The sequence below is a fragment of the Parvimonas pharyngis genome, from assembly GCF_046569675.1.
Lineage (GTDB): Bacteria > Bacillota > Clostridia > Tissierellales > Peptoniphilaceae > Parvimonas.
The window spans coordinates 1-57,671 of record NZ_JBKICJ010000002.1 but is presented as its reverse complement, the minus strand read 5'-3'; the positions used below and the strand labels follow the sequence as shown (position 1 = coordinate 57,671).

Below are 57,671 nucleotides of genomic sequence, written 5' to 3'. Positions count from 1 at the left end.
ATCAGTAGCTTTTGCTGTTGGTTCAGAATATGTTTACGAAAAATTAACTCATAGACCAATTACTATAAATGATTTTTCTGCAGTAATTACTGGTATGCTTTTAGCATTCAACGTTCCTGCTACAATTCCTTATTGGATGATAGCACTTGGAAGTATGTTTGCTATAATCATAGTTAAACAATTATACGGTGGACTTGGAATGAACTTTATGAACCCTGCACTTGCTGCAAGAGCTGCGTTATTAGCATCATTTCCAACTGCAATGTCAAATTATGCACCACCTAACTCAGGAATTTCAAATTTAATAAATTCATCAACTTACTCTTCATTGGATGCTGCAACTTTTGCAACTCCTTTATCAAAGGGAACTCAAGTTAATTTCCTTGAAGCATTCATTGGTGTAAGAGGAGGTTGTATTGGTGAAGTTTCAACTATATGCTTATTAATTGGAGCTGCATATTTATTATACAGAGGAGTTATTCAACTTAGAATTCCACTTGTATTTATATCTACAACTGCTGTTGTATTAGCTCTAACAGGAACAGCTATAGCTGATTTACCGGTTCAAGTTTTAATGGGTGGACTTATATTAGGGGCATTCTTCATGGCTACTGATTATGTATCAGCTCCCGTTAATAGAAAAGCTCAAATATTTTTCGCTATGGGTTGTGGTATAATAACTGCACTTATTAGAAACTTTGGTAATTTACCTGAAGGTGTAAGTTATTCAATTCTATTTATGAATATATTTACTCCACTTCTAGAAAAATATTGTGTCCCTAAAGTATTTGGAGAAGGGAGAGTTAAAAAGTAATGAAAGAATCTATTAAATTAACTGTAAGATTATTTTTAATTACTGCAATTGCAGGTTTTGTTCTTGCATTTGCTAATAGTTTTACTTCTCCTGTAATTAAAGAAAGAGAAAAGACTCAATATGAGGCAGCTTTGAAAGAAGTTTTTGCCGATGCAGATAAGTTTGAAACTCTTGATGAAGCAAAACTTGAAGCAATTAAAACAAAGATAAAAAATATTGAAAAAATAGAAGTTGCGAAGAAATCAGATAAAACTGTTGGTTATGTATTTAAGACTTTAGGAAAAAATGGTTATGGTGGAGATATTTCAATGCTTATGGCTGTAAATACTGAAAATCAAACGATAGTTGGATTTAAAGTTTTAAAACATAGTGAAACACCAGGACTTGGAAGTAGAGTAACAACGGAAGAATACGCTAAAAGCGTTATTGGAAATAAAGTTACTGAACATTTAGTTAAAAATTTACATCCTGATGCAGATAATGATATTCAAGCAATAACTGGAACAACAATTAGTGTTAATGCTGTTCTAAATGGATTGAATGGCGCTATAGACGCATTACAAGAAATTGGAAAGTAGGAGGGTTAATATGAAATTAAAAAAGATTTTCTTTGATGGTATATTTGCTAATAACCCTGTACTTGTTCAACTTGTTGGTATGTGTTCTGTATTAGCCGTAACAACAAGTGTTACAAACGCAATAGGAATGGGTTCTTCAGTAATATTCGTAGTAACATGTTCAAATATTGTAATTTCAAGTTTAAGAAAGTTTATTCCAGATAAAGTAAGAATACCTGCTTATGTAGTAATTATAGCTACATTCGTAACATTAGTTCAAATGTTCTTAGCTGCGTATTTACCTGCACTTTATGATAGTTTAGGACTTTTCATACCACTTATAGTAGTAAACTGTCTAATTTTAGCAAGAGCAGAGTCTTTTGCATCAAAGAACACAGTATTCTCATCTATGATTGATGGTATAGGACAAGGCGTTGGATTTACATTTGCATTGATAGTATTATCAAGTGTTCGTGAAATTTTAGGAAATGGAACATGGCTTGGTTTTCCAATCCTTGGAAAAAATTATGTAAGTATAGGTGTTATTACACAAGCTCCAGGAGCGTTTATTATTCTTGGACTTTTAGTAGCTGGATTTAATATGTTAAGTAAAAGAGTTAGCGCTAAAAAAGAAGGAGGTAACTAATGGGTACTATATTAAAAATTTTAGTTGCATCAATTTTAGTAAATAACTATGTTTTGGGACAATTCTTAGGAATTTGTCCGTTGATTGGTGTATCAAATAAAGTAGAAACTGCTTTTGGTATGGGTATGGCGGTTACTTTCGTAATTACTATTTCAAGCGCAGTAACTTGGATGATCCAAAAGACATTATTAGATACTTTAGGACTTGAATATTTACAAACTATAGTATTTATCCTTGTAATAGCAACTTTGGTACAATTTGTTGAAATGGTTCTTAAGAAAATGAGTCCAAATCTTTATAATGCTTTGGGTGTTTTCCTACCACTTATCACAACAAACTGTGTAGTTTTAGGTGTTGCGATTACAAATATTCAAAAAGAATATAATTTGTTAGAAACAATTTTTAATGGTATGGGTGCTTCTCTTGGATTCTTATTAGCTATCGTATGCTTAGCTTCAATAAGAGAAAAATTAGAAGTTACAGAGGTTCCTAAAAATCTTGAAGGAGTTCCTCTAACATTAATTACAATTGGACTTATGTCTCTAGCATTTTATGGATTTGCTGGATTAGTATAGAGGTGAGATTATGAATGAAATAATGGTACCAGTTTTATTACTTAGTATTTTAGGTATTTTATTTGCATTAATTCTTGCATTTGCATCTAAAGTATTTTTCGTAAAAGTTGATGAAAAAGTTATACAAGTAAGAAATGAATTGCCAGGAGCAAACTGTGGGGCTTGTGGATTCCCGGGTTGTGATGGGCTTGCAAAAGCTATTGCTGAAGGTAGTGCTGGAATAAATTCTTGTCCTGTTGGTGGAGCTGACTTGGTTGGAAGACTCGCTAAACTTATGGGTACTGAAGCTGGTGAAGTTCAAAGAATGGTAGCTTGCGTAATGTGTCAAGGAGATAAAGATTTAGCAAAAGAAAAATACATATATACTGGCATTAGAGATTGTAGAGTAAACAACTCAATGCAAGGCGGAAGTAAGACTTGTGCTTATGGTTGTTTAGGCTGTGGTACTTGCCAAGATGTTTGTGCATTTGATGCAATAGAAATGATAAATGGACTTGCAGTTGTAAATAAAGAAAATTGTACTGCATGTAACAAATGTATTGAAATTTGTCCAAAGAACTTAATTGAATTAGTTCCTTATGAACAAACAGTAATGGTAAAATGTAAGAGTTTTGCAGCAGGAAATGTAGTTAAAAATGCTTGTAAAGTTGGATGTATCGGTTGTAAAATGTGTGCAAGAGTTTATCCGGAAGCATTTGTTATCGAAAATAATTTAGCAGTTCTAAATTACAAACATGGTTTAGATGAAGACTTACTTTTACAAGCTGCGGATAAATGTCCTACTAATGCAATTCATCCAGGATTAGCAAAAAAAATGGCTGAAAAAGTTAATGAAGTAGCATAAATTTATGAAGAAAAGAGCGAAGAAATTTGCTCTTTTTTATTTGAAATTTTATATTTTTCACAAAAAAACTTGACTTGAAAACATTTCCATATTATAATAACCATAAGGTATTAATTTATCTATTTTACAAATTGTAAGGGGGAATTAGATATGAAATCATATTCTACAGAAAAGATTAGAAATCTTGCGTTAGTTGGTCACAGTGCTAGTGGTAAAACTTCAGTTTGTGAGGCTTTACTTTATAAAACAGGTAACTTGAAAAGACTAGGTAAGGTTGAGGACGGAAATACCGTAACTGATTTTGATAAAGAAGAAATTTCAAGAGGAGTTTCTATTTCAACTGCTGTTGCACCAGTTGAATGGAGAGACTTTAAGATAAATTTAATTGACACTCCGGGATATTTTGATTTTAGTGGAGAAGTTTATAGTTCTCTTAGAGCATCAGAAGCAGCTCTTGTTGTTATTGATGCACAAAATGGCATTGAAGTTGGGGCTGAAAAAGTCTTAAAATATACTGAAAGTATTGAATTGCCAAGAATTATCTTTGTAAATAAAATGGATAAAGAAAATGTTAACTTCGCAAAAGTAGTTAGTGACTTGCATATTGCTTTTGGTAAAAAAGTTATTCCATTTACACTTGCACTTGGGGAAGGAGAAAATTTCAAAGGTGTTATTGACGTTTTAAATAAAAAAGCTTATGAATATGATGGATTTGAAAGAAAAGAAGTAGAAATTCCTGAAATAAGAGTTGAAGAAGTAAATCACGTTTATGATACAATTGTGGAAGTTGTTGCTGAAACGGATGATGAACTTATGGAAAAATTCTTTGATGGTGAAGAATTTAGTCATGAAGAATTTATGAAGGGTGTAACAAGCGCATTATTAAATGGTTCTGCAGTACCTCTAATTTGTGGATCAGCTACAACAGGTGCTGGAATTGATATGTTACTTGATGTTATTACTGACTATATGCCTGCTCCAAATGATGAAAGAGCAAAAAGAGGCTTTAGAAATGAAGATGAAAATGTAAGAAAGATAGATGTAAATGAACCTTTCTCAGCAGTTGTTTTTAAAACTATTGTTGACCCATTCGTTGGAAGAATTTCAATTTTTAAAGTAATGAGTGGAAAAATAACTAAAGATACAGAAATCTTTAATTCAACTAAAGATGAAGGTGATAAGGCTGCTGGACTTTTCTTCTTAAGAGGAAAAACTCAAGTAGAAACATCGGAAATAAATGCAGGGGATATTGGTGCAGTTTCAAAACTTAATATTACTGAAACAGGAGATACACTTTGTGATAAACAAAATAAAACTCTTTATAAGAAGATTAAGTATCCAAAACCAAATCTATACTTTGCTATTGAACCAAAATCTAAAAATGATGAAGATAAGATATCACAAGCTCTTCATAAATTACATGAAGAAGATCCAAGCTTTGTATCTGAAAGAAATATAGAAACTAAACAACATTTAATAGGTGGACAAGGAAATGTTCAACTTCAAATTGTTTTAGATAAACTTAAAAATGCTTATGGCGTAGAAACTAATATTATTCCTTTAAGAATTGCTTATAGAGAAACTATTAAAGGAAAATCAGATGTTCAAGGAAAACATAAAAAACAATCTGGTGGTGCAGGTCAATATGGAGATGTATTTATGAGATTTGAACCTACTACTGAAGAATTTGAATTCGCTGAAGAAGTATTTGGTGGAGCTGTTCCTAGAAACTACTTCCCAGCAGTAGAAAAAGGTATTAGAGATTGTCTTGAAAAGGGAATTTTAGCAGGATATCCTGTTGTAAATGTAAAGGCTACTCTTTATGACGGTTCATATCACCCAGTTGACTCAAATGAAATGGCATTTAAAATTGCTGCTTCATTAGCATTTAAGAAAGGTATGGAACAAGCACATTCTGTTTTACTTGAACCAATAATGAAAATTGAAGTAAGAATTCCTGAAAGCTACATGGGAGATGTAATGGGAGACTTAAATAAGAGAAGAGGAAAAGTTTTAGGTATGGAAATGCTAGAAGATGGAACTCAACTTGTTATTGGAGAAGCTCCACATTCAGAACTTTTTGAATATGCTATAGATTTAAGATCAATGACTCAAGCAAGAGGAGACTTCACTATGGAATTTGATAGATATGAAGAAGTTCCAGCAAATATAGCTGAAAAGATTATTGAAGAGTCAAAAGTAGAAAAATAGATTTTACAACACCTTGCTCATTTAGAGTAAGGTGTTTTTTTATGCATCTAAAATACTATATTACATTTTTGAAATAATAATTTTTAAAAAAATTTTTTAGTTTCATAAAATAGAAATCTATTTGTTTTATATTTAACAAAGATATTTTATAAAATTTTTTACTTAAATCAAAAGAAAAATTTTAATATATTTGTAGTTTAATATTAGTGAGTATTTATAGTAATATTACTTTATTTTTATACTTTTATAATAGTTAAAGTATTAACAATAACAAGAAATTCTTAAAAGTGATGTCATAATATGAATAATTGTAAAAAAACAACATTACACTTTTGTTAATATAAAGTGTAATGTTTTTTTAATATTTATTATATGCTAAAATAATAAAAAAAATCGAGGAGGATTTATATGAACCAAAATATTTTTAAAAAATTTCTAGTTGGTTTACTAGCATTTAATATTTTTACGACAACAGCATTTTCAGTTCAAGGAAATGAAAGTAAAATTACATATGCTCAAGAAGAACAAAATTTCACTTTTATAATTCAAGACCAAAATGGTCCAATTATGACTAAAGATTTTACATTTGAAGTTGTAAATGAAAAAGGTGAGATTAAAAAAGTACAAACAAAAATGTCAATGTTAAACCTAAACCTTTCAAATGGAAACTATACAGTTAAATTAAAAGATGATGAGTATTCTATGGAAGAAATTAGTTTTACAGTTACTGATGAAGGAATTGATAATTATGAAAGTATTATTAATTTTGTACTAAAAAAGAAAGAAAATGTTGAACCTGAAGAACCTGCATTAGAAGTTCCTGTTACTTTAATGCTTACTACTCAAAAGGAAAATCACAAAGATTTTGTATTAGGCAATTATGAATTTGAAATTTTAGACAAAGAAACAGGAAAATTAATTTCAACTGTAACTTCTGATAAATCAATGTTACAATTAAGCCTTCCTGATGGAACTTATACTGTAAAGCTTAAGGAAAATAAAGATTACACAATGAAAGATGCTAAATTAGATGTGTATGAAGACGAAAATGCGTACACAATTAATGATAAGGAATCTGTTGAATTAGATTTAGTTAAAATTGAAGCTGAACCTGAACCTGAAAATCCTGTTACTCCAGAAGAAAAAGGTTCTAATGAAGTTTTAGTTAGAGTAGTATTTGATGGTAAGCCAAAAGCTAATTTTAAAATTGCATTAATGGAATTTGATCCAATACCAAATATAATTCAACAAGCATCAACAAATGAAAATGGTGAAGTTAAATTTAGTGGATTTAAAAGTAATGTAAGATATCAATTAAGACTTAGAAGTGCTGATAAGACAATGACTTTTGAAACAGAAGTTTTTGAATTCACTACAAATGAAAAAGGTTTGATAACAAAGATTAATGATAAAGAAGTAAATAGCAAGGAAGATGCAGTTGTTGAATTTAAGGGTTCTAATAAAGATTCTAATAAATTTGAAACTTTTCCTGTAGAATTTTATGCTAAATACAAAGATGGAACTCCAGCAAAAGATGTTGAATTCTCAATCAATAGATTATCCCCAAGATTATCATCATATAAAAAAGTAAAATCTGATGAAAATGGAAAGGTTGTTTTCATGCTTGAAGGTGAAGCTCCAAAAGATGGTGCGTTTGGTAGATTGTATAATATTACAATTTCTAAAATGGAAATGTTTAAACATAGATCAGTTCCTTTTGGAATGGATTTTACTGTTGATGATAAAGGCAAAGTTACAGTTATAAGTGTTGAAAGATCAATTGATGATAAAGTAACTGATACATCAAATCCAGAAGTATTTAATATGACATTCACGCTTGAAAAAGATGATAGAACACAAATATATGATGATTTTAAAGCTATATATGAAAAAGCTGTTGATTATTTAAATAATACTAAATTTGAAGACAGTAAAGAAGCAGAAAAAGCTAAAAAAGAGCTTGAAAATGTAATTGACGCTTCAAAGCTTGAATTAGAAGATACTATTCCAGAATATGCAACTAAGAAGATTGAAGAATTGACAACTGCTATGGAAAATCTTAAAAAGTTTGAACTAAAAGATGAAGAAGTAAAAGACAGTTGGAAATTCATTAATGATAATTGGTATAGATATGATAAAGATGGAAATATGATTAAAGATAGTTGGTTTGAAGAAGATGGAAAATGGTACTATCTTGAATCAAATGGAACAATGTCAAAGAATGAATGGGTTTTAGTAAATGGAAACTGGTATTTTGCAAATTCATCAGGAAGAATTTCGCAAAATGAATGGGTTTTAGTAAATGGAAACTGGTATTTTGCAAATGTAAGTGGACGTATTGCTGCTAATGAATGGTTTATGGTAGATGGAAAATGGTATTATGCAGAAGGCGATGGACGTATTGCTCAAAGTAAAACACTTAAAATCAAAAATGTTAACTATACATTTGACTTAAACGGAGTATTAGTAAAATAATAAATATTAATTATAAGCTATTAACAAAGTGTCAATGAGAAATCATTGACACTTTTTTCGTTGACATAAAATTTTATATAGGTTATAATTTGTTTTAATTGATTTGAAATTTTAAATAAGAGAGAGAAAAAATGAGAGATATTCAAGTAAATATAAATGATTCTGGTCAAAGAATTGATAGATTTTTAAAAAAGTATTTGAATAATGCAAGTACTTCCATGATTCAAAAATTTTTAAGAACTAAAAAGATTAAAGTGAATAGAAAAAAAGTTGATTCAAGCTATATTTTAAATGAAAATGATGTGGTAAATATTTTTATTTATGAGGAAGAACTTGAAAAGCTTATTGTTTCAAAAGCTAATAAGTATTCGTATTCAAAAAAACTTGATATTGTATATGAAGATGAAAATATTATCGTTATGAATAAACCGAAAAATCTTTTATCACATGCATCTTCTAAGGAAGATTATGGAAATAATTTAGTTGATTTTATGATAGGTTACTTGCTTGAAAAGGGTGTCTATAATCCAAGGGTTGAAAAAACTTTTGTTCCTGCCATAATAAATAGATTAGATAGAAATACTTCAGGGCTTGTAATTGGTGCTAAAAATTCAAAGACTTTAAGAGAGTTAAATAGGTTAAAAGAAAGCTCTATTGAAAAGTATTATAAGACAATAGTTAGTGGGAAAGTTAAGAAAAATTTTATAATAAATGAAAAACTTGAAAAAGATGAAGAGAAAAACAAGACTACTATTTCAAAAAATGGAAAAGAGTCTATTACAGAAGTTTATGTAGAAAAAAATAATGAAGAATTTAGTCTATTAAAAATTAAGTTAATAACTGGAAGAACTCATCAAATTAGAAGTCATTTAAGTAGTAAGGGATTTTATATTATTGGAGATATTAAATATGGAGATCCTGAAATCAACAAATTTTTTAGAACTAATTTTGATTTAAAGAGTCAATTTTTACATGCAGAAACTATAATATTTAAAAATATTGATGGAGATTTAAGTTATCTTAATAACAAAGAATTTTATGCCCCTATGGATGAAAATTATAAGAAAATAATAGGGAAAATATTTTGATAAAAAGTTAGATAACTTTTGTCGTGGGTATATTCTCTATATAAGAACATTATAGGAGAATATTATGAACATTATAATTGATGAAAAAGCAAAAAAATTTTTAAACAGTAAAAACAATAATGTTATTACTGTTGATGTTAAAGGTTGTAGTTCCTGAAGTGGCGTAGTTTTAAAACCAATGGCTTCATTAGGTAGACCTTTAGATTTAGAAAAATACACATTAGAAAATGTAGATGGAATTGATGTGTATGTTATGAATGGAATGAAAGCAGTAAATGATACTGTAAATGTTTCAACTATTAGTTTTCTTTTTATGGAAAATTTAGTAGTTAATGGAATAATTGTTTAAAAGGCTGTTAGTTCAGCCTTTTTTGTTAGGAGTGATTTTTATTAAAGTTGTTATAAATGAAAAAGCAAAAAAACTTTTAAAAGAAAATCAAAGAGATATAATTGTTGAACTTAAGGGTTGGAGTAATTGAAATTGTTCAACTGAATTAAAACCGTCGGTTTCGATTGGTAAGCCAAAAAATACTAATGCTTTTGATTTTTTCGAAGTTGAAAAATATAATATTTATGTAAGCAGGATGATTTCTGAAGATGCATTTGTTGAAATATCTTCTGGAAATTTTTACGGTTTGGAATATTTAATAGCACATATTAAATAATTTAAAAATACTTATTTCGGGGTTTAAAAATATGTGTAATAAAATTAAAGAGTATTGGGAAAAATTTTGTTGTGAAAATAAAATTCCTAATGATACAAAATATGAAGCATGGAGTTTCGGAAATACTAAAGAAATGGCAGATGAATTAGCGGATTTAGTTAATAAGGGAATTAAAACTGCTACAACTGGAGCTTACGAACTATATGATGAAGATGAGGAAATTCCAAAGGTTGGAGAATACAATATTATTTTAGACGGTTCAGGAGAACCTATATGTATTACAATCACAAGAGATGTATATATTATAAATTATAATTTAATCTCATCTGATTACGCTTTTCTTGAAGGAGAGGGTGATAGAAGTTATGAGTATTGGAAAAAAGTTCACGATAAATTTTTTTCTGAAGAATATAGAAAGTCTAACAAAGAATTTAAAGAAGATGCTCCTATGGTTTGTGAATTATTTGAAAAAATTTATTAAATAAAAAATCAAAAAATATAAAGTTTTTCGTAATAAATAAATTTTTTCTGAAATATACAATTAAAATGATTTTGCCTCAATACTAAATTAATGCAATTTTAATTATATGATAAATTTTCTACTTGCAAAAAATAGCAATATGTGGTAATATAAGCATATGAGTAGCAATAGAATTATTATTAGGAGGAAATTTTATGTGTGGAATTGTTGGATATATAGGTAGTTCAAATGCTATTGATATTATTTTAAAGGGACTTGAAACTTTAGAATATAGAGGATATGATTCTTCAGGAATAGCTTTCTTAGAGAATGATAAAATTGATGTTGTAAAGACAGTTGGAAGAATTAGTAATTTAAGAGAAAAATTAGAAAATGAATATAAAAATAAAACTTCAAATATAGGTGTAGGACATACAAGATGGGCAACTCACGGAGTTCCATCTGATGAAAACTCTCATCCTCATTTGAGTATGAATTCAAAGTTTGTAGTAGTTCATAATGGAATAATAGAAAATTATTTACATTTAAAAGAAGAATTATTGAACAAGAATTTTGTATTTAAGTCTGAAACTGATACAGAAGTAATTCCACAATTATTGGAAGATTTAGATGACGGTGATTTTTTAAGTACTGTTTTTAAAATGAGAGCAAAAGTTAAAGGAAGTTATGCTTTTGGTATTTTAAGACAAGATACTAATGAACTTATTGGAACTAGAAAGGAAAGTCCATTAATTGTTGGTATTGGAAAAGATGGATTCTATATTGCTTCTGATGTAATTGCAGTTTTAGAATACACAAGAGAAGTTATTTATCTTGAAAATGGAGATTTAATTCATTTTAAAGATGGAAAATATACTATTTACGATGTAAATAACAATTTAGTAAATAGAGAAATTACACATATTGATTGGTCTGTTGAAGCAGCTACTAAAGACGGATATGATCATTTTATGTTAAAAGAAATATATGAACAACCAAAAGTTATAGAAACAACTTTCCTAAGAAGATTAAATGATAAAGATGAATTAATTTTAGATGGAATGGAAAGTTTATTAGAAGGAAATTTAAGTAAGTTTAATAAATGTTATATTGTTGCTTGTGGAACAGCTTATCATTCAGGACTTGTAAGTAAAGAAATTTTAGAAAAAGCTTTAAGATTTCCTGTAATAGTTGATGTTGCTTCTGAATTTAGATATTCAGAAAGAATGATAGATGATAAAACATTAGTTATTATCATTAGTCAATCTGGAGAAACAGCAGATACTTTAGCCGCTCTTAGAGAAGCAAAAACAAAAGGTGCAACAATTTTAAGCGTTACTAATGTTGTTGGTTCTTCAATTGCTAGAGAGTCTGATAATGTATTTTATACATGGGCAGGCCCAGAAATAGCTGTTGCAAGTACAAAGGGCTATACAACACAAGTTACAGCTCTTTATATGATTGCTTTAAAATTTGGCGAAATTTTAGGAACAATCTGTTCAGATGAAATTAAGAAGATTATAGCTGGTTTTAAAGAATTGCCAAGTAAGATAGAACTTTTATTGAAAGATACAGAAGTTTATAAGAAAATTGCGTTAGAATTAAAAGATAAGACTACTTGCTTCTATTTAGGAAGAGGTCTTGACTATTATACTGCTATGGAAAGTGCATTGAAATTAAAAGAAATTTCATATATCTATACTGAAAGCTTTGCAGCTGGAGAGTTAAAGCATGGAACAATTGCTTTAATTGAAGATGGAACACCAGTTTTTGTAATTGCTACACAAGAAAGATTATATGAAAAAATTATTTCAAATGTAAAAGAAGTTAAAGCCAGAGGAGCGAAAGTTTATGAAATAACTCAATTAGATAATAATCTTGACGTTTCTGATGAAAGAATATTAATTCCTGGTACTATAGAAATTTTAATGCCTATAATTTCGGTTGTTGCAAGTCAACTTATCGCTTATTATGCATCATTGTCAAAGGGTAATGATGTTGATAAGCCAAGAAATTTAGCAAAATCCGTTACGGTTGAATAGAATTAAAAGGGACTAGGTTAGTCCCTTTTTTAGATTATAAAGTTAGGAGAAAAATATGTATAAGTTAATAGCGCTTGATATGGATGGGACTACTTTTAACGAGGAACATGAAATATCAAACGAGGTTAAAGATAGTCTCTTTTATGCTATTAGTAAAGGTGTTAAGATAGCATTTATTTCAGGTAGAGAGGAATTTACTGTTAAGGAGATTTTAAAAAAATTAGAGCTTGATACTTATTATGGAGCGTTAAATGGAAGTCTTATATCCACAACATATAGTGAAGTTCCAAAATTTGTAAAAAGTTTAGAAAAAAAGTATATTTTTGATATTTTAGATATAGTTGAAAGTAATGGTTTTTCACCAATAGTATTTTTAGAGGATCTTATATTTACAAAAGATTCTAATGATGAATACGTTGAAATTATTTCAAAATTCATTAATCCTAAGATTCTTAGAGTGAAAGATATTAAAGAGTATATAAAAAATAATAATTTAGAAGAAAAAGTATTAAAAATTGGAATTTGTCATGAGTATGATGTGTTAAGAGGATTAGAAGAAAAATTCACTGATACAATAAAAAGTGAATATACAATTTCTTTCTCACTTCCTTTTTTTGTAGAACTAATGGCAAAAGATACTGATAAAGGTTCATGTTTAAAAGAAATTTGTAGATTAAATAATATAGATTTATCAGAAACTATCGCAATGGGTGATGGAGAGAATGATATACCAATGCTCAAAATTTGTGGTCTTTCTGTTGCGATGGGAAATGCTATGGAAAATGTTAAGAAAAATGTTGACTATATAACAGATACTAACAAAAATGATGGAGTTGCAAAGGCTATAAGAAAATTTGTTTAGAGGGAAGTTATGAAAAAGTATTATGTTGAAAAAATAGAAAATGTTGAAATTTTCGTAAATGAAGTTATATTAAATGCTGTGAGTAACAATGCTTCAGATATACATTTTGAACCGAGGGAAGACAATTTTTATATAAGATATAGAATTGATGGAGAGCTTATAGACATTTATAAGATTGAGAATACTAATGCTCCGATTATTATTTCTCGTATTAAAATTATTTCAAAAATGGATATTACAATTAAGAGAATGCCACAGGATGGGAGATTAGATTTTGATTTTAATGGAAATTTAGTGGATATTAGAGTTGCTTCGGTTCCTGTAATTTTAGGTGAAAAAATTGTAATGAGAATTTTAAATGCTGGAAATTTTAGAATAGACATTGATAATCTTGGACTTTATGAAGATGAAAGAAAATTGGTTGAAAATGTAATAAAAAGTCCTAATGGAGTATTAATTATAAGTGGACCAACAGGAAGTGGAAAATCATCTACATTATATTCATTTGTAAAAAAATTGCAAAATGAAAATATCAACATAATTACTTTAGAAGATCCTGTAGAAGTAAGAATTAGTGGTATAAATCAAATTAATATAAATTCAGCTTTGGGACTTGACTTTGCAACAGGACTTAGAGCTATGTTAAGACAAGACTTTGAAGTTGGTTTAGTTGGAGAAATGAGAGATAGAGAAACTGCAAATATTGCTTTAAGAGCGGGAATAACAGGACATCTAATCTTTACAACTTTGCATACAGCAGATACAGTTTCTGCTATTATAAGACTCTTAAATTTAGGGATAGAAAATTATGTTATTTCTTCAGGGGTAATAGCAATTTTCTCTCAAAGACTTGTTAGAAGGCTTTGTCCTAAATGTAAGATAAAAAGAGAATTAACTATTTTCGAAAAGGAAATATATAAAAAGAATAATCTTAATATACCTGAGTTTGTCTATGAAAAATGTGGTTGTGAACATTGTAACGGAGGATATATAGGTAGAACTTTAATTTTAGAAACTTTAATCTTAGATGATGAAATAAAAGAGATAATAAATGAAAATTGCAACAGTGTAAGACTTTATGAATACTTTAGAAAAAACGGGAATGAAAATTTATATAAAAATGGTCTTAGAAAAATTGCAGATGGAATAACAAGTTTTGAAGAGGTTAATAAGATTTTGTTTTCATTAGGAGAATTTGAAAATGAGCTTTAAAGAAAAGTTTTTTAATGTTTTAAATATGGAAATTGGAAATAAGCTTAATCTATTAGATCTAAGTATTTCTTTAAAAGAAGCAGGACTTTTATTAAAATCAAATATTAATACTGCAGAAACAATTAATTTACTTTCAAAAACTTCCCCAAATAAGAATTTAAAGAAGATTTTTTCTGAAGTTTATGAATTTTTGTTGCAAGGAAATGATTTATATAATTCATTTTTGAAAATTAATAAATTTGATAATTTATTTTTATCTTTAATAAAATCAGGAGAAAGTTCAGAACGACTTGCAGAAGTGTTTTTATACCTTTCATCTTATTATGAAAAAAAATATAAACTTAAACAAAAATTAATTAGCATATTAACATATCCTATTATTTTATTATCTGTTACAATTGTAGTTTTAATTTTTCTTTTAAACAATGTAATACCTGTATTTTTAGATATTTTTGAAGATAGTAATATTGAATTACCATTGATTACGAAGTGGTTGATTTCTAGTATGAATTTTATAGAAAATAATTATCTTTATGTAATCTTAGGTGTTTTAATTATATATGTTTTTTTAAAAATAATTTTTAAAAAGTATAAAGTAAGAAGATTTTATGGAAAGTTACTTTTTAAAATTCCTTATATAAAAACACATTATCAAAATTATATAACTTCTATAATTGCAAAGAATTTTACTATTTTATTAAATGGGAATATCAGTATAGTAGATAGTTTAGAGATAATAAAAAATTCTACCGGAAATGTATTTATACAAGAACATTTAGGAAATGCGATTACTGAAATAAAAGGCGGAAAATTAATTTCAAAATCTTTGGAAAATAATATTATTTTTAATTCTGCTTTTATCAATATGATTGCGATAGGTGAGAGCAGTGAAAATTTAGTTGAAATACTAGAGAGCGCAACAGAATACTATGATTCCAAGATAAATTATTCTGTGGATAAAATATTGCAGTATTTGCAACCGGTAATAATTATAATTATAGCTTCATTTGTAGCTTTTATAGTATTTGCAATAGCAATACCTATTTTTGATTTATCAAATGGAATAAGTGTAGAATAGTATATAACAAAACAAAAAGTCCGTATTTATACGGACTTCTTCTATTTTATATTTATATTCAATTCTAATCCAGGAACTGTTTTTTCTATTTCTTCAATGTAAAGGTCAGGTAATTTTAACCTAATATCTGTTAAATCTTCAATATTTGATTTTTCAACAATAAATATTAAGTCTCTTTCTACTATAGCTCCACTTAAAATTTTATAAGTATCAGTTTCATCAGAAAAATATTTGTTAGCATTTAACTGTTCTTTTGTGTTTAATAGAGCTATTGATAGTGAAGAAGCATATTCATAATCATATTTGCTTAAATTTTCTATTTCTAGTGGCAATGAAATGAAAGTATATTCTGTATTTAATTTAAGTTTGTTATCACCATTAAATTCATTAATTTCTTTAAGCGTTTGTTCATTTGTAATTTTAAATTTACCAGTAACGATTTTAAAACATCTTACAAACATATCTTCATTTTCAGACTCTATTGATATATTCTTTCTATAATCTCTTCTTATAAAAATACCTGAATCTTCGAATTCCTTAAAATCTTTATCAGGTTCTTCGCTTTCAGCATCATCTTCTTCATCTAATTCAGGTAATTCTTCTTTTTTAATTTCTTCTTGTTTGTTTGTAGTTGTTTCAGTTGTCTTTTCAGTATTAGATTTAACATCGTCTTTTTTATCTGAACAACTTACTAATAATAGACTTGCTATTAATAGTGCTAAAAATTTATTTTTCATAAAAACTCCTATATACTTAGTGTATTAAATATAATTTAAATATATTTAATATTATTATAAACTAATATATATATTTTTTTCAATAGAAGAATAAAAATAAAACATATATTTTTGTATTTTAACTCCTAACTTTAATGATAATCATTCTTTTTAATAATAAATATCGATAAGAAAAATATAATATTTTAGTTGATGCTAAATTTAATAATCTTTTTTTCTATTTAAGTGCTTTAGTTCTTCACATTTCATACAATTTATGATACAATATAATGGAGAAAGTTTTGGAGGAAATGAGTTGAGTAGAGAAAAGATATATGTAAAAAACCATTATAGATATGATGCTATTTTCATTTTTTCTATTTTGGCAATGTCTATCGGATTGCTTTTTGACAGTCCTAAAGAAATTTTTGATGGATATATTAATATTTTAACATCTCCAAGTCATTTGTTGACTGACTATATGGCAGTTGGTGGAATTGGAGCAACATTTTTTAATGCTGGTTTACTAATGTTACTTGCATCTTTTGTGTTGTGGAGAAGACAACAATTGTTAACAGGCCCTATTATAGCTGCACTTTTTACACTATTTGGGTTTTCTCTTTTTGGAAAAAATTTATTTAATACAATACCAATAACATTTGGTGTTTATCTTTATTCTAAGATTGAAGGAGTAAAATTCAATACACTTACTATGAACAGTCTGTTTGGTACAGCACTTGGACCTGTTGTTAGTTATATATGTTTTGGAATAGGACTTCCTTTTACTGAGGGATTTATTATTTCTTATGCAGTCGGGATTTTTATAGGAATGCTTATTCCGGCATTATCTTCATCGTTTCTACGCTTTCATCAAGGATATAGTTTATATAACATAGGTTTTACATGTGGAGTTATTGGGCTATTTATCCAAGGTGTTTTTAAATCTTTCTCGCTAGAAGTTACGAATTCTAAGATTATAAGTGATGGAAATATTAAAATTGCAATTATAATGTATGTATTTTTCTTTATAGTTTTCGGATTAGGATTTTATCTAAATGGATTTAGTTTTAAAAATTTAGGAAATTTATTGAAAAATAGTGGTAGGGCACCATCAGATTTTGGGAATATTTATGGTAGAGGTGTTAGTATGATAAATATGGCAGCTCTAGGAATTTTATATACAACATATGTTATAATAATGAAGCAGCCTTTAAATGGTCCAGTTCTTGGTGGAATTTTCACTATTTTCGGTTTTGGAATTTTTGGTAAGCATTTAAAAAATGTATTTCCTATTTTAGTAGGTACATTGATTGCATACTTTTTAAATATTTACGATCCAAAAAGTGTTTCTGCTACAGTTACGATTTTATTTGCTACAAACTTAGCTCCTGTTGCAGGAGAATATGGTTTCATTGCAGGAATATTTGCAGGATTTTGCCATGTTTCCATCGTTTCAAGTGTTGGACTTTTACATGGAGGATTAAATCTTTATAACAATGGATTTTCAGGTGGTTTTGTTGCTGCAACATTAGTACCAATTTTTGAATCAATCAGAAATTCAAGATTTTTTGATAAAAATGAGGAGGAATAATTTTGAATACTATTAAAAATGAAGAAAATAGCGCAAAATTGATAGTTAGTGGACTTGTGCATTATTATTTTAGTAAAAGAGTTCAAGATTTAAAAATAGATTTTAAAATAGAAAAAAATTCCTTAAGGGTTATAGCTGAAGGGAATGTTAAAATAAAGCCAAAAGATTTAGAAGAATTAAATAGAATTTCAAATTCTGTAAGACTTCCAGAATTTGAAAATTACTATGATACTTTGATTGGATTTGGAAGTAATGCTAGTGATGTTTCAAACATAGATGCATTAGGATCTATGGTAGATGAGGCAATAGTTTCTTACTCTGAAGATGGTCTTTTGACTATATATTTAGTTAGAAATTTCTAAGCCTTTAATATTTGGAGAATCGTACATATTAGTTTATTGTAGGTGCTCAATGGGTATTACTACAATTATGCTAAATAAAACAACTATAAGGAGTAACATATATGAAAATATTAGAGGTTAAAGATCTTCATGTTAATGTTGGAGATAAAGAAATTTTAAAAGGTATTAATTTAGATATCTTTGAAGGAAAAGTTCATGTTATCATGGGACCTAACGGAGCAGGAAAATCTACGCTAACTAATTCTATTATGGCACATCCTAAATATGAAGTAACAAGTGGAGATATACTTTTTAAGGGTGAAAATATTAATGAATTAAGAGCTGATGAAAGAGCTAAACTTGGATTATTTATGTCTTTCCAAAATCCAGAAGAAGTAGCAGGAGTTACTGTTTCTAATTTTATTAGAGCTTCTAGAATGTCAATAACAGGAGAAAAAGAAAGTGTTGTTGAATTCCAAAGAGAGCTTGAAGAAAAAATGGAAAGTTTAACTATGGATAAATCTTATTCTCAAAGATATCTAAATGTTGGTTTTTCTGGTGGAGAAAAGAAAAAGACAGAAATTTTACAAATGGTTATGTTAAATCCATCGCTTGTAATGTTAGATGAAACAGACTCTGGTCTTGATATTGATGCTGTTAGAATAGTTTCTGAAAATGTTGAAAAGTTTAGAAATGAAAATAAGTCAATTCTAATTATTACTCATCACAGAGCTATTTTATCAAGAATTAAGCCAGATTATGTTCATGTTTTATATAATGGTAAAATTGTTAAAACATCAGACGCTTCTTTAATAGACAAGATTGAAAAAGAAGGTTATTCTTGGGTTGAACAAGAGGTGTAATTATGACATCAGAAAGAAAAAAAACACAAGTAGAAGAAATGGATAGAGGTGTCTATGATATTAAAAACGAGGTAAGATACTATTCAAAAACTGAAAAAGGATTAACTCGTGATATTGTAGTACAAATTTCTAAGGAGAAAAACGAACCGGATTGGATGTTAGAATTAAGATTAAAAGCTTTAGAAGTTTTTGAAAATTCTAAAAATCCAAATTGGGGACCAGATTTATCTCCAGTTGATATAAATGAAATTACAACATATATTCGTCCAGATGCAAAAATGAGTGGAGATTGGAATGAGCTACCTGATGATATTAAGGGAACTTTCGACGCACTTGGTATTCCGGAAGCAGAATATAAAAGAGAACTTTCAGGAGTTGGAGCTCAATACGACAGTGAAGTTGTTTATCACAGCTTAACTGAAAAAATGAAAGATCAAGGAGTAATATACACTGATTTTGAAACTGCTGTAAGAGAATATCCTGAAATTATAAAAGAATATTTTATGACTTGTATAAAACCAGAAGACCATAGATATGCTGCATTACACTATGCAGTTTGGAGTGGTGGTTCATTTGTATATGTTCCAAAAGGAGTAAAAGTTAGTATTCCTTTACAATCATATTTTAGACTTAATGCTCCAGGAGCAGGACAATTTGAACATACTTTGATTATAATTGAAGAAGGAGCTTATTGTCATTTTATCGAAGGTTGTTCAGCGCCAAAATATAATGTTTTAAACGTTCATGCCGGAGCTGTAGAACTTTTTGTAAAGAAAAATGCGACTTTAAGATATTCTACAATTGAAAACTGGTCAAGAAATATGTATAACTTAAATACAAAGAGAGCTATTGTTGATGAAAATGGAACTATTGAATGGGTTTCAGGTTCATTCGGCTCAAAGGTAAGTTTACTATATCCTATGAGTGTATTGAGAGGAGAAGGAGCTAAGAGTGAATTCACAGGAATAACTTTTGCAGGTAATGATCAGTATTTGGATACAGGAGCTAAAGTAATTCACGCAGCGCCTAGAACAAGCTCATCAATAAATTCAAAATCTATATCAAAGGGTAATGGAGTTGCTATTTACAGAGGACTAGTAAGCGTTAAACCAAATTGTCCAGGTTGTAAATCAACTGTAACTTGTGAATCCTTGATGTTAGATCAAGAATCTCAATCAGATACAATTCCGGTAATAGATATTCAAACATCAGATATCGACTTAGGACATGAAGCAAAAATTGGTAGAATTGACGATGATGTAATTTTCTATCTAATGAGTCGTGGTATTTCTGAAGAGGAAGCTAAGGCTATGATTGTTAGAGGTTTTGCTGAACCTATAGCAAAAGAACTACCTTTAGAATATGCTGTTGAAATGAATGCGTTGATTAATCTAGAACTTGAAGGAACTATTGGTTAGGGGGTGTCTGTATGAGAGGAAATTTTATACCATGTAATACATGGAATTCAACAAGAGTTAATAATACAGAAGTGCTATTACCTAATTTAAGTCCAAAAGAATATTCATTAGTACAAAGCGAAAATAAGAATCTTGATTTTTCTTATGAAAAATTTTCATTTTCAAATGAATTAACTGAAACTTTAAAAGCATTTACTAATCTTTCATTGGATTTTGTTTCAACTAAAGAAAATTCTTTAAATAAAGTTGTTTCTTTAGAGTTAAATGAAGAAAATAATCAATTAGTTGATATTATAAAAATAAAAGCTGAAGAAAATTCAACTTTGAACTTAGCATTAGACTACTTCTCAAAAGAAGATGTAAAAGGCTTTAGACATACGATTATTGAAGTTGAGGCTGAAGAAAATAGTAATGTTAAAATTTTTCTTTCTCAAAGATTTTCTTTAGATATTTTGAGTATTCAAAGTGTTTATTATAAAGTTAAGAAAAATGCGAATGTTGAATTTATTCAAGTTGATTTAGGAAGTAAAGAAAATTATTTATCATACATTGGAGAGCTTGTTGAAAAAGAAGCAAATGTAAGTGTAAATTCAATTTACTTTGGAAAAAATGATCAAAAATTAGATTTTAATTATGTTGCAAATCAAATTGGATATGCTACAAATTATGATTTATCCATAAAAGGCGCTTTAGCTGACAAAGCTCAAAAGACTTGTAGAGCAACTATAGACTTTAAACGTGGCTCATCTACATCAAAGGGATCTGAACAAGAATATGTAACATTACTTTCTGACGATATTAGAAATGTTGCAGTTCCAATTTTACTTTGTACAGAAGATGATGTTGAAGGACTTCATGCTGCAAGTGCAGGAAAAATTGATGAGGATATATTATTCTACATTATGAGTCGTGGTTTCAGTGAAACAGAAGCAAAAAGATTGATATTAGAATCAAAATTTGCTGAAATAATTGACTTGATAGAAAATGAAGAAATAAGAAAGAGAGTTTATACAACTTTATCCAAAAAACTTTCGGAGGTATAATATGACTAAAACTGTTCTTGATATTAGAAAAGATTTTCCATATTTGAATGAAGAAAAAGTCGGGAAAAAAGTTATATATTTAGACAATGCAGCAACAAGCCAAAAACCACAAGCTGTTGTTGACGCTATAACAAATTATTATTCTTATCAAAATGGAAGTCCACATAGAGGTAGTCATTACCTTAGTATGTCTGCGACTGAAATTTATGAGGGAACAAGAAAAAAAGTTAAAAGTTTTCTTAATGCAAAGAGAACTACTGAAATAATTTTTACAAAAAATGCAAGTGAGGCACTTAATTTAGTAGCCTATTGTTATCTTAATAAATTAGAAAAAGATGATGAAATAATGCTTAGCATAATGGAACATCATAGTAATTTGTGTACTTGGCAATTCTTAAAAGAAAAAACTGGTGCTAAACTTAATTATATTTATCTTGATGACAATTACCAATTAGATATGAAATCTTTTGAAGAAAAAATTTCTGATAAAGTAAAATTAGTTTGTATAACTGCTGCATCAAATGTTGTAGCTACAATGCCTGACATCAAAAAGATTATTGAAATTGCACATAAAAATGGAGCAAAAGTTTTAGTTGATGCATCCCAAATTGTTGCGCATAAAAAGTTAGATGTTCAAGAATTGGATGTTGATTTCTTAGTATTTTCAGGACATAAAATGCTTAGTGCAATGGGCGTTGGTGTACTTTATGGAAAATTTGATCTTTTAAAAGAAATGGATCCTTTCCTTTATGGGGGAGATATGATTGAATATGTTTATGAAGATTATTCAACATATCTTTTACCAGCTGGTCGTTTTGAAGCAGGAACACAAAATGTTGGAGCTGTTGCTTCACTTGGAGCTGCTATTGACTATCTAGAAGAATTAGGATTTGACTATATAGAAAAATTAGAAAAAGAGCTTATGGATTTTGCTTTTGAAGAAATGAAAAAGATAGATTTTGTAAAGACTTATACTACAACTGAAGAAAACAGATGTCCAGTAATAGCTTTTAATGTAGAAGATGCACATCCACATGATGTATCTTCAATACTTGATAGTTTTGGAATTGCAATAAGAAGTGGACATCATTGTGCAGAGCCGTTGCATAGATATTTAAAAGAAAATGCAACTTGTAGAGTAAGTTTTTCTTTCTATAACACAAAAGAAGAAGTAGAATATTTCATTGAAAAATTAAAAGAAGTAAGGAGAATATTACATCTTGGACATTAGAGAAATTTATACTGAGATAATAACAGAAGAAAGTAGAAATACAAAAAATAAAAGATATTTAAATCATCCAACACATGAAGAAAAAGGTCATAATCCAAGTTGTGGCGATGAAATTACATTACAACTAGATATTGAAGACGGTATAATAAAAGATGCCTCTTATGTTGGAGTAGGTTGTGCAATCTCTCAAGCTTCAACATCACTTATGATTGATTTAGTAAAAGGTAAAACTTTAGAAGAAGCAAAAGAACTTTGTGAAACATTTTTATCTATGATTACTGAAGGACTTGAAGGTGATGAACTTAAAAAACTTAAGGATGCTATAGCTCTACAAAATATTTCTACAATGCCTGCAAGAGTTAAATGTGCAGTTCTTGCTTGGCATACATTAAAAAATATAATCGAAGCTAATTAAATAAGGTCGTAGCTCTTTTGAGTTGCGACTTTTTGTTTAGGAGGGTACATGAGAATTTTTTTCATATTATATTTACTTTTGGGTGGTTTGTTATATAACTATAAATTATTGATTTCTATAATTTTTATAATGAATTTAATATCTTTTACAATATTTTATATTGATAAAAGAAAAGCTATAGAAGGCAAGAATAGAATTTCAGAGAATAGCTTATTGTTATCAGCTTTTTTGTTCGGCTCTATCGGAGCTTTTTTATCCATGCAAATATTTAGACATAAAACTAAAAAACTAAAATTTAAAGTTTTAGTTCCGATATTTTTTGTCGTGAAAGTATTGATTTTATATTATTTATATAAATATGTAACCTAGTGTTGACTTTGTTAAATTAAAGGAATATAATTTAGTTATAAGAATTATAAAAGTATTTAATCTAATAATATTTTAAATCATAAGGAATGGAGGTCTTTATATGTCTAATTCAGAAATAATAATTTTAGCTTTAATATCGGTACAATGTTGTGCAATAGCATTTTCAATCTATAGTGTGGAAAAAGCAATTAAGAAAAGCAAAGAAGAAACCCTGATTAAAATAGATGAATTAAATAATACAATAAAAGAACTGGAGTCAAAGTTAGAAAAGAAATAAAAATATTTAAAGGAAGTAATAAAATTACTTCCTTTTTTAGTAAAAAAATTCCACTAAAAAGTGGAATTAATTTTAAAAATTAAATGTTAGAATTTATCTTTAAATATATCTTTAAATATATCGTATAAATTAAGGGCTATTGCTATTGCCATACAAGTAATTGTAACAGTAGAAAGATTTTTGAAATCAACTATAAATAAAAACACTAATGAAGTGGTTACTAAATAATTCATCCATTTTTTTCTCATAACTGCCTCCAAGTTATTTAAATTACTATTAAAATTATTAAATTACCAAAAAGAATTATCCTTTTGCTTTTTTAATTTAAAAAATTTTTTTAGATTAAATGGTAATAAAATGATGCTAACAATAAATAAAATTATATTTAAAAAAGGTACTAGATTAATTAAAGTAAATAAATCAGATTGACCTTTTCCTTTTAATGAAGAATCAAGTATGTTTTTTTCTTTATCCATTATAAGCACCTCCAAAACTATATTAGTCAAATAAATATTTACACTACTATTATAACATATTAAAAAAACAAGTCAAGACTTATATTTTTTTATGTAAGATATAATACCAAAAATAGTTATGAAGTTATGCTTTTAAAAAGTATAAAAGATTTAATAAAATTGTATATTTAAAATATTTTTTTAAAATATGTAAATTTATTATAAAAAAGCCAAAAAATTCAAAAAAAGGCTTTACATTTTACAGAAAATCTGTTAAAATTTAAAGATAATAATGTAATAGTGGGATAATATGTATTTTTATCTTTTTTTAATTTTTCAAAGGGGTGAAGCTTTATGACACATACTGAAAAGTATGGAATCACAGAAAGGGTTAGTTATTCAAAAATTCAAAATGTTTTGGATCTTCCAAACTTAATTGCCATTCAAACTGATAGTTATGATTGGTTTATTAAGCAAGGAATAAGAGATGTTTTTGACGATATTAGTCCAATTAGGGACTATTCCGAAGCTATGAAGCTGGAATTTTTAAATTATCGTTTAGAAAATGCTCCAAAGTATACAGAACAAGAATGTAAGGATAGGGATATGAACTATTCTACACTTCTAAAAGTTGATGTTCGTTTAACTAACAATAATACTGGTGAAGTTAAAGAACAAGAAGTGTTTATGGGAGAAATTCCATTGATGACTGACAACGGGACTTTTATTATTAATGGGGCTGAAAGAGTTATTGTAAGTCAGCTTGTTAGAAGTCCAGGTGTTTATTACGGAGAAGAAATTGACAAGTCAGGTAATAAGTTATTTTCTTCAACAGTAATTCCAAACAGAGGTGCTTGGTTAGAATATGATACCGACACAAACGGAATTGTCAGTGTTCGTATTGACAGAACAAGAAAATTGCCTATAACAACTATGATAAGGGCATTGTTATATGAAACAAATGAAGAAATGGTTGAAAATTTCGGAGATATTAAAGAACTTCATACTACTTTGGAAAAAGATGTAACAAAGAGTTATCAAGAAGCTATTCTTGAAATTTATAGAAAATTAAAACCAGGAGATCCAGCTACTGTTGAAAGTGGGGAAAGTTTATTACACAATTTACTTTTTGACCCTAGAAGATATGATCTTGCAAAAGTTGGCAGATATAAATTCAATAAAAAATTAGCTTTAAGAAATAGATTATTTGGAACAATTTTAGCTGAAGATATTTTCAAAACTGATAAATTCGGTGAAATGGAAAAAATTGCAAGTGTTGGAGATTATATAACTGAAGAACTTGCTGAAAAAATTGAAAATGCAGGATATAAGAGAGTTCATGTAAAAGTAGAAGACAAAGAAATTATCGTAACAGGTAACCACTTTGTTGATATTAGTGCGTTTGAATTGGGATTTGATATTTCATGTAATGGACTTTCAGAAAAAATTTATTATCCGGTTATGATGGAAATTTTAGAAGCTGCGTCAGAATATGAAGGCGAAGAATATGAAACACAAGTAAAGAGAGCTGTTAGAAATAGAGTTAAAGAGCTTTCTCCTACTCATATTATTCGTGATGATATCGAAGCTACTGTAAGTTATGAATTCAACTTATTCTATGGTCTTGGAATTTGTGATGACATTGACCATTTAGGAAATAGAAGAGTTAGAGCCGTTGGAGAACTTTTACAAAATCAATTTAGAATTGGTTTATCAAGAATGGAAAGAGTTGTTAGAGAAAGAATGTCAACTCAAGATCCAGATCTTGCTACGCCACAAGGACTTATCAATATAAGACCTCTTGTTGCGTCTTTAAAAGAATTCTTTGGTTCTTCACAATTATCACAATTTATGGATCAAAACAATCCACTTGCAGAACTTACTCATAAGAGAAGATTATCAGCATTAGGACCTGGTGGTCTTAGTAGAGATAGAGCAGGATATGAAGTAAGAGACGTTCATGAAAGTCACTACGGAAGAATTTGTCCGATAGAAACTCCAGAAGGTCCAAACATCGGTCTTATTACATCTCTTACAACTTATGCAAGAGTTGATGAATATGGATTTATTGAAACTCCATATCGTGTTGTAAATAATGGAATTGCTACAAAAGATATTGTTTATTTAACAGCTGATGAAGAAGATGAAGTTATTATTGCTCAAGCCAATGAACCACTTGATGAAAACGGACGTTTTGTAAACGAAAGAGTTAGTGGTCGTGGTATTAATGGAGAAAATGATATTTATCCAAGAGATTCAATTCAACTTATGGACGTTTCTCCACAACAAATTGTATCAGTTGGTACAGCAATGATTCCTTTCCTTGAAAATGACGATGCTACTCGTGCATTGATGGGTTCAAACATGCAAAGACAAGCAGTGCCTCTACTTGTTACTGAAGCTCCTATCGTAGGAACTGGTATTGAACATAAGGCAGCAAAAGATAGTGGTGTTGTTATTCTTGCTAAACAATCAGGAATTGTTACTAAAGTTGATAGTGATGAAATTCATATTAAAAGAGATTTAGATAATGTAGTTGATAAATATAGATTACTTAAATTTAAACGTTCAAACCAAGGAACAACAATTAACCAAAGACCAATTGTTAATGTAAATGACAGAGTTAATGCTGGAGATATTATTGCAGATGGTCCTTCAACAGAAAATGGTGAAATTGCGCTTGGTAAGAATATTTTAATGGCATTTATGAACTGGGAAGGCTATAACTACGAAGATGCTATGTTGTTGAACGAACAATTAGTTATAGATGATGTTTTAACTTCACTACACATTGAAGAACATGAATGTGAAGCCAGAGAAATCAAATTAGGTTCTGAAGAAATCACAAGAGATGTTATAAACATCGGTGAAGATATGAGAAAGAACTTAGACGAAAATGGTATCATTAGAATTGGTGCTGAAGTTAATTCAGGAGATATCTTAGTTGGAAAAGTATCACCTAAGGGAGAAACTGAACTAAGCGCTGAAGAAAGACTTTTAAGAGCTATTTTTGGTGAAAAAGCTAGAGAAGTTAGAGATACTTCTTTAAGAGTTCCTCATGGAGAAACTGGTATAGTTGTTGATGTTAAATGTTATAGCAGAAAAAACGGAGATGAATTACCACCAGGAGTAAATGAAGTGGTTAGAGTTTATGTAGCCACTAAGAGAAAGATTAACGTTGGGGATAAAATGTGTGGTAGACATGGTAACAAAGGGGTTATTTCAAGAATAATGCCTCAAGAAGATATGCCATTTTTACCAGACGGAACTCCTTTACAAATCGTTCTTAATCCATTAGGGGTACCTTCTCGTATGAATATTGGACAGGTACTTGAAGTTCACTTAGGACTTGCAGCAAAAAGACTTGGTTGGAAGGTTGCAACTCCTGTATTTGATGGAGCAAGTGATGTTGATGTACTTGATGCATTAAAACTTGCTGGTTGTCCTGAATCTGGAAAAATTAGACTTAGAGACGGAAGAACAGGGGAAGAATTTGACAATCCTGTAACTGTTGGTTATATGTATATGTTAAAACTTCACCATTTAGTAGATGAAAAAATTCATGCTAGATCTATTGGACCTTATTCTTTAGTTACACAACAACCACTTGGTGGTAAAGCGCAATTTGGTGGACAAAGATTTGGGGAAATGGAAGTTTGGGCTTTAGAAGCATATGGTGCAAGTCATACTTTACAAGAAATGTTAACTGTTAAGAGTGACGATATTGTAGGTAGAGTTAAGACTTATGAATCAATTGTTAAGGGTGTAAATATTCCTGAACCAGGTATTCCAGAATCATTCAAAGTTCTTATGAAAGAATTACAATCTTTATGCTTGGATGTTAAGTTGATTGATGAAGACGGAGAAGAAATTAAGCTTAAAGAAAACTCTGATGAAATCAAAGCACAACTTGTTTTAAATGAAGAATATGCTAATGATGAAGAAGAGGAAGAATTTAATTTTGATTCATTCTACGATCAATCAGGAAGTAATGAAGAAGAATTTGATGGTTTTGATCTTAGCTTTTTAGAAGATAAAGATGAAAAAGAAAAAAATAGTTCAAAAAATGTAGATAAGGACAAATTATTTATAGAGGAAGATATTGATCAATAACATAGAGGAAGGGAGTGGACTCCTTGTTGGAATTAAATAATTTTGATGCAATGAAAATTGGCTTAGCTTCACCAGATAAAATTAGAAGTTGGTCAAGAGGAGAGGTTAAAAAACCAGAAACCATTAATTATAGAACACTAAAACCGGAAAAAGATGGTCTTTTCTGTGAAAAGATATTTGGACCGGTTAAAGACTGGGAATGTAATTGTGGTAAATATAAAAGAATAAAATACAAGGGAAATGTATGTGAAAAATGTGGAGTTGAAATCACTAAGTCTAAAGTTAGACGTGAAAGAATGGGACATATAGAACTTGTTGCTCCAGTTTCTCATATTTGGTATTTCAAAGGAATACCTTCAAGAATGGGACTTATTTTAGACATGAGTCCAAGAGCCCTTGAAAAAATATTATATTTTGCAAATTATGTTGTTTTAGATGCAAAAGATACTGACCTTTATGTTAAACAATTACTAACTGAAGGTGAATATGAAGAAGCTTGTGAAAAATTCGGTTCAGAAAACTTTAGAGTTGGAATGGGAGCTGAAGCTATTAAGGAGCTTCTAGAAAACATCGACTTAGATGAACTTTCAGAAGAATTGAAAAAAGGCCTAGTTGATGCAACTGGTCAAAAGAAGATTAGACTTTCAAGAAGACTTGAAGTTTGTGAAGCTTTTAGAAAATCAGGAAATAGACCTGAATGGATGATAATTGATGTAGTACCAGTTATTCCACCAGATTTAAGACCAATGGTTCAACTTGAAGGTGGAAGATTTGCAACTTCAGACTTAAACGATCTATATAGACGTGTTATCAACAGAAACAACAGATTAAAAAAACTTATAGAAATTCATGCTCCAGAAATCATTATGAGAAATGAAAAGAGAATGTTACAAGAAGCAGTTGATACATTAATAGATAATGGTAGACATGGAAAGGCTGTAACAGGAGCAGGAAATAGAGAGCTTAAATCTTTATCAGATATGTTAAAGGGTAAAACAGGAAGATTTAGACAAAACTTACTTGGAAAGCGTGTTGACTATTCAGGACGTTCCGTAATCGTAGTTGGTCCAGATTTAAAATTCCACCAATGTGGACTTCCAAAGAAAATGGCTCTAGAATTATTTAAACCATTTATTATGAAACAATTAGTAGAAGATGGAATTGTTCATAATATTAAAAGCGCGAAGAAATATGTTGAAAGATTAAATTCAAATGTTTGGGATATTTTAGATAAAGTTATCAAAGATCATCCGGTACTACTTAATAGAGCACCGACTCTTCATAGACTTGGTATTCAAGCATTTGAACCAGTTTTAGTAGAAGGAAAAGCTATTAAATTACACCCATTAGTTTGTACTGCATATAATGCTGACTTTGACGGTGACCAAATGGCTGTCCATTTACCACTATCAACAGAAGCTCAAGCTGAAGCAAGACTTTTGATGCTTTCAACAAATAATATCTTAGCACCAAAAGATGGTAAACCTATTACAACTCCTACACAGGATATGGTATTAGGTTCATACTATTTAACTAGTGGAAATGTAGAAGAACAAGCTGTTCGTTCATTCATGGATTATGATGAAATGTTTAAAGCATATTCTACAAATAATGTTAAAATTCACGACACTGTTAATGTCCTTTATAGAGATGAAGAAACTGGAGAAAGCCAAATTGTTAAATCAACAGTTGGTAGATTTATCTTCAATGAACATCTTCCTCAAGATTTAGGATTTGTTGACAGAAGTAAAGATAAATTCTCATTAGAAATTGATAGACTTGTAGATAAGAAAATGCTTGGTAAGATTGTAGATAAATGTTTTAGAAAACATGGAAATATAAAAACTGCTGAAGTGTTAGACTATATTAAATCTACAGGATATAAATATTCAACAGTGGGAGCTATTTCAATCTCAATGAATGACGTAATAGTTCCAGAAGAAAAATGGGAAATTCTTAAAGAAGCTGAACATAAGATTGCAGTTTATGAAGAATTATTTAGAGACGGTTTAGTTTCTGAACAAGAAAGATATGAATATGTAATCTCTGTTTGGACAAAAGCAACTGAAGATATTACAAAGATTCTTGTTGCAAAACAAGATCCGACAAATAGTATTTCAATCATGGCTGACTCAGGAGCCAGAGGTAATATTAACCAAATTAGACAGTTAGCTGGTATGCGTGGACTTATGAGTTCTGCAACTGGTAGAATCGTAGAAATTCCTATTAAAGCAAACTTTAGAGAAGGACTTTCTGTTCAAGAGTTCTTTATTTCAACTCACGGTTCTAGAAAAGGACTTTCAGATACGGCTCTTAGAACTGCTGACTCAGGATATTTAACAAGAAGACTTGTAGACGTTTCTCAAGATGTAATTGTTAGAGAAGATGATTGTTGTACAGATGAATATGTATTAGCAAAAGACTTTAAAGATGGAAATGCTATAGTTGAAAAACTTTCTGACAGAATAGTAGGTAGACATTCATTTGAAGATGTATTAAATCCAAATACTGGAGAAATACTAATTTACAAAAATGAAATGATTACTGAAGCTTTAGCAGAAAAAGTTGAAAAACTTGGAATTACAGAAATAAAAGTACGTTCAGTTTTAGGTTGTAAGTCAAAACATGGTGTTTGTGCAAAATGTTATGGACGTAACCTTGCAACAGGAAATCCAGTTAATATTGGTGAAGCAGTTGGTATTATTGCAGCTCAATCAATCGGAGAACCTGGTACACAGCTTACGATGAGAACATTCCACTCTGGTGGGGTTGCCGGCGTTGGAATCACACAAGGTCTTCCTCGTGTTGAAGAACTTTTCGAAGCAAGAAAACCTAAAGGGCTTGCTTATATTACTGAAATAGACGGTACTGTAAAATTAGTTGATAATAAGAAGAGATATGATATAGTTGTAACAGCTGATGACGGTGATGAAAGAATTTATGCTATTCCTTATGGAGCTAGAATAAAAGTTAAAGATGGTGAAGAAATCAAAGCAGGCGATATGCTTACTGAAGGTTCAATTAATCCACATGATATTTTAGCTATCAAAGGACCTACTGGTGTTCAAGAATACATCACGAAAGAAGTTCAAAAAGTTTACCGTAATCAAGGGGTAGACATTGATGATAGACATATTGAAATTATTATTAAACAAATGCTTTCAAAAGTTAAGATTGATACTTCAGGAGATACTAATTTATTAGAAGGAAGTTTAGTTCCTTTTAGAGAAGTAGAAGCTATTAACAAACAAATGTTAGAAGAAGATTTAAATCCAGCTACATTTGATAATGTTCTACTTGGTATCACTAAAGCATCTCTAGCTACTGAAAGTTTCTTATCAGCAGCATCATTCCAAGAAACAACTAGAGTTTTAACTGATGCTTCTATTAAGGGTAAAGCAGATGGATTACTTGGATTAAAAGAAAATGTAATCTTAGGTAAACTTATCCCAGCAGGTACAGGTATGAAAGTCTATAAATCTATTGAAATTGACTATGAAACAATGGAAGAAGAGGAAAGACTTGCTAGAGAAGCTGAACTTGAACATGCTGATTCTGAAGAAATAGATATATTTGATGAATCAAAAGAAGTAGAAGTTGAAGAAACAGAAACTACAGTTGAAGTTGAAGAAGCTGAAACTGAAGAAGTAGAAGAATAATATTTAGAGTCGGAAAATTTTCCGACTCTTTTTACGAAGAGAGGTAAAAGATGAAAAAAGCTTTAATTTTAACAGCATCTTTTGGTGGAGGTCATAACAAAGCTGCTAACAATATAAAAGAAAAGCTTGAGCAAAGAGGTTTTGAGGTAAATGAAATTGATCTTTTAAAAGAGATTTCTGAAAAATTAGATAATTTACTTGTTGGAGGATATCTGGGAATAGTAACTAAAACTCCAGAGATTTATGGACTAATTTACAAGAGCACAAATATTACACAGTCTCAAAATATTTTTTCAAAACCAATTTTAAATATATTAAGTAATAAAATATTACCAATTTTAGAAGAGAAAAAACCAGATGTAGTTATAGGAACTCATGTTTTTGCAATAGGTGTAATGGAACATATAAAGCAAAAAGATTATTATGATGTACCTTTTATTTCTGTAATCACAGACTATGTAACTCACAAAATGTATTTTAGTGACTATGTTGACTATTATATTGTTGCTAGTGAATTTACTAGAAATAAGATGATTGATGATGGAATAAAACAAGATAAAATTTTTGCTTATGGAATTCCAATTGATGATAGTTTTAAGGAAAGACACTATGACAAAAAAGAAGGGTTTAACATTTTAACAATATTTGGGGCTTTAGGAATGAATGATTTTTCTGAATACATTATGCCAATATTAGATATTGCTGATGACATCAAACTAACTATGGTTTGTGGTAAAAATGAAGAATTAAAAGAAAAGCTTGAAAAGAAATATAGCCTTTTTGTTGATCAAAATAGACTTGAATTTATTGGATATACTAATGAAATTGCAAAACTTATGGAAGAACATCAAATTTTAATTACTAAACCTGGTGGATTAACACTTACTGAGGCAATAATTAAGAATATTCCATTAATTATTCCTTTCTATATTCCTGGACATGAAGAAGAAAATAGAAATTTCGTTGTAGAGGAAGAAATTGGCGTTTACGCTAATGGAGTTGATGCAGTTGTAAAGGAAGTAACAAAGTTTTATAAAAATAGAAGAAGAGTTGAATATATGGCTTTAAATATGAGAGATATAGCTCAAGGATTCTCAGTAGATAAGATTGCTGATTTAGTTGAAAAAATTATATAAATACATTGACAAAAGGTATATCTTATAGTATAATGCACTTTGGACATATATTTTAGGAGGTTTATTATGAAAATTAAAAAATATTTAATTTCTGCTATGGCTATTTTCTTAATGGGTTCAATGGTTGCTTGTCAATCAAAACCAGCTGAAAATAAGAAAGCAGAAGAAAAGAAAGAAGAAAAGAAAGAAGAAAAGAAAGAAGAAAAACAAGTTGAAAAAGCTTCAGAAGAAGAAAAAGCAGCTACAATCAAAGCTTTAGAAGAACAAAAGAAAATCGAATTAGAAATTCCTAATTTAAAAGATTCTGATAAACAAAGCATTGAAAACAAATATGCTAACTTAATTTCTTCAGTTAAAGAAGATAAAATGGAAAAAGAAGATGTTCTTAAACTTAAAGATGCCGCTGAAAATTACGTAAACAACGTAAAAGAATCAAGAGGCGAAAAAGTTGAAAAGAAAGAAGAAAAAAAATAATATAGCATTTTCAATGAGAGCTTAAAGCTCTCATTTTTTGTAAAAAAATTTTTTTAAAATAAATAATTTGTAAAATGTAGGGTAAATAAGAAATAGATTTACTTCTTAAGTAAATTTATTTTAATTTAGTTTAAAATAAATAGTATAAAGCACTAATCACAATTATACTAATATTTATACCATACTTAAAATTTATAGAAAATAAGCTATGTAAAATTTTTACATAGCTGTTTTTTTAGCTAAAAAAATTTACAATAACATAGTAAGTATGATATAATGTATATAGCTTTATGCCTTTTGATAAAGCTATATACATTTCATAATAACTACCATAGAAAAATTATCATAACAACATTAAAAAAGAGTTATGATTAAATTTAGGGCTTTATGATTATTGATAAAGCTATATATTATATAAAAATAAAAATTGAGATAAATTAAAGTTAATTGTAGTTATAAAAGGGGAGATATACTTTGTTTGATAAATTAGAATTATTAATTGAAAAATTTGAGGAACTTGAAAAGAAAATAATAGATCCTGAAATTATGAAAGATATGAATGTTTGGCAAAAACTTGCAAAAGAACATGGCGATATGAAGCCAATTGTTGAAAAGTATAGAGAATATTCTAAACATAAAAAAGAGCTTGAAGAAAATAAAGAGATGTTAAAAGAAGGTTTAGATGACGATATGAAAGATCTTGTAAAAGAAGAAATTTCTGAACTTGAAGATAGCATCGAAAAAGAAGAACAAGAACTTAAAATTTTATTATTACCAAAAGACCCTAATGATGATAAGAACGTATTTATGGAAGTTAGAGCTGGTACAGGTGGAGATGAAGCTGGACTATTTGCAGAAGATCTTCTTAGAATGTACAGAATGTTTGCTGATAAGCAAAGATGGAAAACTGAAATAATGAGTATTTCAGAACAAGGTGTTGGTGGAATTAAAGAAGTTGTGTTCTTAGTTAAAGGACAAGGGGCTTATTCAAAATTAAAATATGAAAGTGGTGTGCATAGAGTTCAACGTGTTCCTGCAACTGAATCAAGTGGTAGAATTCATACTTCAGCAGCAACAGTTGCTGTTTTACCAGAAGTTGAAGATGTTGACGTAGTTATTAACCAAAATGATCTAAGAATAGACGTTTATAGGGCAAGTGGTAACGGTGGACAATGTGTAAATACAACTGACTCTGCTGTAAGAATTACTCATATTCCTACAGGACTTGTTGTTACATGCCAAGATGAAAAATCACAACTTAAAAATAAAGATAAGGCAATGAAGATTTTAAAATCTAGACTTTATGAAAAGTATCAAGAAGAACAAAATAAAGATATTGCTGATGCTAGAAAATCTCAAATTGGTTCAGGAGATAGATCTGAAAGAATTAGAACTTACAATTTCCCACAAGGAAGAGTTACAGATCATAGAATTAATATGACTATTTATCAACTTGATAGTTTCTTAAATGGAGATATAGGAGATATGATAGATGCATTAATTACTAGTGATCAGGCTAAGAAAATGTTGGCGATTGCGGAGTAGTGTATGGAACGTATTTTACAAAATAAATTAACTAGATTTGGTATTTATGTTGTATTGTATGTATTTGGAGTATTTGTATTTTTTAATTTGGTTTTTGCTAAAAATGAATCTGAAAAAATTGATAATTTAGTGAAAAATGTTGAAACTGAAAGTAGCAGCACACAAGAGGAAACAAAAAATATAAATGCAAATGGAATAGATGTCAGTAAACTATCTACAAATGTTAATACAGGAAAACCAAATAGTATTTTAACAGAAAAAACTATTCTTGAAGGTCTTAAAAATAGTGATGATCCTGATGTGAAAGAGATTTTAAAAAACAAAGATAAATTAAGCTTAAGCTATTTGGCCTTACTATATAGAAATCCAGAAGCTAAATTATTTATACAAGATAAATTAGAGAATAGAACAGTAGATGAATTTACTGGAGAAAGTGTTGATTTCAAGAGAGATATTCCTTATTATTTGCAATGGGATAGACGTTGGGGACAAAAGAAATATACTAGTGAAAATATTGCTATAAATGGATGTGGTCCAACTTCTATGGCAATGGTTATATCTGGATTATTAAAAGATGACTCAATAACACCAGTGGAATTGGCAAAGTATGAAGAGTATGCTGAAGGAGCTGGAACGGGATGGAAATATTTTACAGAAGTTCCAGAAAAATATGGAATAAAGGTTAAAGAATTATCAACTGATGAAAAAATTTATAAAAACGAGTTAAGTAATGGTAGACCAATAATTGCTAATGTAGGCCCTGGAGATTTCTCTTCAATTGGACATTATGTTGTTATAATTGGAGTTGATGACGATGGAAATTTCATCATAAATGATTCAAATAGTCCTACAAATACAAGTGAAAAATGGAGTTTTGAAAGGTTAAAACAACAAATAAAAAATTCTTGGTCTTATTATAAAGGAGAATAGGTTTGAATTTTTTGAATAGAATTTTAGAATTTTTTGCTTATTTTTTTAGATCAAAACCAGAAGGTTATGATATAGAAAAATTTGGATTTACCCATATTTTTCTAGTTATGTTTGCTTTTGTTGGAGCAATTTTAATATATGTTTATAGAGATAAACTTAAAAATAGTAATAAAAATATTTTAAAATTTTTTGTTGTGTTATTATTTTTACAACAAGTAATTTTGTATGGATGGTATATAACAAGCGGTGCATTTTCAATAGAGACAAGTTTGCCACTATATGATTGTAGAGTTGCTATTATATGCTTAATATATGGGGTATTTTTTAATAATAATAAATCTAAGAGAATTGGTATATATTTAGGGTTTGTAGGCTCAATTGTAGCTTTAATATCTCCGGATTTAGATAGATTTATCTTCCCACATTATACTTGGGTAAGTTTTTTTGTAGGACATATACTATTACTTTGGGTAAGTTGTTATATCTTCTTCGTAGAAGAAATAGAAATATCCTTTAAGAAATATACTGAAGTATTCATTTTTACAAATGTTTTGCATATAGCTGTTATAATTTTTAATAGTATTAGCAAATCTAATTACGCATTCTTATCAGAACCGCCAATTTTTAAAGAAGTAGCAGGAAGATTGCATCCAATAACATATATAGCAATAATGATGTTAATGTTGAACTTTTCTTTATATCTTGTTCATTCATATTTTATGAAATCAAGAGATGGAAAATTAAAATTATCACATAGAAAAATAGAAAATTAAAATAAAAAAAGTACTGACAATTAAGTCAGTACTTTTTCTTTTTAAATAGAATGTTTGAGGGTTTATTCCTATTTAACTAATACACCATTTGAGTCAAAAGTATAATTTACATTATTTATATTAAGTGTTTTGCTTTGAGCTATACGTCCATCATTTTCGGCATAATACCAATTTCCATCAACCATGAACCATTCATTGGCAGCAATACGTCCGCTAGCATTAGCAAAATACCATATTCCATTAACCATAAACCATTCGTTAGATGCGATACGTCCACTAGTATTAGCGAAGTACCAACTACCATTAACTATAAACCATTCGTTAGATGCAATACGTCCACTAGCATTAGCAAAATACCAATTTCCATCTACTAATACCCATTCGTTCTTTGACATTGTTCCATTAGATTCAAGATAGTACCATTTTCCATTTTCTTCAAACCAACTATCTTTAATCATATTTCCATCTTTATCAAATCTATACCATTCGTCATTTATTAATTTCCATTCATTTTTTACTTCTTGTTTGTTATTATCCGGGAAATCTAAACCAGCTTTTTCATATTCTATAACTAGAGGATAAATTCCTATGCTATGAACATCTGAAATTTTTACTATATCATTACTTTGTTCAAATTTTAAGTCTTCTTTTTTATCTCCATTTAAATAATAAACTGCTACTACTTTTTTATTTGCAGCAACTCTTCTTAGGATTTCGAATTCTCCGTATGCTAATTTAGTTCTCTCGCAATTTTGTCTTAAAGTATTAACTAAAACTAAATCTAATACCATTACATCTTTATCCTTTAATTGTTGATAATCAGCTTTATCTAAGTGGTTACTAATTAAGAATAAATCTTTGAAATCCATACCTTTAATTGTTGAATTACCAGGTTTACAAGTAATAGAACCATTAGTTCTTCCCAATATTTTATCTTTAACTTTAATTACTTCAGCACTTCCACAAGAAGAATGGTCAAAAACATATTTGATTCCAGGAACACCCCATTCAGTCTTATCTTTTACAACAAGAGGGAAGGTATCAATAATTAATTTTTCGTTTGTTGGCTTAGTAACATAAGTTACATCTTCCATCAATCTAACTTTTAAATGACCTAATTCATCAGTTGTTGCCTTTGTAGTATGATTTTCACTAATAAATTGAATTTCTTCATTTACAAGAGGTCTATTATCTTTAACAAATTTAATATCCATTTCATAAGTTCCGTCATTTAAAGTTTTAAAAGTATTTTCTTTAACAACAAGTTCTTTTAATTCTTTTTTATCTTTGAATGCATAAGGGAATTGTCCTTCTTTTGCTGCTTCAAAATGTTTATTATGCATAAAGTATTTAAATGAAACTAATTGCAAGAAATAAGAGTTCTTTTCGAATAATTCAAGAGCAGGTAATTGACCATTTTCGTCAAGAGAGAATTCTCCTTCATAACGTTGTTTACTTGAGTTAAATAATTTGAATTTAACATCTTTTTTATCTGCACCTTCAGGAAGCTTTACTGTAATAGGTAATGTTTTAACCTTGCTTTTGCTTATTTCACAAACATCATTTGAATTATCAGGACAGTTTGGACATGGAGTTTCTGAATCATTACCACCAAGGCCAGGAATGTCATTTCCAACACCGTCATAACGTTTTAAAAATACAGCTTTTACTTTTCTATCTTTACCTTGAGAAGAATCACCTTCTGCTACTTTTGGCCAATATAAACCATCTTCAGGATCTTTTACAACAGTAAATTCTATTGGTTTTTCTAAGTAGTATTCAGAATCTTTATCCTTCATAGTTATTTTATAAGATTTTCCAATACTAGCATCAAAGTTAAGGAAGTTATTTTCGTTTCTTCTGATTTGAACTGAATCTGAACCTACTTCTTCTATTTTAAAGTCGATAGATTTTGTTACATGTTTTCCGCCATGAATAACATAAATTCTAACTAAGTATGAACCTTGATAAACATTAAGTCTTTCAACTTTTTCCTTAGTATCCGTTACAACACTATCATCGTCATTTATTCTGAATTTAAAACCATTCATTTTAAATGTATATTCAAGGGCTCTAACTATATTTATAGTATAATCAGTATTCTTGTAAAGTTCTAATTCAACCTTTCCATTTTTACTTACAAATTCTTTAACTTCTCCACCGCCAGTTACTACGAATTTTACATTATCTTCAGTAACTGCCTTATGAGTAGTTGTATCAAAAACTTCAAGAACTTTTTTAGTTAATTTTCCGTTTTCAGGTTTTGTACCAACTAAGTCAGATTTTTTAACTACTATTAATTTTTTAACTTCATTACTTGAAGTTTTTCCAGATACTTCATCGTAGTATTTTGCAATTCCATCTTTATTAGCTTTAAACCAAATGTAATTTCCGTATTCGTTATCTAGTTTTAAAGTATATTTATCTTTATCAGTTGAAATTCCTAATTTCATTCTGTTTCCAACTGGAGCTTCAACGCCTTTTAATTTTCCGTTTTTAGTTACGTAGTCTTCCATATCCTTATTTTCTTTGTTAAAAGTATGGAAATTTATACCGTCTGGAACTGGTGTTCCATCTTCAAATACAACATCAATATCTTGAATTGTTACTTTTTTATTTTCAATTTCTGGTTCTTTTTCTTCTTCATCATTATTTGAAGTTTTTTCAAAAATTATACTATTAATTTGAACTTCATCACCATTGAAGTTAGAAGTACGTATAGTCTTTTTTAATTCATCAAATTTTAAAATATAAAGATCTTTCTTATCTTTTTTAATATTTGAAAATTGATAGTCTGAATTTCCAACAATTTCAATAGTATAAAGATTACCTTTATCTTCAACTTCTGTAAAGTCAAAAACGCCATTAACACTAGTAATTTCGTATTCGTCTTCTCCCCAATCCGCAAAATCCGGATGAGTTTTTACTTTTAAAGTAATTTCTTTGGTTATTTTTTTTCCTGTTTTTTTGTCGATAGCAGGTAAACAAAAGTCAGGAAGTTTTTCGTCTTCATATGTATTTGACTTTTCAGCATATACTGTATTGCCAATAACAGCAACTGTAGGAGTCAATGCTAAATTTAAAAGCAATGACATCGCTATGAATTTTTTAAAAATACTTTTTTTTGTTTTCATTCTTTCCTCCATAAAATTAATATTTACTATATGATTGTATACTGAATGAGTAGTTTTTTCAATAATATTATAAATGCTATACAATCCACTATACAACAAATATAATGCCAATCTACTTATTATAAACTAAAAATATATAAATAAGAACGGTCTTGTTATTTTTTTGACATATCTAATATATTAGTTAAATTTATAACTTTTAATATATTTGTTAATAGAATATATTTATATAAAATATTTCTAAAATTTTATTTAGTATTTACAACGATTAGGTTATTGCTTTATCACGATAAATGCAAAAGAAATATTTATAAATGTATAATCCGAAGCTTATAATCAAGTTGTTTAATATGATAAAAGCATATATAGTTAAATGTAATTGTATGTTTATTAAAAATTTTTTATGGAAGTCATTTTTTTATTTATAATAGTTTTGAATCATATATTTATATTAATAAGAGAATACCAAAGTTTTTTTGTCTCAGTTATGAAAAATATTCAATTTTATGGTATACTATAATATGGTATTATATATTGTAAAAAAGGAGTTTTAATTATGAAAAATTTATATTTATTATATGGTGGAAAGAGCGCTGAACATGAAATCTCAGTTTTAACTGCAAAGTCTGTTATTAATAATTTAGATAGAAATAAATATAAGATATTTCCTATTTATGTAGATAAATGTGGAAGATGGAATTACTTAGGAGAAAATACAAAAAATGTAGAAAATGATAAGGAAATTGTTGTTGAAGGTAGTGGGAATGTTGCAGATTCAATTTCTAAATTTTTTGCAAATAATTTTGTAAATGAAAATGCTATTTTCTTTCCTGCAATGCATGGAACTTTTTCAGAAGATGGAACAATTCAAGGCTTCTTCGATATAATGGATCTTACTTATGTAGGGAACAATGTATTATCTTCTGCTGTTTGTATGGATAAGGGTACTGCTAATGATGTTTTTGCTGGCAATGGTATTTTACAACCAGAGTATCATTTAGTTACAAAATATGAATTTGATAAAAATAAAGACTTACAAATAAAAAATATTCTTGAAAAAATAGGAGAAGTTTCTTTTATAAAGCCATGTAACGCAGGTTCAAGTGTTGGCGTTACTAAGGTAACTAAAAAAGAAGAAATTGAAGCAGCTCTTGTTGAAGCTTTTAAATATGATACTAGAGTTTTAGCTGAAGAAGCTGTTGTTGGAGATGAACTTCAAGTTTTAGTAATGGGAAATAATATATTAAAGGCAACATTACCTGGAGGTGTAAAAGTTACTAGAGAGTTTTTTGACTATGAAGCAAAATATCTAGATGAAACAACTGATCACATTATTCCATGGGATTTATCAGAAGAAGAAATTAAAGAAATTCAGTCTGTTGCAAAAAGAGCTTATGCTGTTACAAATTGTAAAGGCTTTGCAAGAGTTGATATTTTTGTAAGAGATAGCGATAGAAAAATGCTAGTTAATGAAATTAATACAATTCCGGGAATGACTGCTGTTTCTATGGCTCCAGCTATGTATATGAAAACTTTCAATAAAACTTATGGAGACTTTTTGGATGAGTTAATTGAACTTGCGATTGAAAATAAAAAAGAAAAAGATTCTTTAACAACTAATAGGGGGTAATTATGTTAAAAGCAACTTTAGAAACTATCGCAAAAATAGTTGGTGGTAATTTAGTTACTATAAGTATGAAAGATAAAGTTGTAGAAGGAGTTTCTACAGATACTAGAGATATAAAAGTACAAAATTTATTTATTCCACTTGTTGGAGAAAAATTTGATGGACATAATTTTGTCTTTGATGCTATACAAAAAGGAGCGGTTGCTACTTTATGGGATAAAAAACATCCTACTCCTTATCTTGATGCAGGAATTATTATAGTTGATGATACATTAAAAGCATATCAAAAACTAGCAAATAGTTATCTATCTGCTACTGGCGCGAAGGTAATTGGAATAACAGGATCAAATGGTAAGACAGGAACAAAAGATATTTTAGCGTCAATTTTAGAAGAAAAATTTAGAGTTCATAAGACTGCAAAGAATCTAAATAATGATATTGGACTTCCTAAAACTATTATGGAAATGGATTTAGATGATGAGGCTGTAGTTTTAGAAATGGGAATGGATCGTTTTGGAGATATTAGAACTTTAACTAATATAGCAAAACCTGATATTGCAGTAATAACTAATATTGGAGATAGCCATCTACAAGAACTTGGAACCAAAGAAAATATTGCTAGAGCAAAGTTTGAAATTTTAGAAGGTTTAAAACCAGATGGAGTTTTTATTTTTAATAATGATGATGATATTTTAAGAGAAGTTATTAAAGAATTTACAATTTCTCAAAAGGTTATTAAGATTGGAACAAGAGAAGATTCTGATGTAATCATAAGACCTATTCGTTCAGATGAAGAGGGAAGTAGCTTTTCTATTGGAGAATATGCTTATAGTATTCCATTTATTGGAAAACATCAAATATATAATGTATCAGTTGCCATTGCAATTGCGGGACTAATGGGAATGAATTATGCTGATATCGTAAGGGGACTTGCAAAAGTTAAACTTACGGGAATGAGAATGGAGCTTATGCATTTACCGAGTTTTGATATATTAAATGATTGCTATAAATCAAATCCTCAAAGTTTAACTTCTTGTATAGAAACAGTTTATTCTATGAGAGGATATAAGAATAAGATTTTAATCCTATCAGATATGCTAGAGCTTGGTGAAAACGAAAGAAAATTACATTTTGCAGTTGGGGAAAAAATAGATAGAAATAAAATTGATTATGTAATTTGTATTGGAGATTTAGCTAAAGAAATATACAATGGAGCAAATAGAAATTTCAATGTAAATAACTTATTCCACTTTGATACTAATGAGGAAGTAGTAAAGAAAGTTAAAGAAATTCTTTCTCAAGATACTTTAATTATGGTTAAAGGAAGTCGTGGAATGAAACTTGAAAAAATCATTGATATGTTAAAGGAGATTTAGAATGAATAAAGAAAGACTTTTAAATACATTTTTAGATTTAGTAAAGATTTATTCGCCTTCAAGAAATGAAATTAATGTTATGAAATATATAACGGAAAAATTAGAAAAACTTGGAGTTAAATATATTTTACATGACCACTCAGCTAAATATGGTGGTAATACACCAGTTATAATTGCAAAGCTAGAAAGAAATTGTGATGATACTAACTTAAATGCAATATCACTTTCTGCACATATGGATGTTGTAGAGCCTTCAAAGGATTTAGATGTTTATGTTGAGGATGGACTTGTTAAAACAAGGACTGAAACAACTTTAGGTGGAGATGATAAGGGTGGAGTTGCAATTATTCTAGAAACTTTTGAGAGTTTAGTTGAAAATAAATTACCTCATAATGATGTGTTTGCTGTAATAACACCTTCTGAAGAAATCGGTCTTTTAGGAGCTAAATCTATTAAATGGGAAGAAATTCCTGATGAATTTACACCAGCTAAAGACATGCTTGTTCTTGATAATGGAGGAGGAGCGGATCTTGTGGCGGTTGAAGGACCTTGTATGTATAAGATTAATGTTCATTATGAAGGAGCTTCTGCACATGCTGGTATTGAACCTGAAAAAGGTAGAAGTGCTATATTAGCTATGAGTAATGCTATTGCAAAGATGAAAATAGGAAGACTTAATGATTATACTACTTCAAACATTGGTAGTATAATATCTGAATTTCCAACAAATGTTGTTCCTAAAGATTGTAAAATCAGAATGGAAGTAAGATGTTTATATGAAGATGAAGCAAAAGAAAATGTTGATAATTATGTAGATATTTTTGAAAAGACAGCAAAAGAATTTGAAGTTAAATGTAATATAGATATAGAATATGATTATCCACCACTAAAACAAATAGATGGTAATGTACTTTTAAATAGAGTTTTAGATGCTTATAATAAAGTTGGAGTTGTTGCGAAACCAATAAAAATTGGTGGAGGTTGTGACGGAAATATCTATTTAAAAAATGGATTCAATTCAGTTATTTTAGGAGTTGGAATGTATAAAATCCATACGATTGAAGAATATTTAGTTATTTCCGATATGGAAAAAACAGCTGAGGCTGTTTTAGAATTCATTACAAAATAGGAGGAAATATGTATAAAGGATATAAATTATTGCAAGAAAAACATATTAAGGATGTAAATTCTGATTGTGTTTTACTTGAACATGAAAAAACGGGTGCTAGAGTTTTCTTGATGAAAAACAAAGATGATAATAAAACTTTTAGCATCGGTTTTAAAACTATTCCAAAAGATAACACGGGAATATGCCATATTATTGAGCATTGTGTGCTATCTGGATCAAGAAAATTCAAAACAAAAGAACCTTTTATGGATATGGTAAAGATTAGTACGGCAACTTTTTTAAATGCCTTAACTTTTCCTGATAAAACTGTTTATCCAGTTTCAAGTAGAAATGACAAAGATTTCAAAAACTTAATGGACGTATATATGGATGCTGTTTTCTTTCCTGTTATGAAAGAAGATAGAAGAATTTTCATGCAAGAAGGTTGGCATTATGAATTAGAAAATGAAGAAGATGAACTTAACATTAAAGGTGTTGTGTATAATGAAATGAAGGGAGCATATTCAGTTCCTGAAACATCTTTATATTATAAAGTTAATAATGCTCTTTGTCCTGATACAGTTTATGCTAAGGAGTCAGGTGGAGAACCTTATGAAATTCCAAAATTAACTTACGAAGATTTCTGTGAATTTCATTCTAAATATTATCATCCATCAAACTCATATATTTATTTATATGGTGATTGTGATATGGAAGAAAGACTTGAATTTTTGGATAGAGAATATCTTTCAAAATTTGAAAAAGAAGAACTTGATAATTTTGAAGGAAGTCAAAAAGCTTTTGAAAAGCCTAAAAATGTTTTTGATGAATATTCAGTTTCTAAAGATGAAGATACTAGCAATAAGACATTCTTAGCTTATGTTTCTTGTTTTGGAGAAAGTGAAGGCTTAAAAGATGGTATAATTTCAAAACTATTAAATGAAGTCTTAATTGATATGCAAGGAGCTTATTTAAAAGAAGCTCTTCTAAAAGCTAATATATGTGAAGATGTTGCTTCTATTTCTATGGAATCTACAAAATATTCAAGCTTTGGGGTATATGTAGTAAATTCTGAAAGAGAACATTTAGATAAATTTAAAGAAATTGTTGAGGACACTTTAAGAGAAGTTGTAAAAAATGGAATTGATAAAGATAAATTAATGGCTGTTTTAAATAGTACAGAATTTTCTATTAGAGAGCTTTTGAATTCTACAACTGCTGGAATAGAATGTTTATTCCATGTATTTGACAATTGGCTATATGGTAAAAATCCAATGGATTCACTTTCTTTTGATGAAACATTATCAGAAGTTCGAGAAGAAATTTTAAATAATAGATTGTTAGAAAGAATTATTGAAGAAAATGTATTAAATAACAATCATAAAGCTTTTATAGTTCTTGCCCCAAGTGCTGGTCTAAATGATAAAAAAGATTCAGCTCAAAAAGAATGGTTAAAGAGATATAAAGAGTCTTTAAATAAAATTCAATTGGAAAAAATCATTGAAAATACTAAGAATTTGATTGAATATCAACAAACTGAAAGTACAGAAGAACAAAAAGCTACAATTCCGAAATTAAAAATTGAAGATATTGATAAGGAAACTTTAAAAATTCCTAACGAGATTACTAAAACAGAAGATGTTACAGTTTTAAAACATGATCTTTTCACATCTGGAATAAGTTATGTTGATATTTGCTTTGACTTAAAACACATTTCTAAAGATGAAATAGTATATGCTTCATTAATTGAAAATTTACTTAAATCTTTAGATAAAAAGTCAATGTCATATAAGGATTTTTCGGTTGAAACATTTTTACGTTGCGGTGGAATCTCCACGTCAATCACAACTATGACAAATTCTAAAAATAGAGAAAAATTTGTTCCTAAATTCATAGTAAGTGTAAAATTCTTCCCAGAAAAATTAAAGGAAACAATAGAACTTTTAGAAATCTTATTGAAGGAAACAGTGTTTACAGATAAGAATAGAATAAAAGAAGAAGTTTTAGCTATAAAAGGTGAATTAGAACAAGATGTTATAGGTGCTGGACATATATACGGAATAAATAGAGCTAAATCTTATTATTCTAATAAGGCATATTATGATGAAAAAGTTAAAGGAATTGACTATTTGAAATTCATTCAAGATTTAGCTGATAATTTTGATGCTAAAATTGATAATGTAATTGAAAAAATGGAATTTGTTTACAATAGAATGTTTAAATTAAATGAATCTATTGTAAATATAACTACAACAAAAGATAATTTCGAAAATATTGAAAAAGGTTTTGTGAAACTAGTAAGAGAATTTGCAAATATTGAAGATTCATCTTATGACTTTACGTTTGAAAAAGAAAACTTAAAAGAAGGAATCGCAACATCATCTGATGTAAATTATGTTACATTTGCTGGAGATATGAAGAGATATGGTGTTGAATACTCTGGAAGTTTTGCATTACTTTCAAAAATATTGAGTACAACTCATATGCATAATAATATTAGAGCTATTGGTGGAGCTTATGGTGCTGGTTTTAGTATAACTAAAGATAGTGAAATAATTATGTTTAGTTATAGAGATCCAAATTTAAAATCTACAAAAGAAATATTTGCTTCAGTTGGAAATTATGTTTCAGAAATGGAAATACCTGATGAAGATTTAGAAAGCTTTAAAATTTCATTAGTAAAAGATTTTAATCCATTGCTAACTCCAAAACATAAGGGTTATACTTCAATGATTATGTATATTACGGATTCTAACGAAAAAGAATTAGAATTATATCTTGAACAACTTCTAAATGCTAAATTGGAAGATTTAAAAGAGCTTTCAAATGTAATTGACAAAACATTAAGTCAAGATTCATTTGTTGTTGTAGGTAATACTAATAAAATAAAAGAAAGTCCTGAAGAATTTAATAATATTGTAGTTTTGAAAAAATAACTAAGAAGGTTAAGTTTAACTTAACCTTCTTTTTAATTTACAAAAAATGTTAGATTACATATAACAAATATTAATATTTTAAATTTTTTAGTTTGTCTTATGTGAGTTTAAAAACGTTAATAAACAAAATTTATATTAAATAAGAAGTTCGTTGAAGAAAATCCTATAACAGCAGCAAAGATTACTGAAGCGCATAAACAAGCAAGTGATTGGGTAGAAGATCATAAAGAAGAAACTGCTGATATAGTAAAGGCTAACAATTGGGGTTCAGGTGATAGAGATATTGATTTATATTTTTTAAATGCTTATAGCTTTAGAGTATCTGATGAACAAACCGAAAAATCTTTAAATGATATTGTAAAAGACTATAAAAACTTCGGATTAATAGATAAGAATAAAGAAGCCACAGATATTTTAAAAGAAGTTTGGAAGCCTATTAATCAAAAATAATATGAATAAATTAAGTTATTTAAAAAAGAGTTATATTATAACTCTTTTTTATTATTTTAAAATTTACGTTAATATAAATTTTAAAATTCAAGAAAAACTATTTCATAAGCTTTACTTATAAATATTAGTATTACTATAAAGAATTAATATAGATAAATCATTGACTTAATTACTATAAATGATATAATTTAGTTAGTTAAAAACTTTTTAAATAACAATTAAGATTAGTACATAATTTAACAAAGTTTTGACAATACAATATTTGGAGGATTAGATATGAATAAAAAAGGAATAAGTATATTGTTGCTATCAGCAATGTTGTTTAGTGTTTCAGGTTGTGGAAAAACAGCAAAAAGAGCTGATGAAAAACAAACAACAGAAAAGAAAGATGATAAGAATGAAAAGAAAATGACAATTGCAGATGTTGATTTAAACGATCCTGATTTAGAGGAAAAATGGAAAAAAGAACCTCGTTATGGAACTAAGTTGGTTTTTGCATATAATGGGGGACTTTGTACTTCAGGTTTAGGGATCGCACAAGTTAAAGGATTTTTAGCTAAACAAGGACTTGAAGCAGAAATTAAAAATATTCCTAATGCAATGGATGCTATTGGAACTGGGAAGGCTGATGCTAATACAGACCATATTTCAACTTCAGTAGTTCCTGCTGTTAATGGAGTTAATGCTGTATTTACAAGAGCAGCACAAACAGGATGTAAATCTCTTTATGTTCTTAAAGACTCACCTTATCAAAAAACATCTGATTTAATCGGAAAAAGTATTGCTATTCATGATGCAATTGGTGGTTCAGACCATAATATAACTCTTAGATTCTTAGCAAGGGATAAAATTGATTATACAAAAATTAAATTTAAAGTAATTGAAAATGCTGCTACTATTCAAGCATTACAAAATGGTGAAGTTGAAGCTTCTATGTTCTCAGATCAATTTGCTCAAAAATTTGTTGATCAAGGTATTTTAAGACCAATTCGTTCAATTACTTTTGATGATGATTTCAAAACAGAACCATGTTGTGTACTTATTTTAAATAAACAATTTGTTGAAGAAAACCCAATTACTGCTGCAAAATTAACTAAAGCTCATAAAGAAGCTAGTGACTGGATTGAAGAAAATAAAAAAGAAGCTGCAGAAATTATAAATCAAAACAACTGGGGCTCAGGAGATGTTGAAAAAGATACTAAATTCTTAGAAACATATAATTTTAAAGTATCTGATGAACAAACAGAAAAAACTTTAATTAATGTACTAGATGATTATAAAGCGTTCAATCTAATAAAATCAGAACTTGACACTAATGAAACTTTATCAAAAATCTGGAGACCAGCTAAAAAATAATTGAGGTTAGTATGAGTAATATAGATATAAAGAGTTTAACTAAAGAGCAATTAAGGGAAATTGAACAAAAACCTAAGAGTAAATTTAGTAAGATTTTAGATAAAGTTATACTTTTTTTACCTGTTTTTTCAATTATCCTTGCTCTATTAGAGTATTATTATGTCCCTAATTATGGAAATAATTTAATTACAGATGTATATGGAATATTTTTAGGTGCTCAACTAATTATATTCTTGGTGTTAGGGATTTTATCGTTTTTTATAAAGAGAGTGTATTATAGAATTAGACATATCGCTCCATTTGCGACTTTTGTTTATATTTTACTATTGTTATATGATTATGCGACTTTAAAGTCAAATACTTTGTTGCTTCCTTATTTTCCTTGGGTGGATAATATTTTAAATGCAATGTTAACAGATCAAGCGTATTTGTTAGACTGTATTAAGAATTCGTTAAAGTTATTATTTACAGGATATTTCTGGGGAGTGTTAATAGGACTTATAACTGGTATAGCATGTGGTTATAGTAAAATTGTAAGTTATTGGATTTCTCCTTTTATGAAATTGTTAGGAGCGATTCCTTCAATAACTTGGATACCTGTTATCATGGTATTTGCTAGTTCTCTTTTCAAGGGAGCTGTAATTGTTATTGCGCTTGGCGTATGGTTTTCTGTAACTATGTCTAGTTATACTGGAATTAAAAACATAGATGTTTCTTATTATGAAGCTGCAAAAACATTAGGAGCTAGTGAGAGACAATTGATTTTAAATATTGCAATTCCTTCAGCTTTGCCACATATTTTTCAAGGTCTAGTTATGGGTATGAGTACAGCTTGTGTTTCGCTTTTAGCCGCTGAAATGATAGGGGTTGAATCAGGACTTGGTTGGTATATAACATGGCAAAGAGGTTGGGCGAAGTTTTCAAATATGTATGGTGCAATTATTATAATTTGTATTATATTTGTTGTAGTAAATTTTGCTTTAGGTTATATTAGAAAGAAAGTTCTTAAATGGCAAGAAGGGGTGATACAATAATGGAAAAAAGACAATTAGAATTAAAAAATGTAACGAAAATTTTTCCTAATTTCGATAATAAAGGTATCACCGAAGTTCTTCACAATATAAATCTTACAGTTGAAGAGGGAGAATTTGTTTGCATTGTTGGACCATCAGGTTGTGGAAAGTCAACTCTATTAAGATTGGTTTCGGGACTTATTCCTGTAACTGCAGGAGAGCTTTCGCTTAACGGAAAAATTATAGATGGTACAAATGTTAATAGAGGAATGGTATTTCAAAAACATACACTTTTTCCTTGGTTAACACTTAGACAAAATGTTGAATTTAGCTTTAAAATGGCTGGAAAATTAAAAGATAATAAAGAAAAAGTTGATAGATTTATTAAAATGATTGGAATGGAAGATTTTCAAAACTTCTATCCTCATCAACTTTCAGGAGGTATGGCTCAAAGAGTTGCTCTTATAAGAACTATGATAACTGAACCGGAGGTGTTTTTGCTTGATGAACCTCTTGGTGCTTTAGACGCTTTTACAAGAATGAATATTCAACATGAATTGATAGAAATGTGGAAGACAAATAAAAATATGATGTTTATGCTAGTAACTCATGATGTGGATGAAGCAATTTATCTTGGAACTAGAGTTATTGTTATGGCGCCAAGACCTGGAGTTATAAAAGAGGATATTAAGATAGATATGGAATATCCTAGAAATAGAAATAGTGATGAATTTATTGAGCATAGAAAACATATATTAGATGTACTTAATTTTACAACTTAGTGAAGTTGTATATAAATTTAAATTTTAGTTTAATTATATAATGTTCCTATTCGCAAAAGAGATGAGTTCGTCAGTGGCTTGTCTTTTTTGCTTATAATAGGCTTTTCTTATGAATAACAATTATCTAATAAGAAAATTGAATTTAACTTTTTGAATTAAATAATATATAATTTAATTAGAAATATTTAAAAATAATTTATTAAAGGAGATGCTATGAAAGAAGAAATAAACAATATAAAACTTCCGAGTAAATTTGATGATTTTAATGAAACTAGAAAAAATGGTTTCTTAAAAATGAAAGAATTAAAAGAATCTGGAAAGAATGTTGCCGGTATTTTTTGTACATATACACCGCAAGAAGTTATTTATGCAGCGGGACTTATTCCGGTTAGCTTATGCGCTACTACTGAAGATTCTATTAAATATGCAGAAAGAGATTTACCAAAAAATCTTTGCCCACTTATAAAATCAAGCTATGGTTTTGCAGTTAGTGATACTTGTCCATATTTTTATTTTTCAGATATAATAATTGGAGAAACGACTTGTGATGGAAAGAAAAAGATGTATGAACTAATGGGTGATTTTAAAGATGTTCATGTAATGCAATTACCACAAAATAATACAGATGAATTATCTTTTAAACTATGGACAAATGAAATATATAAATTAAAGAGAAGATTAGAAGAAAAATTCGATGTTGAAATAACCGATGAAAAACTGTGGGAAGCTATAAAAATAGGAAATCAAGAAAGAAGAAATTTAAAAAACTTCTTTGAACTTGGTAAATTAAATCCATCCCCTTTAAGTGGTGTAACTATGAGTGGTACTCAAGATGCTTTTGGCTTTAATTTTGATAGAGAAGAAAAAAATAAGAGTATTGTTGAAAAAACAAAAGAAATCTATGAATTGTGGGAAAAAGAACTTAAAGGCAAAAAAACTAACAGACCAAGAATTCTAATTACAGGATGTCCTGTAGGAGGAGTTCGTGAGAAAATTCTTACAAGAATTGAAGAAGCTGGAGCTGATATTGTTGTTTATGAAAACTGTTCTGGAGTTCGTGAGAAACTTGAATTAATAGATGAAACAATAGAAAATCCTATAGAAGCAATTGCGAAAAAATATCTTAATTTGAGTTGTTCTGTTATGACTCCAAATGAAAAGCGATTCAAAGATCTAGATACTCTTATTGATGAATATCAAGTTGATGCTGTTATTGAAATTGTACTACAAGCTTGTCATACATTTGCGGTTGAATCAACAAAGGTTAAAAAGTTTGTAACTGAGAAAAAGGGTAAACCATATATGTATATTGAATCTGACTATTCTATGACTGATGTTGGACAGGTTTCAACTAGAATTGAAGCGTTTTTGGAGATGATATAATGAATATTGGAATTGATATAGGATCAACAGCTTCTAAAGTTGTTGTATATGATAAAGAAAAAGATGAGATAGTTTATAAAATTTTAATGCCTTCTGGTTGGAATAGCAAAGAAACATCTGGAGAAATCTATAAAAATTTAGTCGAAAATGGATATGATGTAGATAATTCTTTTGTAGTTGCGACAGGATATGGAAGAGTCTCAGTTCCATATGCTGATAGAGTAGTTACTGAAATTACAACTCATTCAAAGGGAGCTATTTATTTATTGCAAAGCGATTGTGATGTTATAGATATAGGTGGACAAGACACAAAAATTATAAATATCTCAAATGGATTAGTTAGTGATTTTATAATGAATGATAAATGTTCTGCTGGAACTGGTAAGTTCTTAGAAGTTATGAGTAATAGGCTTGGAGTTACATTAGATGAAATGTTTGAATTATCAAAAGTAGGTACTCCTGTTCCTATTAGCTCAACATGTACTGTTTTTGCTGAATCTGAAATAATTTCTTTGATGGGGCAAGGAAGAGCAAAAGAAGATATAGCTAGTGGTGTTGTTCATTCGATAGCAAATAAGGTTGTTGGACAAACAAGAAAGTTTAGAAATGAAGCAGATTTATACTTTTTGACTGGAGGATTTTCAAATAATCCTTATATGGTTGAGCTTTTGAGTAGTATGTTAGGCAAAGAGGTAAGAACTCATGAGCTTGGAAGATTTGCTGGAGCTTTAGGAGCCGCACTAATGGGTAAGTAGATAAAAAAGTTCTGTTAATACAGAACTTTTTTTGTTAAATTAAAAAGAAAGCATTAAGCTTTCTTTTAAGGGTTACGGTGATTTGGGGGTACACCGTAATTTGGAGAGAGTAACTCATTAAATACAATGAGTAATATAGGTTATGTTATCTTATCTTTTAAAGTAAAGTATCTTCAATTCTAAGTGATACTAATTTACTTAATCACAGTATAGCACTTATATTAATAAAAGTCAATAGTTTTTTTTATATTTTTTAAAAATAGAAAAGTTATAAAATTCAAATTTTGTCTTTTAATTAAAAGTATGGTAAAATATTTTTAAAGTATTTTAAAGTGTTTAACAGAGAGGATTTTATGAAAAAGAAATCTTATGCAAAAATAAATTTGACTTTAGATGTAATAGAAAAAAGAGAAGATGGTTATCATAATATAGATGGAATAATGCAATTAATAGATTTGTATGATGAAGTTGAAGTTAATATATCTGATCGTTTTGAAATTACTTCAAATTCAAGGGATATACCTTTAGATGAGAACAATTTGGTTTATAAGGCTTATATTGCGTTGAAAGAAAAATATAAATTCAATGAAAAATTTTCAATACATATAGAAAAGAACATTCCAGTTGCTGCAGGAATTGCAGGTGGAAGTACAAATTCTGCAGTAGTTATTGAAATGATTGATGAAATATTAGGACTTAATATGAGTCTAAAAGATAGAAAAGAGATTGGAAGAAGCATAGGTGCTGATATTCCTTACTTACTTGTTGGAAAAACCGCAAGAACAAGAGGAATAGGCGATGAACTTGAAATTTTAGATAGTTTACCAGTTACAAATATTTTGATTGTAAATAATGGCGTTGAAATATCCACACCTTATGTGTATTCTAACATTATACCAACTGGTAATAGCAACAGAGTTGATAAACTTGTAGAGATTTATAAAAATAAGAATTATAAAGCGTTTTTTAATGATTTATATAATGTAATGGAAGAGGTATCAATTAACTATTGTCCTGAAATAAAAGAGATTAAAGAAAAAATGTATGAGTTCAATTCTATTAAAGCGCTTATGAGTGGTTCAGGTCCAACTGTGTTTGGAATTTTTGAAAATGAAGAGGATATAAATAAAGCTTATAATTACTTCAAAGGAAAGTATGATAATACTTTTGTAGTAAAAACAATGGAGAAATAAAATGGATAATAGAGCGATAGGAGTTTTTGACTCTGGAATTGGTGGGTTGACTGTTGTAAAAGAGTTAATGAAAATACTACCAAATGAAAAAATTGTATATTTTGGAGATACAGCAAGAGTCCCATACGGAAGTAGAAGTGAAGAGACAATAAAAAAATTCTCAAAAGAATGTATTAGTTTTTTAGATAAAAAAGATATAAAGTCTTTGATTATAGCTTGTAATACAGTATCTGCTGTTGCTATAGAAATGCTAAAAGAAGAATTCGATATGCATATTTTAGGTGTTATAATCCCTGGAAGCAAAATGGCAAGTGAAGTAACTAATAATAATCGAATTGGAGTTATAGGGACAAATGCGACTGTAAATAGTGGAGCTTATGAAAAATGTATAAAAAGTGAAAACGAACAGAATATAGTTTATTCTAAAGCTTGTCCTTTATTTGTACCAATAGTAGAGGAAGGGTTATCTGATTCAAATATCGCTTTGGAAACAACAAAACATTATTTAGAAGAATTAATAAATAAGAATGTAGATACATTAGTAATGGGTTGTACTCATTATCCAATATTAGAAAACACTATAAACATAGTAGTTGGAGATAAAATTAAATTAGTAAATCCTGCTAAGGAAACTGCTGCCGAAATGAAAAAGTACCTAGAAATGAACAATCTTTTAAATGAAGATATAAATGTAAAAGATAATATTTTTTATATAACAGATGATGAAAATAAATTTAAAAAGAATTTGCTAGATTTTATTGAAATTGAAAATCCTATAATAAAGAAAATAGATTTAAAAGAAAAGCAGATAGATGAAAAGTAATAAGTAGAGCTTTTTGTTAGAATTATAAAAAATAAAACCGACTAAAAAATAGTCGGTTTTTGTTTAAATAATTATTTAAAGAACAATACATTTGGCCATATTATTGAACTAATAACTTCAGAAGCTTTATAGTATCTATTTTTTCCGATAGGTTGGCCACTTTTATCTTTTATGTTTCCTGAATCAGGATCATATATTTCATAATAAAGTTCGTTATCTATATATTTATAACCCTTAACTATATAAGTATGTCGTACAACTTCCGGATCGTTATGACTTTTTCCAAGTTTGCTAGGATTGTTACGTACTCCATATATTTTATGCATATCTGAGAAGAACATTGCTATATATCCATTCTTTATATATCTACGAACCATCATATCAGTTTGCTCAGCATTCTTATGAGGAAAGGCGATATATTTTATATTTCTCTTCTTTAATACATCTAAAAATATGTCAGGATTCCAACCTTTACCATCAATTTCATATTCATTTCTTAAAGACTCACTTGTATCCTTACTATTAGGATCTAAGTACTTTAAAATCATTGCTGTACAAGTAGGAACACAATTTAAAACATGGTGTTTACCAGATAATCTTTGGTCATAATAATAATCATAATCTTTGTTATTTGAAACAGTAACACCTTGTTTAGCTTCTTCTTGACGAATTGCCTTTTCTTCCTCAAGTTGTTCAGGCAATGTTTTAACAACTTTCTTTTGTTGCTGTTGTTGTTGCTTTTGTTGATTTTGAGTATTTAACTTATTTTTAGAATTAGTTAGGGTCCCCTTGTTTTCATAATCTTTAATAAGTTGTTGAGCTTCTTCTTTAGCTTTTTTATTTGAATCTATAACTTTGTTATCAGAACAGGCTGTAGTAGTAATAATAACTAATAATGATAAAGATACTATTCTAAAAAATTTCTTCATACTTACCTCCAATTTAAAATAGTTGTAAATTTATTACTTGTTAATTATAACACAAATATAAAAAAATTGTAAATAAAAAAACAACTTTTAAATAAAAAAAACATCCTTAACCGTATTGACAATAAATAAAATAATTGTTATAATAAAGACCCAGTGAAAACTGGGTCACTTTTATTGAAAATTTTTAATAAAAAAATTTTTAAAAAAGTGTTGACAACCAAAAAAAGATGTTGTATAATGTAATGGTTGTTGTGAAACATTAACAATTTCATATAGTGATAAAAACTTTGAGAGTACAAAGAAAAACAATAATTTGGTGTAACAAAAAGTCAGCGAGAGCAGACGAACTTTTAATAGAGAGTTTGATCCTGGCTCAGGACGAACGCTGGCGGCGTGCTTAACACATGCAAGTCGAACGTGATTTTTATGGAAGGACCTTCGGGGACGGAAGTAAAATGAAAGTGGCGAACGGGTGAGTAACACGTGAGCAACCTACCTTACACAGGGGGATAGCCGTTGGAAACGACGATTAATACCGCATGAGACCACAATACTGCATGGTATAGGGGTCAAAGATTTATCGGTGTAAGATGGGCTCGCGTCTGATTAGCTAGTTGGAAGGGTAAAGGCCTACCAAGGCAACGATCAGTAGCCGGTCTGAGAGGATGAACGGCCACACTGGAACTGAGACACGGTCCAGACTCCTACGGGAGGCAGCAGTGGGGAATATTGCACAATGGGGGAAACCCTGATGCAGCGACGCCGCGTGAGCGAAGAAGGTTTTCGAATCGTAAAGCTCTGTCCTATGAGAAGATAATGACGGTATCATAGGAGGAAGCCCCGGCTAAATACGTGCCAGCAGCCGCGGTAATACGTATGGGGCGAGCGTTGTCCGGAATTATTGGGCGTAAAGGGTACGTAGGCGGCCTTTTAAGTCAGGTGTGAAAGCGTGAGGCTTAACCTCATTAAGCACTTGAAACTGGAAGGCTTGAGTGAAGGAGAGGAAAGTGGAATTCCTAGTGTAGCGGTGAAATGCGTAGATATTAGGAGGAATACCGGTGGCGAAGGCGACTTTCTGGACTTTTACTGACGCTCAGGTACGAAAGCGTGGGGAGCAAACAGGATTAGATACCCTGGTAGTCCACGCCGTAAACGATGAATGCTAGGTGTTGGGAGTCAAATCTCGGTGCCGAAGTTAACACATTAAGCATTCCGCCTGGGGAGTACGGTGGCAACACTGAAACTCAAAGGAATTGACGGGGACCCGCACAAGCAGCGGAGCATGTGGTTTAATTCGAAGCAACGCGAAGAACCTTACCAAGGCTTGACATATAGTTGAGTTATTGAGAAATTGATAAGTCCCTCGGGACAGCTATACAGGTGGTGCATGGTTGTCGTCAGCTCGTGTCGTGAGATGTTGGGTTAAGTCCCGCAACGAGCGCAACCCTTATCTTCAGTTACCAGCACGTAAAGGTGGGGACTCTGGAGAGACTGCCGATGATAAATCGGAGGAAGGTGGGGATGACGTCAAATCATCATGCCCTTTATGTCTTGGGCTACACACGTGCTACAATGGTTGGTACAACGAGAAGCGAGATAGTGATGTCAAGCAAAACTCTAAAAGCCAATCTCAGTTCGGATTGTAGGCTGCAACTCGCCTACATGAAGTCGGAGTTGCTAGTAATCGTGAATCAGAATGTCGCGGTGAATGCGTTCCCGGGTCTTGTACACACCGCCCGTCACACCATGGGAGTTGGCAATACCCGAAGCCGCCGATCTAACCGCAAGGAGGAAGGCGTCGAAGGTAGGGTTAATGACTGGGGTGAAGTCGTAACAAGGTAGCCGTATCGGAAGGTGCGGCTGGATCACCTCCTTTCTAAGGAGTACTAAGAACGACAGTTCAAAATTTAATTCTTAGTTTTATCACT

Annotated in this window: 46 protein-coding genes, 1 rRNA gene and 1 pseudogene (1 of these 48 running past the window's edge); 43 read left to right on the top strand and 5 right to left on the bottom strand. The window is 29.1% G+C overall.

The features are described 5' to 3' along the window. The 15 genes and pseudogenes from ACLGL0_RS02555 to ACLGL0_RS02490 all read left to right on the top strand — a co-directional run. A protein-coding gene (locus ACLGL0_RS02555) for an RnfABCDGE type electron transport complex subunit D (RefSeq protein ID WP_411013509.1) crosses the window boundary here: on the top strand, positions 1 to 814 show its 3' portion. Its footprint begins 641 nt before the window's first position; 814 of the gene's 1,455 nt are visible here — the last part of the coding sequence; its start codon lies off the left edge, out of view; its stop codon occupies positions 812 to 814. Beyond that, positions 814 to 1,392, top strand: coding sequence for an RnfABCDGE type electron transport complex subunit G (locus ACLGL0_RS02550; RefSeq protein WP_233056160.1), 579 nt, complete (start codon positions 814 to 816; stop codon positions 1,390 to 1,392). Before ACLGL0_RS02555 ends, ACLGL0_RS02550 begins: the two co-directional genes overlap by 1 nt. A gap of 10 nt (positions 1,393 to 1,402) precedes the next feature. Further along, on the top strand, positions 1,403 to 2,017 hold the full coding sequence (rsxE, locus tag ACLGL0_RS02545; protein WP_314558516.1) for an electron transport complex subunit RsxE: 615 nt from the start codon (positions 1,403 to 1,405) through the stop codon (positions 2,015 to 2,017). Beyond that, positions 2,017 to 2,592, top strand: a complete 576-nt coding sequence (gene rsxA, locus ACLGL0_RS02540) for an electron transport complex subunit RsxA (protein ID WP_233056164.1) — start codon at positions 2,017 to 2,019, stop codon at positions 2,590 to 2,592. Before rsxE ends, rsxA begins: the two co-directional genes overlap by 1 nt. A gap of 10 nt (positions 2,593 to 2,602) precedes the next feature. Continuing rightward, entirely contained in the window at positions 2,603 to 3,436 is an 834-nt protein-coding gene (locus tag ACLGL0_RS02535) for an RnfABCDGE type electron transport complex subunit B (RefSeq protein ID WP_411013508.1), read from the top strand. A gap of 150 nt (positions 3,437 to 3,586) precedes the next feature. Continuing rightward, the gene (fusA, locus tag ACLGL0_RS02530; RefSeq protein WP_411013507.1) at positions 3,587 to 5,647 is read left to right on the top strand and encodes an elongation factor G; all 2,061 of its coding nucleotides are present in this window, start codon (positions 3,587 to 3,589) and stop codon (positions 5,645 to 5,647) included. 408 nt (positions 5,648 to 6,055) lie between these two features. Beyond that, positions 6,056 to 8,122: an N-acetylmuramoyl-L-alanine amidase family protein gene (locus ACLGL0_RS02525; protein ID WP_411013506.1), complete on the top strand. Its 2,067-nt coding sequence runs from the start codon at positions 6,056 to 6,058 to the stop codon at positions 8,120 to 8,122. A 131-nt stretch (positions 8,123 to 8,253) separates the two neighbouring features. Then, on the top strand, positions 8,254 to 9,210 hold the full coding sequence (locus tag ACLGL0_RS02520; RefSeq protein WP_411013505.1) for an RluA family pseudouridine synthase: 957 nt from the start codon (positions 8,254 to 8,256) through the stop codon (positions 9,208 to 9,210). Positions 9,211 to 9,274: 64 nt separating this feature from the next. Further along, positions 9,275 to 9,559, top strand: a complete 285-nt coding sequence (locus ACLGL0_RS02515; protein ID WP_411013504.1) for a CC/Se motif family (seleno)protein — start codon at positions 9,275 to 9,277, stop codon at positions 9,557 to 9,559. 157 nt (positions 9,560 to 9,716) lie between these two features. Then, a pseudogene (locus ACLGL0_RS07150) lies at positions 9,717 to 9,875 on the top strand (hypothetical protein); the annotation flags it as partial. Positions 9,876 to 9,906: 31 nt separating this feature from the next. Further along, complete coding sequence (locus ACLGL0_RS02510; RefSeq protein ID WP_411013503.1) at positions 9,907 to 10,356, top strand: ASCH domain-containing protein; 450 nt, start codon at positions 9,907 to 9,909, stop codon at positions 10,354 to 10,356. Positions 10,357 to 10,550: 194 nt separating this feature from the next. Then, positions 10,551 to 12,377, top strand: coding sequence for a glutamine--fructose-6-phosphate transaminase (isomerizing) (glmS, locus tag ACLGL0_RS02505; protein WP_411013502.1), 1,827 nt, complete (start codon positions 10,551 to 10,553; stop codon positions 12,375 to 12,377). Between the two features lie 55 nt (positions 12,378 to 12,432). Then, positions 12,433 to 13,239, top strand: coding sequence for an HAD family hydrolase (locus tag ACLGL0_RS02500; protein WP_411013501.1), 807 nt, complete (start codon positions 12,433 to 12,435; stop codon positions 13,237 to 13,239). Positions 13,240 to 13,248: 9 nt separating this feature from the next. Next, entirely contained in the window at positions 13,249 to 14,451 is a 1,203-nt protein-coding gene (locus tag ACLGL0_RS02495; protein WP_411013500.1) for a GspE/PulE family protein, read from the top strand. Next, positions 14,441 to 15,529, top strand: coding sequence for a type II secretion system F family protein (locus tag ACLGL0_RS02490; protein WP_411013499.1), 1,089 nt, complete (start codon positions 14,441 to 14,443; stop codon positions 15,527 to 15,529). The genes ACLGL0_RS02495 and ACLGL0_RS02490 overlap by 11 nt, the downstream gene beginning before the upstream one ends. Positions 15,530 to 15,570: 41 nt before the next feature. Here ACLGL0_RS02490 and ACLGL0_RS02485 read toward each other — a convergent pair whose 3' ends face one another. After that, positions 15,571 to 16,266, bottom strand: coding sequence for a hypothetical protein (locus ACLGL0_RS02485; RefSeq protein WP_411013498.1), 696 nt, complete (start codon positions 16,264 to 16,266; stop codon positions 15,571 to 15,573). 256 nt (positions 16,267 to 16,522) lie between these two features. Between ACLGL0_RS02485 and ACLGL0_RS02480 the strand changes: the two genes are divergently transcribed. The 9 genes from ACLGL0_RS02480 to ACLGL0_RS02440 all read left to right on the top strand — a co-directional run bounded on the left by ACLGL0_RS02480 (position 16,523) and on the right by ACLGL0_RS02440 (position 23,793). Continuing rightward, positions 16,523 to 17,836, top strand: coding sequence for a DUF1576 domain-containing protein (locus ACLGL0_RS02480; RefSeq protein WP_411013497.1), 1,314 nt, complete (start codon positions 16,523 to 16,525; stop codon positions 17,834 to 17,836). Positions 17,837 to 17,838: 2 nt separating this feature from the next. After that, the gene (locus tag ACLGL0_RS02475; RefSeq protein ID WP_411013496.1) at positions 17,839 to 18,198 is read left to right on the top strand and encodes a hypothetical protein; all 360 of its coding nucleotides are present in this window, start codon (positions 17,839 to 17,841) and stop codon (positions 18,196 to 18,198) included. 101 nt (positions 18,199 to 18,299) lie between these two features. Next, positions 18,300 to 19,040: a Fe-S cluster assembly ATPase SufC gene (sufC, locus tag ACLGL0_RS02470; protein ID WP_313961947.1), complete on the top strand. Its 741-nt coding sequence runs from the start codon at positions 18,300 to 18,302 to the stop codon at positions 19,038 to 19,040. Between the two features lie 2 nt (positions 19,041 to 19,042). Further along, positions 19,043 to 20,458 (top strand): Fe-S cluster assembly protein SufB, encoded by a 1,416-nt coding sequence (gene sufB / locus ACLGL0_RS02465; RefSeq protein WP_411013495.1) that lies wholly within the window; start codon positions 19,043 to 19,045, stop codon positions 20,456 to 20,458. A gap of 11 nt (positions 20,459 to 20,469) precedes the next feature. Beyond that, complete coding sequence (locus ACLGL0_RS02460) at positions 20,470 to 21,501, top strand: SufB/SufD family protein (protein ID WP_411013494.1); 1,032 nt, start codon at positions 20,470 to 20,472, stop codon at positions 21,499 to 21,501. A 1-nt stretch (position 21,502) separates the two neighbouring features. After that, positions 21,503 to 22,732 (top strand): aminotransferase class V-fold PLP-dependent enzyme, encoded by a 1,230-nt coding sequence (locus ACLGL0_RS02455; protein ID WP_411013493.1) that lies wholly within the window; start codon positions 21,503 to 21,505, stop codon positions 22,730 to 22,732. Beyond that, on the top strand, positions 22,722 to 23,147 hold the full coding sequence (gene sufU, locus ACLGL0_RS02450; RefSeq protein WP_411013492.1) for a Fe-S cluster assembly sulfur transfer protein SufU: 426 nt from the start codon (positions 22,722 to 22,724) through the stop codon (positions 23,145 to 23,147). Before ACLGL0_RS02455 ends, sufU begins: the two co-directional genes overlap by 11 nt. 48 nt (positions 23,148 to 23,195) lie before the next feature. After that, positions 23,196 to 23,516 carry a DUF1294 domain-containing protein gene (locus ACLGL0_RS02445; RefSeq protein WP_411013491.1) on the top strand — a complete coding sequence of 107 codons (321 nt, stop codon included), beginning with the start codon at positions 23,196 to 23,198 and terminating at the stop codon, positions 23,514 to 23,516. A 100-nt stretch (positions 23,517 to 23,616) separates the two neighbouring features. After that, positions 23,617 to 23,793: a hypothetical protein gene (locus ACLGL0_RS02440; RefSeq protein WP_411013490.1), complete on the top strand. Its 177-nt coding sequence runs from the start codon at positions 23,617 to 23,619 to the stop codon at positions 23,791 to 23,793. Between the two features lie 86 nt (positions 23,794 to 23,879). On the opposite strand, the gene ACLGL0_RS02435 is transcribed toward ACLGL0_RS02440, so the two are convergent. Next, positions 23,880 to 24,041, bottom strand: a complete 162-nt coding sequence (locus ACLGL0_RS02435) for a hypothetical protein (RefSeq protein WP_411013489.1) — start codon at positions 24,039 to 24,041, stop codon at positions 23,880 to 23,882. Positions 24,042 to 24,083: 42 nt separating this feature from the next. After that, on the bottom strand, positions 24,084 to 24,269 hold the full coding sequence (locus ACLGL0_RS02430; RefSeq protein WP_411013488.1) for a hypothetical protein: 186 nt from the start codon (positions 24,267 to 24,269) through the stop codon (positions 24,084 to 24,086). Between the two features lie 333 nt (positions 24,270 to 24,602). Here ACLGL0_RS02430 and rpoB point away from each other — a divergent pair, with 333 nt between their 5' ends. From rpoB to ACLGL0_RS02395, 7 genes are all read left to right on the top strand, one after another. Then, positions 24,603 to 28,361, top strand: a complete 3,759-nt coding sequence (gene rpoB / locus ACLGL0_RS02425; RefSeq protein WP_411013487.1) for a DNA-directed RNA polymerase subunit beta — start codon at positions 24,603 to 24,605, stop codon at positions 28,359 to 28,361. A 23-nt stretch (positions 28,362 to 28,384) separates the two neighbouring features. Then, positions 28,385 to 32,020, top strand: a complete 3,636-nt coding sequence (rpoC, locus tag ACLGL0_RS02420; protein ID WP_411013707.1) for a DNA-directed RNA polymerase subunit beta' — start codon at positions 28,385 to 28,387, stop codon at positions 32,018 to 32,020. A 50-nt stretch (positions 32,021 to 32,070) separates the two neighbouring features. Continuing rightward, positions 32,071 to 33,156 carry an MGDG synthase family glycosyltransferase gene (locus ACLGL0_RS02415; protein WP_411013486.1) on the top strand — a complete coding sequence of 362 codons (1,086 nt, stop codon included), beginning with the start codon at positions 32,071 to 32,073 and terminating at the stop codon, positions 33,154 to 33,156. A gap of 66 nt (positions 33,157 to 33,222) precedes the next feature. Further along, positions 33,223 to 33,630, top strand: a complete 408-nt coding sequence (locus ACLGL0_RS02410; RefSeq protein WP_411013485.1) for a hypothetical protein — start codon at positions 33,223 to 33,225, stop codon at positions 33,628 to 33,630. Between the two features lie 474 nt (positions 33,631 to 34,104). Continuing rightward, the gene (gene prfA, locus ACLGL0_RS02405; protein WP_314558567.1) at positions 34,105 to 35,175 is read left to right on the top strand and encodes a peptide chain release factor 1; all 1,071 of its coding nucleotides are present in this window, start codon (positions 34,105 to 34,107) and stop codon (positions 35,173 to 35,175) included. A 3-nt stretch (positions 35,176 to 35,178) separates the two neighbouring features. Beyond that, positions 35,179 to 36,105, top strand: a complete 927-nt coding sequence (locus tag ACLGL0_RS02400; protein ID WP_411013484.1) for a C39 family peptidase — start codon at positions 35,179 to 35,181, stop codon at positions 36,103 to 36,105. A 2-nt stretch (positions 36,106 to 36,107) separates the two neighbouring features. After that, a complete protein-coding gene (locus ACLGL0_RS02395; protein WP_411013483.1) occupies positions 36,108 to 36,878 on the top strand; it encodes a YwaF family protein in 771 nt (256 codons plus the stop codon). 68 nt (positions 36,879 to 36,946) lie between these two features. Here the strand turns inward: ACLGL0_RS02395 and ACLGL0_RS02390 are convergent, their stop codons facing one another. Further along, positions 36,947 to 40,012 (bottom strand): N-acetylmuramoyl-L-alanine amidase family protein, encoded by a 3,066-nt coding sequence (locus ACLGL0_RS02390; RefSeq protein ID WP_411013482.1) that lies wholly within the window; start codon positions 40,010 to 40,012, stop codon positions 36,947 to 36,949. A 556-nt stretch (positions 40,013 to 40,568) separates the two neighbouring features. On the opposite strand from ACLGL0_RS02390, the gene ACLGL0_RS02385 reads away from it, so the two are divergent. The 11 genes from ACLGL0_RS02385 (at position 40,569) to murI (ending at position 54,814) form a co-directional block, all read left to right on the top strand. Next, positions 40,569 to 41,642 carry a D-alanine--D-alanine ligase family protein gene (locus ACLGL0_RS02385; protein WP_411013481.1) on the top strand — a complete coding sequence of 358 codons (1,074 nt, stop codon included), beginning with the start codon at positions 40,569 to 40,571 and terminating at the stop codon, positions 41,640 to 41,642. A 2-nt stretch (positions 41,643 to 41,644) separates the two neighbouring features. Then, positions 41,645 to 43,015 carry a UDP-N-acetylmuramoyl-tripeptide--D-alanyl-D-alanine ligase gene (locus ACLGL0_RS02380; protein ID WP_411013480.1) on the top strand — a complete coding sequence of 457 codons (1,371 nt, stop codon included), beginning with the start codon at positions 41,645 to 41,647 and terminating at the stop codon, positions 43,013 to 43,015. A gap of 1 nt (position 43,016) precedes the next feature. After that, the gene (locus tag ACLGL0_RS02375) at positions 43,017 to 44,144 is read left to right on the top strand and encodes a M20/M25/M40 family metallo-hydrolase (RefSeq protein ID WP_411013479.1); all 1,128 of its coding nucleotides are present in this window, start codon (positions 43,017 to 43,019) and stop codon (positions 44,142 to 44,144) included. Positions 44,145 to 44,152: 8 nt separating this feature from the next. Then, positions 44,153 to 47,059, top strand: coding sequence for an insulinase family protein (locus ACLGL0_RS02370; RefSeq protein WP_411013478.1), 2,907 nt, complete (start codon positions 44,153 to 44,155; stop codon positions 47,057 to 47,059). A 726-nt stretch (positions 47,060 to 47,785) separates the two neighbouring features. Further along, positions 47,786 to 48,865 carry an ABC transporter substrate-binding protein gene (locus tag ACLGL0_RS02365; RefSeq protein WP_411013477.1) on the top strand — a complete coding sequence of 360 codons (1,080 nt, stop codon included), beginning with the start codon at positions 47,786 to 47,788 and terminating at the stop codon, positions 48,863 to 48,865. A gap of 11 nt (positions 48,866 to 48,876) precedes the next feature. Next, the gene (locus ACLGL0_RS02360) at positions 48,877 to 49,899 is read left to right on the top strand and encodes an ABC transporter permease (RefSeq protein ID WP_314558591.1); all 1,023 of its coding nucleotides are present in this window, start codon (positions 48,877 to 48,879) and stop codon (positions 49,897 to 49,899) included. Further along, the gene (locus ACLGL0_RS02355) at positions 49,899 to 50,660 is read left to right on the top strand and encodes an ABC transporter ATP-binding protein (protein ID WP_411013476.1); all 762 of its coding nucleotides are present in this window, start codon (positions 49,899 to 49,901) and stop codon (positions 50,658 to 50,660) included. The genes ACLGL0_RS02360 and ACLGL0_RS02355 overlap by 1 nt, the downstream gene beginning before the upstream one ends. Before the next feature lie 213 nt (positions 50,661 to 50,873). Further along, positions 50,874 to 52,043 carry a double-cubane-cluster-containing anaerobic reductase gene (locus ACLGL0_RS02350; protein WP_411013475.1) on the top strand — a complete coding sequence of 390 codons (1,170 nt, stop codon included), beginning with the start codon at positions 50,874 to 50,876 and terminating at the stop codon, positions 52,041 to 52,043. Further along, positions 52,043 to 52,798: an acyl-CoA dehydratase activase gene (locus ACLGL0_RS02345; protein ID WP_314558598.1), complete on the top strand. Its 756-nt coding sequence runs from the start codon at positions 52,043 to 52,045 to the stop codon at positions 52,796 to 52,798. The genes ACLGL0_RS02350 and ACLGL0_RS02345 overlap by 1 nt, the downstream gene beginning before the upstream one ends. A gap of 353 nt (positions 52,799 to 53,151) precedes the next feature. Further along, the gene (ispE, locus tag ACLGL0_RS02340; protein ID WP_411013474.1) at positions 53,152 to 53,991 is read left to right on the top strand and encodes a 4-(cytidine 5'-diphospho)-2-C-methyl-D-erythritol kinase; all 840 of its coding nucleotides are present in this window, start codon (positions 53,152 to 53,154) and stop codon (positions 53,989 to 53,991) included. Position 53,992: 1 nt separating this feature from the next. Then, on the top strand, positions 53,993 to 54,814 hold the full coding sequence (gene murI / locus ACLGL0_RS02335) for a glutamate racemase (protein ID WP_411013473.1): 822 nt from the start codon (positions 53,993 to 53,995) through the stop codon (positions 54,812 to 54,814). Between the two features lie 71 nt (positions 54,815 to 54,885). Here murI and ACLGL0_RS02330 read toward each other — a convergent pair whose 3' ends face one another. Continuing rightward, positions 54,886 to 55,743, bottom strand: a complete 858-nt coding sequence (locus ACLGL0_RS02330) for a cysteine peptidase family C39 domain-containing protein (protein WP_347714458.1) — start codon at positions 55,741 to 55,743, stop codon at positions 54,886 to 54,888. Between the two features lie 350 nt (positions 55,744 to 56,093). Between ACLGL0_RS02330 and ACLGL0_RS02325 the strand changes: the two genes are divergently transcribed. Then, positions 56,094 to 57,619, top strand: a 16S ribosomal RNA gene (locus ACLGL0_RS02325). Positions 57,620 to 57,671: the final 52 nt, after the last annotated feature.

What these genes read in the sequence shown, in the direction of transcription:
- ACLGL0_RS02550 (WP_233056160.1), top strand. Translation starts at nt 814, where the DNA reads ATGAAAGAATCTATTAAATTAACTGTAAGATTATTTTTAATTACTGCA.
- rsxE (WP_314558516.1), top strand. Translation starts at nt 1,403, where the DNA reads ATGAAATTAAAAAAGATTTTCTTTGATGGTATATTTGCTAATAACCCT.
- rsxA (WP_233056164.1), top strand. Translation starts at nt 2,017, where the DNA reads ATGGGTACTATATTAAAAATTTTAGTTGCATCAATTTTAGTAAATAAC.
- ACLGL0_RS02535 (WP_411013508.1), top strand. Translation starts at nt 2,603, where the DNA reads ATGAATGAAATAATGGTACCAGTTTTATTACTTAGTATTTTAGGTATT.
- fusA (WP_411013507.1), top strand. Translation starts at nt 3,587, where the DNA reads ATGAAATCATATTCTACAGAAAAGATTAGAAATCTTGCGTTAGTTGGT.
- ACLGL0_RS02525 (WP_411013506.1), top strand. Translation starts at nt 6,056, where the DNA reads ATGAACCAAAATATTTTTAAAAAATTTCTAGTTGGTTTACTAGCATTT.
- ACLGL0_RS02520 (WP_411013505.1), top strand. Translation starts at nt 8,254, where the DNA reads ATGAGAGATATTCAAGTAAATATAAATGATTCTGGTCAAAGAATTGAT.
- ACLGL0_RS02510 (WP_411013503.1), top strand. Translation starts at nt 9,907, where the DNA reads ATGTGTAATAAAATTAAAGAGTATTGGGAAAAATTTTGTTGTGAAAAT.
- glmS (WP_411013502.1), top strand. Translation starts at nt 10,551, where the DNA reads ATGTGTGGAATTGTTGGATATATAGGTAGTTCAAATGCTATTGATATT.
- ACLGL0_RS02500 (WP_411013501.1), top strand. Translation starts at nt 12,433, where the DNA reads ATGTATAAGTTAATAGCGCTTGATATGGATGGGACTACTTTTAACGAG.
- ACLGL0_RS02495 (WP_411013500.1), top strand. Translation starts at nt 13,249, where the DNA reads ATGAAAAAGTATTATGTTGAAAAAATAGAAAATGTTGAAATTTTCGTA.
- ACLGL0_RS02490 (WP_411013499.1), top strand. Translation starts at nt 14,441, where the DNA reads ATGAGCTTTAAAGAAAAGTTTTTTAATGTTTTAAATATGGAAATTGGA.
- ACLGL0_RS02485 (WP_411013498.1), bottom strand. Translation starts at nt 16,266, where the DNA reads ATGAAAAATAAATTTTTAGCACTATTAATAGCAAGTCTATTATTAGTA.
- ACLGL0_RS02480 (WP_411013497.1), top strand. Translation starts at nt 16,523, where the DNA reads ATGATACAATATAATGGAGAAAGTTTTGGAGGAAATGAGTTGAGTAGA.
- sufC (WP_313961947.1), top strand. Translation starts at nt 18,300, where the DNA reads ATGAAAATATTAGAGGTTAAAGATCTTCATGTTAATGTTGGAGATAAA.
- sufB (WP_411013495.1), top strand. Translation starts at nt 19,043, where the DNA reads ATGACATCAGAAAGAAAAAAAACACAAGTAGAAGAAATGGATAGAGGT.
- ACLGL0_RS02460 (WP_411013494.1), top strand. Translation starts at nt 20,470, where the DNA reads ATGAGAGGAAATTTTATACCATGTAATACATGGAATTCAACAAGAGTT.
- ACLGL0_RS02455 (WP_411013493.1), top strand. Translation starts at nt 21,503, where the DNA reads ATGACTAAAACTGTTCTTGATATTAGAAAAGATTTTCCATATTTGAAT.
- ACLGL0_RS02445 (WP_411013491.1), top strand. Translation starts at nt 23,196, where the DNA reads ATGAGAATTTTTTTCATATTATATTTACTTTTGGGTGGTTTGTTATAT.
- ACLGL0_RS02440 (WP_411013490.1), top strand. Translation starts at nt 23,617, where the DNA reads ATGTCTAATTCAGAAATAATAATTTTAGCTTTAATATCGGTACAATGT.
- ACLGL0_RS02435 (WP_411013489.1), bottom strand. Translation starts at nt 24,041, where the DNA reads ATGAGAAAAAAATGGATGAATTATTTAGTAACCACTTCATTAGTGTTT.
- ACLGL0_RS02430 (WP_411013488.1), bottom strand. Translation starts at nt 24,269, where the DNA reads ATGGATAAAGAAAAAAACATACTTGATTCTTCATTAAAAGGAAAAGGT.
- rpoB (WP_411013487.1), top strand. Translation starts at nt 24,603, where the DNA reads ATGACACATACTGAAAAGTATGGAATCACAGAAAGGGTTAGTTATTCA.
- ACLGL0_RS02415 (WP_411013486.1), top strand. Translation starts at nt 32,071, where the DNA reads ATGAAAAAAGCTTTAATTTTAACAGCATCTTTTGGTGGAGGTCATAAC.
- ACLGL0_RS02410 (WP_411013485.1), top strand. Translation starts at nt 33,223, where the DNA reads ATGAAAATTAAAAAATATTTAATTTCTGCTATGGCTATTTTCTTAATG.
- ACLGL0_RS02400 (WP_411013484.1), top strand. Translation starts at nt 35,179, where the DNA reads ATGGAACGTATTTTACAAAATAAATTAACTAGATTTGGTATTTATGTT.
- ACLGL0_RS02390 (WP_411013482.1), bottom strand. Translation starts at nt 40,012, where the DNA reads ATGAAAACAAAAAAAAGTATTTTTAAAAAATTCATAGCGATGTCATTG.
- ACLGL0_RS02385 (WP_411013481.1), top strand. Translation starts at nt 40,569, where the DNA reads ATGAAAAATTTATATTTATTATATGGTGGAAAGAGCGCTGAACATGAA.
- ACLGL0_RS02380 (WP_411013480.1), top strand. Translation starts at nt 41,645, where the DNA reads ATGTTAAAAGCAACTTTAGAAACTATCGCAAAAATAGTTGGTGGTAAT.
- ACLGL0_RS02375 (WP_411013479.1), top strand. Translation starts at nt 43,017, where the DNA reads ATGAATAAAGAAAGACTTTTAAATACATTTTTAGATTTAGTAAAGATT.
- ACLGL0_RS02370 (WP_411013478.1), top strand. Translation starts at nt 44,153, where the DNA reads ATGTATAAAGGATATAAATTATTGCAAGAAAAACATATTAAGGATGTA.
- ACLGL0_RS02365 (WP_411013477.1), top strand. Translation starts at nt 47,786, where the DNA reads ATGAATAAAAAAGGAATAAGTATATTGTTGCTATCAGCAATGTTGTTT.
- ACLGL0_RS02360 (WP_314558591.1), top strand. Translation starts at nt 48,877, where the DNA reads ATGAGTAATATAGATATAAAGAGTTTAACTAAAGAGCAATTAAGGGAA.
- ACLGL0_RS02355 (WP_411013476.1), top strand. Translation starts at nt 49,899, where the DNA reads ATGGAAAAAAGACAATTAGAATTAAAAAATGTAACGAAAATTTTTCCT.
- ACLGL0_RS02350 (WP_411013475.1), top strand. Translation starts at nt 50,874, where the DNA reads ATGAAAGAAGAAATAAACAATATAAAACTTCCGAGTAAATTTGATGAT.
- ACLGL0_RS02345 (WP_314558598.1), top strand. Translation starts at nt 52,043, where the DNA reads ATGAATATTGGAATTGATATAGGATCAACAGCTTCTAAAGTTGTTGTA.
- ispE (WP_411013474.1), top strand. Translation starts at nt 53,152, where the DNA reads ATGAAAAAGAAATCTTATGCAAAAATAAATTTGACTTTAGATGTAATA.
- murI (WP_411013473.1), top strand. Translation starts at nt 53,993, where the DNA reads ATGGATAATAGAGCGATAGGAGTTTTTGACTCTGGAATTGGTGGGTTG.
- ACLGL0_RS02330 (WP_347714458.1), bottom strand. Translation starts at nt 55,743, where the DNA reads ATGAAGAAATTTTTTAGAATAGTATCTTTATCATTATTAGTTATTATT.